Origin of the sequence: Streptomyces sp. NPDC091376 (assembly GCF_044757085.1) — a bacterium.
GTDB lineage: Bacteria > Actinomycetota > Actinomycetes > Streptomycetales > Streptomycetaceae > Streptomyces > Streptomyces pratisoli.
On sequence record NZ_JBIVUF010000029.1, the window covers coordinates 1 to 54,526 of the forward strand.

44 protein-coding genes and 1 riboswitch are annotated in these 54,526 nt (G+C 71.9%); of the genes, 30 read left to right on the plus strand and 14 right to left on the minus strand.

What is annotated here, in order from left to right; translation table 11 throughout:
* The 4 genes from ACIQMR_RS35535 to ACIQMR_RS35550 form a co-directional block, all read left to right on the plus strand.
* On the plus strand, window positions 1-514 hold a 514-nt coding region (locus ACIQMR_RS35535), incomplete at its 5' end, for a PsbP-related protein (RefSeq protein WP_401396510.1).
* Window positions 515-596: 82 nt separating this feature from the next.
* A complete protein-coding gene (locus ACIQMR_RS35540) occupies window positions 597-2,291 on the plus strand; it encodes a serine/threonine-protein kinase (protein WP_401396512.1) in 1,695 nt (564 codons plus the stop codon).
* 150 nt (window positions 2,292-2,441) lie between these two features.
* Window positions 2,442-4,070, plus strand: coding sequence for a succinic semialdehyde dehydrogenase (locus tag ACIQMR_RS35545; RefSeq protein WP_401396514.1), 1,629 nt, complete (start codon window positions 2,442-2,444; stop codon window positions 4,068-4,070).
* 50 nt (window positions 4,071-4,120) lie between these two features.
* Entirely contained in the window at window positions 4,121-5,917 is a 1,797-nt protein-coding gene (locus tag ACIQMR_RS35550) for a GMC oxidoreductase (RefSeq protein WP_401396517.1), read from the plus strand.
* Window positions 5,918-5,988: 71 nt separating this feature from the next.
* On the opposite strand, the gene ACIQMR_RS35555 is transcribed toward ACIQMR_RS35550, so the two are convergent.
* On the minus strand, window positions 5,989-7,062 hold the full coding sequence (locus ACIQMR_RS35555) for an LPXTG cell wall anchor domain-containing protein (protein ID WP_401396519.1): 1,074 nt from the start codon (window positions 7,060-7,062) through the stop codon (window positions 5,989-5,991).
* Window positions 7,063-7,741: 679 nt separating this feature from the next.
* A complete protein-coding gene (locus ACIQMR_RS35560) occupies window positions 7,742-8,032 on the minus strand; it encodes a chorismate mutase (RefSeq protein ID WP_401396522.1) in 291 nt (96 codons plus the stop codon).
* A 312-nt stretch (window positions 8,033-8,344) separates the two neighbouring features.
* Here ACIQMR_RS35560 and guaA point away from each other — a divergent pair, with 312 nt between their 5' ends.
* On the plus strand, window positions 8,345-9,949 hold the full coding sequence (gene guaA / locus ACIQMR_RS35565) for a glutamine-hydrolyzing GMP synthase (protein ID WP_401396525.1): 1,605 nt from the start codon (window positions 8,345-8,347) through the stop codon (window positions 9,947-9,949).
* A gap of 114 nt (window positions 9,950-10,063) precedes the next feature.
* Window positions 10,064-10,648 (plus strand): Uma2 family endonuclease, encoded by a 585-nt coding sequence (locus ACIQMR_RS35570; RefSeq protein ID WP_401396526.1) that lies wholly within the window; start codon window positions 10,064-10,066, stop codon window positions 10,646-10,648.
* 15 nt (window positions 10,649-10,663) lie between these two features.
* On the opposite strand, the gene ACIQMR_RS35575 is transcribed toward ACIQMR_RS35570, so the two are convergent.
* Entirely contained in the window at window positions 10,664-11,113 is a 450-nt protein-coding gene (locus ACIQMR_RS35575) for a cupin domain-containing protein (protein ID WP_401396528.1), read from the minus strand.
* Between the two features lie 107 nt (window positions 11,114-11,220).
* Here ACIQMR_RS35575 and ACIQMR_RS35580 point away from each other — a divergent pair, with 107 nt between their 5' ends.
* The 3 genes from ACIQMR_RS35580 (at window position 11,221) to ACIQMR_RS35590 (ending at window position 14,032) form a co-directional block, all read left to right on the plus strand.
* The gene (locus ACIQMR_RS35580) at window positions 11,221-12,036 is read left to right on the plus strand and encodes a class II aldolase/adducin family protein (protein WP_401396530.1); all 816 of its coding nucleotides are present in this window, start codon (window positions 11,221-11,223) and stop codon (window positions 12,034-12,036) included.
* A gap of 134 nt (window positions 12,037-12,170) precedes the next feature.
* Window positions 12,171-13,412, plus strand: a complete 1,242-nt coding sequence (locus ACIQMR_RS35585) for a hypothetical protein (protein ID WP_401396533.1) — start codon at window positions 12,171-12,173, stop codon at window positions 13,410-13,412.
* 101 nt (window positions 13,413-13,513) lie between these two features.
* Window positions 13,514-14,032, plus strand: coding sequence for a DoxX family membrane protein (locus tag ACIQMR_RS35590; RefSeq protein WP_401396536.1), 519 nt, complete (start codon window positions 13,514-13,516; stop codon window positions 14,030-14,032).
* A gap of 156 nt (window positions 14,033-14,188) precedes the next feature.
* Here ACIQMR_RS35590 and ACIQMR_RS35595 read toward each other — a convergent pair whose 3' ends face one another.
* Window positions 14,189-15,499 (minus strand): PspC domain-containing protein, encoded by a 1,311-nt coding sequence (locus ACIQMR_RS35595; protein WP_401396539.1) that lies wholly within the window; start codon window positions 15,497-15,499, stop codon window positions 14,189-14,191.
* 151 nt (window positions 15,500-15,650) lie between these two features.
* Here ACIQMR_RS35595 and ACIQMR_RS35600 point away from each other — a divergent pair, with 151 nt between their 5' ends.
* From ACIQMR_RS35600 to ACIQMR_RS35610, 3 genes are all read left to right on the plus strand, one after another.
* The gene (locus tag ACIQMR_RS35600; protein ID WP_401396541.1) at window positions 15,651-16,925 is read left to right on the plus strand and encodes a PspC domain-containing protein; all 1,275 of its coding nucleotides are present in this window, start codon (window positions 15,651-15,653) and stop codon (window positions 16,923-16,925) included.
* Window positions 16,922-17,620 carry a response regulator transcription factor gene (locus ACIQMR_RS35605; RefSeq protein WP_266381756.1) on the plus strand — a complete coding sequence of 233 codons (699 nt, stop codon included), beginning with the start codon at window positions 16,922-16,924 and terminating at the stop codon, window positions 17,618-17,620. Before ACIQMR_RS35600 ends, ACIQMR_RS35605 begins: the two co-directional genes overlap by 4 nt.
* A 92-nt stretch (window positions 17,621-17,712) precedes the next feature.
* Window positions 17,713-18,855 carry an alpha/beta hydrolase gene (locus ACIQMR_RS35610; protein ID WP_401396544.1) on the plus strand — a complete coding sequence of 381 codons (1,143 nt, stop codon included), beginning with the start codon at window positions 17,713-17,715 and terminating at the stop codon, window positions 18,853-18,855.
* A gap of 192 nt (window positions 18,856-19,047) precedes the next feature.
* On the opposite strand, the gene ACIQMR_RS35615 is transcribed toward ACIQMR_RS35610, so the two are convergent.
* Together ACIQMR_RS35615 and ACIQMR_RS35620 are read right to left on the minus strand one after the other, a co-directional pair.
* Entirely contained in the window at window positions 19,048-19,821 is a 774-nt protein-coding gene (locus ACIQMR_RS35615) for a GNAT family N-acetyltransferase (RefSeq protein ID WP_401396547.1), read from the minus strand.
* A gap of 12 nt (window positions 19,822-19,833) precedes the next feature.
* Window positions 19,834-20,895, minus strand: a complete 1,062-nt coding sequence (locus ACIQMR_RS35620) for an NlpC/P60 family protein (RefSeq protein WP_401396549.1) — start codon at window positions 20,893-20,895, stop codon at window positions 19,834-19,836.
* Between the two features lie 253 nt (window positions 20,896-21,148).
* Between ACIQMR_RS35620 and ACIQMR_RS35625 the strand changes: the two genes are divergently transcribed.
* Complete coding sequence (locus ACIQMR_RS35625; protein WP_266381761.1) at window positions 21,149-21,502, plus strand: hypothetical protein; 354 nt, start codon at window positions 21,149-21,151, stop codon at window positions 21,500-21,502.
* A gap of 165 nt (window positions 21,503-21,667) precedes the next feature.
* Here ACIQMR_RS35625 and ACIQMR_RS35630 read toward each other — a convergent pair whose 3' ends face one another.
* Window positions 21,668-22,834 carry an NlpC/P60 family protein gene (locus tag ACIQMR_RS35630; protein WP_401396552.1) on the minus strand — a complete coding sequence of 389 codons (1,167 nt, stop codon included), beginning with the start codon at window positions 22,832-22,834 and terminating at the stop codon, window positions 21,668-21,670.
* Window positions 22,833-23,001: riboswitch (cyclic di-AMP (ydaO/yuaA leader) on the minus strand. It overlaps the preceding gene by 2 nt.
* A 208-nt stretch (window positions 23,002-23,209) precedes the next feature.
* Here ACIQMR_RS35630 and pcrA point away from each other — a divergent pair.
* Window positions 23,210-25,657, plus strand: a complete 2,448-nt coding sequence (gene pcrA / locus ACIQMR_RS35635; RefSeq protein WP_401396555.1) for a DNA helicase PcrA — start codon at window positions 23,210-23,212, stop codon at window positions 25,655-25,657.
* A 154-nt stretch (window positions 25,658-25,811) separates the two neighbouring features.
* Here the strand turns inward: pcrA and ACIQMR_RS35640 are convergent, their stop codons facing one another.
* The gene (locus ACIQMR_RS35640) at window positions 25,812-27,383 is read right to left on the minus strand and encodes a M23 family metallopeptidase (RefSeq protein ID WP_401396558.1); all 1,572 of its coding nucleotides are present in this window, start codon (window positions 27,381-27,383) and stop codon (window positions 25,812-25,814) included.
* A 210-nt stretch (window positions 27,384-27,593) separates the two neighbouring features.
* On the minus strand, window positions 27,594-28,436 hold the full coding sequence (locus ACIQMR_RS35645) for an esterase/lipase family protein (protein WP_401396560.1): 843 nt from the start codon (window positions 28,434-28,436) through the stop codon (window positions 27,594-27,596).
* A 320-nt stretch (window positions 28,437-28,756) separates the two neighbouring features.
* Here ACIQMR_RS35645 and ACIQMR_RS35650 point away from each other — a divergent pair, with 320 nt between their 5' ends.
* Window positions 28,757-29,170 (plus strand): cobalamin B12-binding domain-containing protein, encoded by a 414-nt coding sequence (locus ACIQMR_RS35650; protein ID WP_266381773.1) that lies wholly within the window; start codon window positions 28,757-28,759, stop codon window positions 29,168-29,170.
* A 307-nt stretch (window positions 29,171-29,477) separates the two neighbouring features.
* Here the strand turns inward: ACIQMR_RS35650 and ACIQMR_RS35655 are convergent, their stop codons facing one another.
* Both ACIQMR_RS35655 and ACIQMR_RS35660 read right to left on the minus strand, forming a co-directional pair.
* The gene (locus tag ACIQMR_RS35655; protein ID WP_401396563.1) at window positions 29,478-31,100 is read right to left on the minus strand and encodes a DUF5691 domain-containing protein; all 1,623 of its coding nucleotides are present in this window, start codon (window positions 31,098-31,100) and stop codon (window positions 29,478-29,480) included.
* 19 nt (window positions 31,101-31,119) lie between these two features.
* Window positions 31,120-32,466 (minus strand): SWIM zinc finger family protein, encoded by a 1,347-nt coding sequence (locus tag ACIQMR_RS35660; RefSeq protein WP_401396565.1) that lies wholly within the window; start codon window positions 32,464-32,466, stop codon window positions 31,120-31,122.
* Between the two features lie 133 nt (window positions 32,467-32,599).
* On the opposite strand from ACIQMR_RS35660, the gene ACIQMR_RS35665 reads away from it, so the two are divergent.
* From ACIQMR_RS35665 to sucD, 8 genes are all read left to right on the plus strand, one after another.
* The gene (locus ACIQMR_RS35665) at window positions 32,600-33,022 is read left to right on the plus strand and encodes an MmpS family transport accessory protein (RefSeq protein ID WP_401396568.1); all 423 of its coding nucleotides are present in this window, start codon (window positions 32,600-32,602) and stop codon (window positions 33,020-33,022) included.
* Between the two features lie 110 nt (window positions 33,023-33,132).
* Window positions 33,133-34,245, plus strand: coding sequence for an AAA family ATPase (locus ACIQMR_RS35670; RefSeq protein ID WP_401396571.1), 1,113 nt, complete (start codon window positions 33,133-33,135; stop codon window positions 34,243-34,245).
* Window positions 34,242-36,572, plus strand: a complete 2,331-nt coding sequence (locus ACIQMR_RS35675; protein WP_401396574.1) for a DUF5682 family protein — start codon at window positions 34,242-34,244, stop codon at window positions 36,570-36,572. Before ACIQMR_RS35670 ends, ACIQMR_RS35675 begins: the two co-directional genes overlap by 4 nt.
* The gene (locus tag ACIQMR_RS35680) at window positions 36,569-37,774 is read left to right on the plus strand and encodes a VWA domain-containing protein (protein WP_401396576.1); all 1,206 of its coding nucleotides are present in this window, start codon (window positions 36,569-36,571) and stop codon (window positions 37,772-37,774) included. The genes ACIQMR_RS35675 and ACIQMR_RS35680 overlap by 4 nt, the downstream gene beginning before the upstream one ends.
* A 163-nt stretch (window positions 37,775-37,937) precedes the next feature.
* The gene (locus tag ACIQMR_RS35685; RefSeq protein ID WP_401396579.1) at window positions 37,938-38,807 is read left to right on the plus strand and encodes a hypothetical protein; all 870 of its coding nucleotides are present in this window, start codon (window positions 37,938-37,940) and stop codon (window positions 38,805-38,807) included.
* 88 nt (window positions 38,808-38,895) lie between these two features.
* A complete protein-coding gene (locus ACIQMR_RS35690; protein WP_401396582.1) occupies window positions 38,896-39,891 on the plus strand; it encodes a hypothetical protein in 996 nt (331 codons plus the stop codon).
* A 336-nt stretch (window positions 39,892-40,227) separates the two neighbouring features.
* Window positions 40,228-41,406, plus strand: coding sequence for an ADP-forming succinate--CoA ligase subunit beta (gene sucC, locus ACIQMR_RS35695; RefSeq protein ID WP_401396585.1), 1,179 nt, complete (start codon window positions 40,228-40,230; stop codon window positions 41,404-41,406).
* Window positions 41,407-41,422: 16 nt separating this feature from the next.
* On the plus strand, window positions 41,423-42,307 hold the full coding sequence (sucD, locus tag ACIQMR_RS35700) for a succinate--CoA ligase subunit alpha (protein ID WP_401396588.1): 885 nt from the start codon (window positions 41,423-41,425) through the stop codon (window positions 42,305-42,307).
* Window positions 42,308-42,385: 78 nt separating this feature from the next.
* On the opposite strand, the gene ACIQMR_RS35705 is transcribed toward sucD, so the two are convergent.
* Complete coding sequence (locus ACIQMR_RS35705; protein WP_401396591.1) at window positions 42,386-43,858, minus strand: helix-turn-helix domain-containing protein; 1,473 nt, start codon at window positions 43,856-43,858, stop codon at window positions 42,386-42,388.
* Window positions 43,859-43,975: 117 nt separating this feature from the next.
* On the opposite strand from ACIQMR_RS35705, the gene ACIQMR_RS35710 reads away from it, so the two are divergent.
* A complete protein-coding gene (locus ACIQMR_RS35710) occupies window positions 43,976-45,907 on the plus strand; it encodes a DUF6350 family protein (protein WP_401396593.1) in 1,932 nt (643 codons plus the stop codon).
* Window positions 45,908-45,925: 18 nt separating this feature from the next.
* Here the strand turns inward: ACIQMR_RS35710 and ACIQMR_RS35715 are convergent, their stop codons facing one another.
* The gene (locus tag ACIQMR_RS35715; protein ID WP_401396595.1) at window positions 45,926-46,795 is read right to left on the minus strand and encodes a hypothetical protein; all 870 of its coding nucleotides are present in this window, start codon (window positions 46,793-46,795) and stop codon (window positions 45,926-45,928) included.
* 225 nt (window positions 46,796-47,020) lie between these two features.
* Here ACIQMR_RS35715 and purN point away from each other — a divergent pair, with 225 nt between their 5' ends.
* Window positions 47,021-47,638: a phosphoribosylglycinamide formyltransferase gene (gene purN / locus ACIQMR_RS35720; RefSeq protein WP_401396598.1), complete on the plus strand. Its 618-nt coding sequence runs from the start codon at window positions 47,021-47,023 to the stop codon at window positions 47,636-47,638.
* Window positions 47,625-49,181, plus strand: a complete 1,557-nt coding sequence (gene purH, locus ACIQMR_RS35725; RefSeq protein WP_401396600.1) for a bifunctional phosphoribosylaminoimidazolecarboxamide formyltransferase/IMP cyclohydrolase — start codon at window positions 47,625-47,627, stop codon at window positions 49,179-49,181. The genes purN and purH overlap by 14 nt, the downstream gene beginning before the upstream one ends.
* A gap of 98 nt (window positions 49,182-49,279) precedes the next feature.
* On the opposite strand, the gene ACIQMR_RS35730 is transcribed toward purH, so the two are convergent.
* Window positions 49,280-49,864 carry a hypothetical protein gene (locus tag ACIQMR_RS35730; protein ID WP_401396603.1) on the minus strand — a complete coding sequence of 195 codons (585 nt, stop codon included), beginning with the start codon at window positions 49,862-49,864 and terminating at the stop codon, window positions 49,280-49,282.
* A gap of 261 nt (window positions 49,865-50,125) precedes the next feature.
* Between ACIQMR_RS35730 and ACIQMR_RS35735 the strand changes: the two genes are divergently transcribed.
* From ACIQMR_RS35735 to ACIQMR_RS35750, 4 genes are all read left to right on the plus strand, one after another.
* Window positions 50,126-50,983 (plus strand): bifunctional methylenetetrahydrofolate dehydrogenase/methenyltetrahydrofolate cyclohydrolase, encoded by an 858-nt coding sequence (locus tag ACIQMR_RS35735; protein ID WP_401396605.1) that lies wholly within the window; start codon window positions 50,126-50,128, stop codon window positions 50,981-50,983.
* 6 nt (window positions 50,984-50,989) lie between these two features.
* On the plus strand, window positions 50,990-51,613 hold the full coding sequence (locus tag ACIQMR_RS35740; protein ID WP_401396608.1) for a DUF3017 domain-containing protein: 624 nt from the start codon (window positions 50,990-50,992) through the stop codon (window positions 51,611-51,613).
* 438 nt (window positions 51,614-52,051) lie between these two features.
* Entirely contained in the window at window positions 52,052-53,155 is a 1,104-nt protein-coding gene (locus tag ACIQMR_RS35745; RefSeq protein ID WP_401396611.1) for a DUF2690 domain-containing protein, read from the plus strand.
* Window positions 53,156-53,407: 252 nt separating this feature from the next.
* Window positions 53,408-54,397 (plus strand): malate dehydrogenase, encoded by a 990-nt coding sequence (locus ACIQMR_RS35750; protein ID WP_266381827.1) that lies wholly within the window; start codon window positions 53,408-53,410, stop codon window positions 54,395-54,397.
* Window positions 54,398-54,526 lie beyond the last annotated feature (129 nt).

Genomic DNA, 54,526 nt, shown 5'->3' on the forward strand with positions numbered 1-54,526 from the left:
GGACCCCGGTTCGTCCACCGTGTCCGGCGCGTCGGGCGGCAAGACGACACCATCGGCCGAGGAGGACGGATGGGTGCGGGTCGACGACCCCGCCGACTTCAGCCTGCTCGTACCGGAGGGCTGGGAACGGCAGCTGGACGGCGACCAGATCGACTACACACCCGACAACGGACGCCATCTCATCCGGATCAGCATCGACGAGACGCCCGACTTCGAGAACCCGTTCATGCACATGCGCGACGTCGAGAAGACCGTCCGCACCCGGCTGCCCGAGTACCAGCGGGTGAGGCTCGACCAGAACACCTTCCGCGACCAGGAGAAGTCCGCGCTGTGGGAGTTCACCTGGACCGAGACCAAGAACAACGCGGGCGAGCGCCGGGCGATCGACCAGGTCTACTACGCGGACGACGGCACCGAGTACGCCCTCTACATGGCGAGCCCCGCGAAGGAGTGGACGACCACACGGAAGCAGTTCGACACGATGGTGCAGAGCTTCCAGCCTCGGAAGGGTTGACCAGCGGGGCGGCTCTGTCACGGCTCTGCATCGCTCAACTGCGCGAGTGGCGAGGGCAAAGGCGCTTCGCCAGGATGTGAGCATGACGAACGACGGGGGACGGGCGAACGAGCCCACCAGCTACGCACTCCGGCCGCCGCAGCAGGCATCGGAGCAGGAACCGCACCAGGCACCGGAGCAGGCGCCGGAGCGGATTCCGACGCAGGCGGCCGCTTCACCGGCAGCGTCGCCCACCGCGTCGCCCACCGCCGACCGGGACACGGGGCGGCTCATCGGCGGCCGCTACCGTCTCGTCTCCCGCCTCGGCCACGGCGGCATGGGCACGGTCTGGCGGGCCCGCGACGAGGTCGTGGACCGGGACGTGGCCGTCAAGGAGCCGCGCGTGCCGGATCATCTCGGCGCACGCGAACGCGAGAACGTCCATCTGCGCATGCAGCGCGAGGCGCGCGCCGCGGCCCGGATCGACCACCCTTCCGTCGTCACGATGCACGACGTCGTCATGGAGGACGGCAGGCCGTGGATCGTCATGGAGCTCGTGCGGGGCCAGTCGTTGGGCGACCGGCTGCAGGAGGGCACCCTCGACGTGCGCGAGGCGGCCAGGATCGGGCTCGCGGTGCTCGGCGCCCTGTCGGCGGCGCACGAGGCCGGCGTACTCCACCGTGATGTGAAGCCCGACAACGTCCTGTTGGGGCGAGGCGAGCGGGTCGTCCTCACCGACTTCGGCATTGCGCAGGTCGAGGGCGAGCAGGGCCTCACCGAGACCGGCGCGTTCGTCGGCTCGCCCGAGTACATCGCGCCCGAGCGGGTGCTCGGCCAGCGGCCGGGACCGGAGTCGGACCTGTGGTCGCTGGGCGTCGTGCTGTACGCGGCGGTCGAGGGCATGTCCCCGTACCGGCGCTCGCACACCCCCGCCACGCTCCAGGCCGTCCTCTCCGCGGAGCCGCAGGTGCCGGCGCGCGGTTCGGGCGCGTTCGGCACGCTGGTGATGCAGCTGCTGCGCAAGGATCCGGCGGCCCGGCCGGACGCCGCGGAGATCCGCGCGACGCTGCAGTCGGTGGCCCGGCCGCCGCAGCCGTCGCCCGAGGCGACCCGTCTGTACGGGGCGGGGGCGGGGGCCGGGAACGGGTCCGGGGGAGCCGTCCGGGGCGGCTCCCGCTGGGTGCCGCCGGTGCTGCACCGCAACCGTCCGGCACAGTTCGGGCTGCTCGGCGGGGTGCTCGCGGTCGCGGTCGCCGTCGCCGCGGTGGTCCTCGATCCGTTCGGCGGCGACGAACTGCCCGTCGGGTGGAAGGTCCGCCCGGAGAGCGAGATCCTCGCGGCGGACGTGGCCGTACCGGAGGAGTACGAACGGTCGGAGTTCGACGAGGGCTTCGCCGTCGACTACCGCGATCCGAGCGGTGTGTTCTCGATCTACCTGGAGCGTGTCGAGGCCGGCGGGGACGCGGACCCGGACGTCCTCGAACCCAAGAAGGAGGTGTGGGACGACTGGTACGAGAAGGGCGGCAAGGACCGTACGGAGATCAAGGACGCCGACGTCGGCACCAAGGACGTCCTGCACCAGGGCAAGAAGGCCTTCGAGACGACCGTCGACTTCACCCCGTACGGCAACAGCGACGAGGACCCCATCCGCTACCGCTGGCACGAGATGGTCGTGCCGGGCAAGGGCGAGGTGCACTGGCGGCTGAGGGTGCAGATGCCCGCGGAGGGTGCCGCACGGCAGGACGGTGAGGAGATCTTCGCGAACGTCGTGAAGCATCTCAAGATCCAGGATCTGTGATCCCGATCGGGGCCATGGAAACGGCCGACGACGCCACAAGCCCCTGATCAGGGGTTATCTGCCAGTGATCGCTGGCGCAATGTGTGGACCTCGCGAAAAGCTGTTACCGACGGGTACCCAAAGCCTTGATTGCGTCATACCCTCGCCCCCATGACGGACTCGCAGGCCCCCACCGCCCAGCACACCGACGCGCTCGGCACCAATCCCACCGCCGCCGCCCCCGCCGGCGCGCGCACCGCCGCCGACGTGGTCACGCCCGAGGTGGTCGCCCAGCTCACCCGAGGCGTCGTCGGTTCCGGCCGTACGGCCAACCACACCCCCTTCACCGGGGAGAAGCTGGCCGATCTGCCCGAGTCCACCCCCGAGGACGTCGCCGAGGCGTTCACCCGCGCCCGCGCCGCCCAGCCCGCCTGGGCCGCGACCTCCCCGCGTGCCCGCGCCGCCGTACTGCTGCGCTTCCACGACCTGGTCCTGGAGCGCCAGGCCGAGGTCCTCGACCTGATCCAGCTCGAGACCGGCAAGGCCCGCCTCCACGCCCACGAAGAGGTCCAGGCCGTCGCCGTCGCCGCCCGCCACTACGGCCGCAAGGCTCCTTCGTACCTGAAGCCGAAGCGGCACACCGGTGTCGTGCCCGTGCTCACCAAGACCACCGAGCTGCGCCAGCCGCGTGGCGTCGTCGGCCAGATCGCGCCCTGGAACTACCCGCTGGAGCTGTCGGTCGGCGACGCGCTGCCGGCGTTCGTCTCCGGGAACGCCGTCGTGATGAAGCCCGACACCGAGACCGCGCTCACCGCCCTGTGGGCCCGTGACCTCCTCATCGAGGCCGGGCTCCCGGCCGGTGTCTTCCAGGTCGTCATCGGTGACGGACCGGTCGTCGGCCCCGAGGTCGTCAAGCACGCCGACTACGTCTCCTTCACCGGCTCCACCCGCACGGGCCGCGAGGTCGCCCAGGGCGCCGCCGCCCGTCTCGTCGGCGTCTCCCTCGAACTCGGCGGCAAGAACGCCATGCTGGTGCTGCACGACGCCGACATCGACAAGGCCGCCGCCGGTGCCGTACGCGCCTGCTTCTCCTCGGCCGGCCAGCTCTGCATCTCCATCGAGCGCCTGTACGTGCACGAGTCCGTCGCCGACGCGTTCGTGGAGCGCTTCGCGGCCCGTACGAAGGCGATGCGCCTCGGCAACTCCCTCGCGTACGGCGCCGACATGGGCTCCCTCGTCGGCGAGCGCCAGCTGGAGACCGTGAAGCGGCACGTGGAGGAGGCCGTCGCCAAGGGCGCCACGCTCGTCACGGGCGGCGTCCACCGCACCGACATCGGCCCGCTCTTCTACGAACCCACCATCCTCGACGGCGTAGAGGCACCGATGGCCGTCTGCGCCGAGGAGACCTTCGGTCCCGTCGTCTCCGTCTACCGCTTCAAGGACGAGGACGACGTCATCGAGCAGGCCAACGGCACCCCGTACGGCCTGAACTCCAGCGTCTGGACCAAGGACGGCAGGCGCGGCCACGCCGTCGCCGCCCGACTGCGCACCGGCACCGTCAACATCAACGAGGGCTACGCGCCCGCGTACGGCAGTGTGCAGTCCCCGATGGGCGGAATGAAGGACTCCGGTCTCAGTCGGCGGCATGGCTCCGAAGGCATCCTCAAGTACACCGAGGCCCAGACCGTGGCCCAGCAGCGGCTGATCCCGCTCGCCCCGTCCTTCGGCATGGACGACGCGAAGTACGCGGCGTTCATGAGCACGTCCCTGAAGGTGATGAAGGCACTGCGCCTGCGCTGACCCCCGAACCCGCACCTACGCACGTCCGCACGTTCTCGACGAGGAGAGCCATGTCCGAGGTCCCCCCTGCCCAGAATCACGACTACGACTACGACGTCATCGTGGTCGGCTCCGGCTTCGGCGGCTCGGTCTCGGCGCTGCGCCTCACCGAGAAGGGCTACCGCGTCGGAGTCCTCGAGGCCGGCCGCCGCTTCACCCGCGAGACGCTCCCCAAGAACTCCTGGGACCTGCGCAACTACCTCTGGGCCCCGGCGCTCGGCCTCTTCGGCATCCAGCGCATCCATCTGCTCGGCAACGTGATGGTGCTGGCCGGAGCCGGGGTCGGCGGCGGCTCCCTCAACTACGCCAACACGCTGTACGTCCCCCCTGCCCCCTTCTTCAACGACCCGCAGTGGAAGGACATCACGGACTGGCAGGAGGAGCTGAAGCCGTACTACGACCAGGCCAAGCGCATGCTCGGGGTCCGGCTCAACCCGACGATGACCCCCTCGGACGTCCATCTGAAGGCCACCGCCCAGGCGATGGGCGTGGGGGACTCCTTCCACATGGCGCCGGTCGGAGTCTTCTTCGGCGACGGGGTCGACGCCGACGGCAAGGCGAAGGCCGAGCCCGGAGCGGAGATCCCCGACCCGTACTTCGGGGGCGCGGGCCCCTCCCGCCGCGCCTGCACCGAGTGCGGCGAGTGCATGACCGGCTGCCGGCACGGCGCGAAGAACACCCTGAACGAGAACTACCTCTACCTCGCCGAGAAGGCGGGAGCCGTCATCCACCCCATGACGTCGGTCTCCGCCGTCACCGAGGACTCCCGTGGCGGCTTCGCCGTCAAGACCCTCCCCAGCGACAACAAGCGCAAGGGCCAGGGCCGTACGTTCACGGCGCAGCGGGTCGTCATCGCCGCCGGTACGTACGGCACCCAGACCCTCCTCCACCGGATGAAGGACAGCGGGCTCCTGCCTCGCGTGTCCTCGCGGCTCGGGGAGCTGACCCGTACCAACTCCGAGGCTATCGTCGGCGCCCAGACGGACAACCGCAGGTACCGCAAGCGGCACGGCCAGGACCGGGTCGACTTCACGCGGGGCGTCGCGATCACGTCGTCGATCCACCCGGACGCCAGCACCCACATCGAGCCGGTGCGCTACGGCAAGGGCTCCAACGCCATGGGCGGTATGACCGTCCTCCAGGTCCCCTACAGCTCACGGCGCGTCCTGGCCTGGCTGGCCAACTGCTCCCGCCACCCCTGGCTCACGCTCCGCGCGCTGTCCAACCGCCGTTGGTCGGAGCGGACCATCATCGGCCTGGTCATGCAGTCCCTGGACAATTCGCTGACGACGTACCGCAAGCCGAAGGGCCTCGGCAAGGGTCTCCTCACCGCCCGCCAGGGCCACGGCGCCCCGAACCCGAACCAGATCCCCGAGGCCACATGGGCCGCGTCCCTCCTCGCGGAGGAGATCAACGGCTTCGCCGGCTCCAACATCGGTGAGCTGATGGGCACCCCGCTCACCGCCCACTTCCTGGGTGGCTGCCCCATCGGCGACTCGGCGGAGTCCGGCGTCATCGACCCGTACCACCGCCTCTACGGCCACCCCGGCATCTCGGTCGTCGACGGCGCGTCCGTCTCCGCGAACCTCGGTGTGAACCCGTCCCTCACGATCACGGCCCAGGCCGAACGCGCGATGTCCTTCTGGCCCAACAAGGGCGAGAACGACCCCCGTCCGCGACAGGACGCCGCGTACGAACGCCTCACCCCGGTCGCCCCGAAGTCCCCCACGGTCCCGGCGGACGCCTTCGGCGCGCTGAACCTGCCCTTCCTCGGCATGCCGGCGGTCCCGCCGAAGTCCTCCGCCTGACCGCCTCCGGACATGAGAGAGGCGCTGCACCCCCCTCCGAGTGCAGCGCCTCTCCTGCTTGTTGCGGCGTGTTACGCGATCGCGCCGCTCTTACGGCGCTTCATCGCGAAGACCACACCGGCACCGGCGACGACGGCGACACCGCCGGCGATGCCGATGGCCGGCAGCACCGAGGACGAACCGGTCTCGGCCAGGTTGCCCGTGACCTCGATCGGCTTGGCCTCGCCCTGCGGCTTGACGTCGTTCGACGGCTTCTCACCGGTCGGCTCGGAGTCCTCGACGTCACCGGCGTCGCTGCCGGCCTTGATCACCTGGAACGGGTAGACGTCGCCGTTCTCGAAGCACTTGAACGTCTCGTCCTCGGCGCCGTTGTCGTAACCACCGGCGGCGAGCGCCAGGCCGTCGCCCGCGGGGGCGGCCTTGTCGATCTTCACGCGGAGATCGATGTTGACCGTCTGGCCGGCGTCGAGCGCGAACTCACCGAAGAAGATGCCGTTGTTGACCCCGGAGCCGGCGAAGTCGTTGACCCACTTGCCCGACGGGTCCTTGTACTCGAAGTGCGCGTACTTCTCGATCAGCCTGTCGTCGAAGTCCTCGGGAGACTTGCCGTACGTGGCGACCGTGTAGACCTGCAGGCTCTCGATGTCGTTCTTGCCGGTGTTCTCCACGTCGAACGTGAAGTTCTTCCAGCCGCTGCCCGCGACGATCTTGTTCGGGAAGCCGCCGAGGGAGACCTGGATGTCGCCCTCTTCGCAGCTCGGGAACTCCTCGTCCTCGCCGTCTTCGGCGGGGTCCTCGTCCTCGCCCGGCTTGGTGCCCTCGTCGGGCTTGGTGCCCTCGCCCGGCTTGGTCTCCTCGTCCGGCTTGGTGTCCCCGGCCGGGGTCTCGCCCTCGGGCTTGGTCTCCTCCGCCGGGGTCTCGCCCTCGGGCTTGGTCTCCTCGGCCGGGGTCTCGTCCGCCGGCTTGGTGTCCTCGTCCGGCGTGGTGCCCTCGGCGGGCACGGTCCCCGGGTCACCCGTCGAACCGGAGGTCGTGCTGGTGGTGCCGCCGGTCGTCGCGAGTGCGACCGGCGCCGTCGCCAGGAAGGCGGCGGGGGCTATGACAGCGGTCGCGGCGGCGACGGCCATAGCGCGGCGAAGCTTCATGAAGACCTCAGTGAAGTCCGGCGTACCGCGTCATGCGGTACGGAGTCTGATGGCCCTCCCCGGCTGTGGGGTACGGGTGTGGCCGTTGTTCCGCATGCATGACCTGTGACCAGGGGGATTGGTTGCACGGGAACTCACACAGACTTTATGTGACCCCCGACACGTGGCCTCTGGCCTATGCCAGGCGAACGCGCCGCGCTCTTGTCCGGGCAACAGGAAGGGCCCCGCGGAACGTTTCCGCGGGGCCCTTGGCTGTCAGCACCGGCGTCAGGGCAGCGCCGGTGCCGAGGGCGGCGCCCGGGGGGGTGGGGCACCGCTGGTCATGTGTGTGGTGTGGACCAATGGCAGTGGTGATGCGTTTCTGCATCGTGCTGGACGGTCCCGGTGTGTGCAACCGTTTCGACCGGATGCGGTCGGTTCCGGGCGTCCCCGGAACCGACCGCCTTGGGGTGACCGGGCTGCTGTCCCCTGCCGACCGGTCACGCGCGCCGGGACGAGGTCCCACGACGTACCCGTTACCTGTGGTACGCCACACGCCCCGGCGGAGCCACGCGTGGTTCTTTCCTGCGGGGCCCGCCCCTGGCTGACACGGACATCGGTACCAACGAAGCGGTCCAGGAGCGGTCACGGGCCGTACGGGTGAGAGCGCGCCCGTACAGATGTCCGTATCGGTCGCGTCTCAGATACGGCCCCGGCACAGCTCCAGCATCGTCATCGCCAGCGCCGTACCCGGCCTGCCGAGCGCGTCCCGGTAGTGGCCGAGCACCTCCATCTCCCGCGACAGGTTCACCCGGCGGCCGCCCGACGTGATCCGGGCCTCCTGGATGACGGCCGAGACGGCCATGCGTTCCTGGATCAGACCGATGATGCGGTCGTCGAGGGCGTCGATCCGCTCACGGGCGCCGGAGATCAGGTCCGCGGCCTCGTCGGTACGGGCGCCGGTGTCGGTCGGGAGGGACATGGCGGTCATCAGGGGGCTCCTTGTGCACGAGGCCCCGGACCGACCAGCCCCGGAAAGCACAGAACGCCCCGGGCCTTGTCGGCCCGGGGCGCCTGGGAAGTCGCTTGTCAGTAGCTCAAGCAGCACGACCATGGCAGCCGGCGGGCCGGGTGCCATAGGTAAAGACGAAGGTCGGGTGCTTGCGCATGTGAGCCAGTATGGCCCCCCGGCCCCCGCCGGGGCCAACGCGGGTTCGGATGGTGAGACGAAAACCGGCCCCGCGGCGCCGGTAGAATCGACAAATAGAGCCCCTCCTCCCACCACCGCCGGAAGGCCGCCGTAGTGTCCTCAGCGTCCCCTGCTGCCGCGCCCGACATCGCCAACCCGGACGTCGTCCTCGTTGTCGACTTCGGTGCCCAGTACGCCCAGCTCATCGCCCGCCGCGTCCGTGAGGCCCGGGTCTACAGCGAGATCGTCCCGTCCACCATGCCGGTGGCGGAGATGCTGGCCAAGCAGCCGGCGGCGATCATCCTCTCCGGCGGCCCGTCGTCCGTGTACGAGGAGGGCGCCCCGAGTCTCGACCGGGCCATCTTCGAGGCCGGCGTCCCCGTCTTCGGCATGTGCTACGGCTTCCAGCTGATGGCGCGGACCCTCGGCGGCACCGTCGACAACTCCGGTGCCCGCGAGTACGGCCGTACGGACCTGCACGTCTCCAAGACCGGCTCCACCCTCTTCGAGGGCACCCCGGCCGAGCAGCCGGTGTGGATGTCTCACGGCGACGCCTGCTCCGCCGCGCCCGAGGGCTTCACCGTGACCGCGTCCACCGACGTCGTACCGGTCGCCGCCTTCGAGAACGACGAGAAGAAGCTCTACGGCGTCCAGCACCACCCCGAGGTGATGCACTCGACGTACGGCCAGCAGGTCCTGGAGCACTTCCTCTACCGGGGCGCCGGCATCGAGCCGACCTGGACGACCGGCAACGTCATCGAGGAGCAGGTCGCCGCGATCCGTGAGCAGGTCGGCGCCAAGCGCGCGATCTGCGGACTGTCCGGCGGTGTCGACTCGGCGGTCGCCGCGGCGCTCGTCCAGAAGGCCATCGGCTCCCAGCTGACCTGCGTGTACGTCGACCACGGTCTGATGCGCAAGGGCGAGACCGAGCAGGTCGAGAAGGACTTCGTCGCCGCGACCGGGGTCTCGCTGAAGGTCGTCGACGCGCAGGAGCGCTTCCTGAGCGCGCTCGCCGGCGTCTCCGACCCCGAGCAGAAGCGGAAGATCATCGGCCGGGAGTTCATCCGGGTCTTCGAGCAGGCCCAGGCCGAGATCGTCGCCGAGGCCGGCGCCCACGGCGACGAGCCGGTCCAGTTCCTGGTGCAGGGCACGCTCTACCCGGACGTGGTGGAGTCCGGCGGCGGCACCGGCACCGCGAACATCAAGTCGCACCACAACGTCGGCGGCCTCCCCGAGGACCTCGAGTTCGAGCTGATCGAGCCGCTGCGCAAGCTGTTCAAGGACGAGGTCCGGATGGTCGGCCAGGAGCTCGGCCTGCCCGAGGAGATCGTCCACCGCCAGCCGTTCCCGGGCCCCGGCCTCGGCATTCGCATCGTCGGCGAGGTCACCAGGGAGCGCCTGGACCTGCTGCGCGAGGCCGACGCCATCGCCCGCGAGGAGCTCACCGCGGCAGGTCTCGACCGTGAGATCTGGCAGTGCCCGGTGGTCCTGCTCGCCGATGTCCGCTCCGTGGGCGTCCAGGGCGACGGCCGCACCTACGGCCACCCGATCGTGCTCCGGCCCGTCTCGTCCGAGGACGCGATGACGGCGGACTGGACGCGCATGCCGTACGACGCGCTGTCGAAGATCTCGACCCGCATCACCAACGAGGTCGCGGACGTCAACCGCGTCGTCCTCGACGTGACGTCGAAGCCGCCGGGCACCATCGAGTGGGAGTGACCCCCGCTCCGTAGGTCAACGCCGACGCCGTCGCTCATACGTTTGGGTGGCGGCGTCGGCTTTCACGGTGGGCAGTGAGATCGTGCGCACCAGACTCATGTCCATGGAGCCCGCATGAGCGCGGAGATCTCGCACCGTTGGCCGATGCCGCCGCGAGAGGGCTACACCGTGGACGACCTGCTCACCCTGCCCGATCTCCCGCCGCACACCGAGCTGATCGACGGGAGCCTGGTCTTCGTGAGTCCCCAGTGCTGTTTCCACAGCATCGCGATCGACCTACTGGTGCAGGGGCTGCGCGGCACGGTGCCGCATGTGCTGAGGGTCATCCGGCAGATGACCGTGGTGATCGACAAGCGCAACGGCCCCGAGCCGGACGTCTCGGTCGTCCGATCCGCCGCCGTGCGAAGCCGGGAGCAGACCCACTTCCAGGTCCGGGACGTACTCCTCGCCATCGAGGTCGTCTCCCCGGATTCCGAGGCCCGCGACACCGACACCAAGCCGCACAAGTACGCGGGCGCCGGCATCCGCTACTTCTGGCGGGTCGAGATGGGCGGGACGGACGAACGCCCGGTCGTCCACGTCTTCGAACTCGACAAGGAGTCGCGCGTCTACGAGCCCAGCGGCATCTTCCGCGACCGGCTCAAGCTCGCCGTCCCCTTCGACATCGACATCGACCTCGCGGAGATCGACAACCTCTGAGTCGGGCCGGCCCGGTCAGGGCTGCTCCAGTGTGAAGTCGTCGAAGTGGAAGCCAGGAGCGACGACGCAGGTGACCAGGACCGGTTCGTCACCCGCGGGAGCCGCGGACTGCCAGGTGCCGGCGGGGACCAGGAGCTGGGGCCGTTCGCCGGATTCGACGGACGGGCCCAGCGTGCGGGCCGTGGCGGGTTCCGCCTCCTCCGCCTTCTCGCCGGTGCCGCCCAGAAGGAGCCGGAGCGGGCCGCCGCGGTGCCAGAGCCACAGTTCGTCGGAGCGGACGCGGTGCCAGCGTGAGGTCTCTCCGGGGTGGAGCAGGAAGTAGATCCCCGTGGCGTAGGCGCGCGCGCCGGGGTAACCGGGCGGGGTCGTGGAGCCCTCCGTCTGCCAGGTCTGGCGGTACCAGCCGCCTTCGACGTGCGGTTCCAGGCCGAGGAGCGCGACGAGCGGTGAAGTCGGTGCGGTCATGTGCCCATTGTGGCGACCGGCCGCACGGAACACCTGCCGGACATGTGCTTTCGCGGAGCCTGCGATCGCTCTGGCCTGTTGTGGTGACCGGAGGTACCTTCCGCCGCATGACCGAGACGACGCCGGCCGGAACGCCGCTCCCCGTCCCCGCGCCCATCCCCGTCGATCAGCTCCACTTCGCCATGCCGCCGGAGCACGAGACGCCGGCCGAGGAACGCGCGTACCGCAAGCAGCGGCTCGCCGGCGCGCTCCGGCTGTTCGCGCGGTTCGGGTACGAGGATGGCGTCGCCGGGCACATCAGCGTGCGGGACCCGGAGGTGCCGGACTGCTTCTGGGTCAATCCGTTCGGGGAGCCGTTCGCGACGATGACCGCGGGCAAGCTGATCCTCGTCAACGGTGACGGTCAGGTCGTACGCGGCACCCGGCACGTCAACCAGGCCGCGTTCACCGTGCACGCGGAGGTGCACCGGGCCCGTCCCGAGGCCGTCGCCGTCGCGCACACGCACTCCGTGCACGGCCGCGCGCTGGCCGCGCTGGGCGAACTGCTCGACCCCGTCACGCAGGAGGCCTGTGCCTTCTACGAGGACCACGCGCTGTACGACGCCTACACCGGAGTGGCCGTCGACGCCCAGGAGGGCCGGCGCATCGCCGCCGCGCTCGGCGCGTACAAGGCCGTCATCCTGCGCAACCACGGACTGCTCACCGTCGGAGCCTCGGTGGACGCGGCCGCCTGGTGGTTCATCTCGATGGAGCGCTGCGCCCAGGTGCAACTCACCGCCCGCGCCGCCGGGAAACCGCTCCTCATCGACCACCGTGACGCCCTCGCCACCCGGGAGCAGCTCGGCAGCGATCTTGTCGCATGGATCAACTATCAGCCCATGTGGCGGCAGATCGCCGCCGCCGAGCCCGAACTCATGTCGTAGTACGTCAATTTGATCGTGCGGAAATCACCCGTGCAGCGGCTCAGCGACGCGTGCGCGGCCCGCCTCGTGCGGCACAATTCCTTGCAAATACGGGGTAGTTGCCGAAGCTGCCTACCGGGGAAGGATGCGTCGCCGTGGCGGTGCAGGACGTGGGACAGAGCGTGCACGGCGGTGGCTGCACCTGCGGCGACTGTCCGCACGGCAGGCGCGAGGGCCATCGCAGAGCGGTCGCCTGGTTCCTCGCCCGGCGGGACGAACTCGCCGACGGGCAGGGACTGCCCGCTCAGGTCGCCTACTCCGCCGGCGGAACCCGCCAGTGGATCTCGGACGAGCTGACCGAGTCGGCCCAGGCCGTCGCCGAACGAAGCCGCTCCGCCGGGGAGGCCTGGCTCACCCGCGTCTGGCGGCGCACCCTGCTCGTGCTGTGGGGCTGGGTCACGCTGCTGCTCCTCGCCTTCGCGCTGACCGCGATCGGCTCCGGCTGGACCACCTCGCGCACCGCGGGCCTCGCCGCCGCGGCCTGCCTGGCCGCGCTGCTCACCGCCGCGGCCCGGCTGCACCGGGCGCACGGCGGCCTGCTCGCCCCGCTCGTCGGCGAGGACAACCGGCTGTCGACGTCGCGGGCCGTCGCCGCCGCGTGGGTGCTCTTCGCCGCGTACACCGTGCTCTTCCTCGCGTTCCGCCTCGCCGCGTCCGCCCCCGCGGGCCTCGGTTTCGCCCAGGGCGCCGCCCTGCTGACGATCGTCGCGGTCGTCTCCCTGATCGCCGTCGTCGTACGCCGGGTCGTCACCGTCCGCGTCATCACCCAGCGGCTGCAGAAGGTGCAGGCCGACCGGCCGCACCCCGCCGACCTGCTGTGCGACGACGCGGGCCGCGGCAGCTTCCCGGACGCGCAGTACGTCCTCGTCGGCGCCGTCGCGCTGACCTGCGCGACGGTGCTGCTCGCCCGCCGCCCCGACCAGCTGCCGGGGCTCCCGTGGGGCCTGACCGTGCTGGTCCTGGTCTCGGCGGGGGTCTATCTCGCCGGGAAGTACGCGGAGGGCGGCCGCCCGGTCGTCCTGTCCGTCGTCCGCGCCCGTGAACCCGGCGGCCTCGACGGCCCCATCCGCACCGGCGACGACATCGAGATCCGTGGCGCCGGTTTCGTACCGCCCGGCGCGGAAGGCCCCGACCGGCTGGCCCGGATGACGGTCCGTATCGGCGCGGTCCATGTGCATGTACCGCTGGTGCCCGTGCCCGGCGGATTCATCAACCCCAGTGATACAAGCATCACGGTCCCGGTCCCGGTCGAGGTCGCACCCGGCCGGGTGGACGTGCAGGTGGTGACGGCCTCGGGGGCCGAATCGAACCGGATGACGATCGACGTCGCCGACTGAGCGCACCGAAAGCGACTGAGCCGTACGGCCGTCCTCTCCGTATCCAAAAGTGCGGGGCGTGGGGACAATCGTCCCAGCCGGGTGAGACCGCGGAGGCGACGATGACGCATGTGTACCGGACGACGGCGACGTACGCGACCGACGAGGCGCGCAGTACCTGGAAGGAGCGCGCGGCGCGTCACTCGCTGCTGCCACTGCGGCTCTTCCTAGGCGTGACCTTCATCTACGCGGGGCTGGACAAGCTCACCGACAGCGCGTTCCTGTCGGCGAGCGGAGCCGGCTCCATCGGGGAACTGATGAACAACGTGCGGAACACCTCCGCCGTCCCCGCGCTCGTGGACATGGCCCTGAAGAACCCCGAGGGCTTCGGCTACGCGATGGCCCTCGGCGAACTCGCCGTCGGCATCGGCACCCTGCTCGGGCTGCTGGCGCGGCTCGCCGCGCTCGGCGGGGTACTGATCTCGCTGAGCCTGTGGCTGACCGTCAGCTGGCAGACCGAGCCGTACTACTACGGCAACGACCTGGCCTATCTGATGGCCTGGCTGCCGCTGGTGCTGGCCGGCGCCGCCACGTTCTCGCTCGACGCGGCACTGGCGGAGCGGCGCCGACGCGACCTGTAGTGCACGAAGGTCGCGAACGCGGCCGCCAGCAGTCCGCCGAAGACCACCGGCAGGGCCACGAACCACGCGGTCTCCCAGGCGCCCGCCGCGTCCCCCAGATACGCCGCGGCGGCAGCCAGGGCGGCCAGGCCCGCGATCAGCCGGCCCGGACGGAACTCATGAAGCAGCACGGGTGACCTCCACCTGTCCGAGCGCGACCCTCAGATCGAGGTCGAGCGTGCCCGCGGGTTTCCCACCGGCCGGCGGGGCGAGCGTATGCGTACGGTCCCTGTCCGGAGCGACGTCGACATCGCCCCGCGGGTCGTCGCCGGGCAGCCGGATGTCTCCGAGCCCCGCGCGTGCGGTGACGTGCACCGTCACGTCCTTCGGCACGACGACCTTCAGCCGCCCCGCCCCCACCTCGGCCTCGGTGCTCACCGTCGTCCTCGCCGGGACCGCCACCCGGCTCAGATCGAGCGTCGCGAGGCCCGAGCCCAGTTCGTAGCGCGGCTCGACGGCCGCCGCCGTCACCGGCTTCCACTCCGTGCGCATCCACTGCGTACTGATCTCCTTGGGGAGCACCGCGGCGCCCGCCAGCAGCATCGCCGTGACCACCGTCAGCAGGATCGTGCCCACACCGATCCGCCCGAGGAAGCTGCCGACCACGAGGCCGAGACCGAACACCGCCATCGCGCACGCGAACCCGATCTGCAGGCTCGTGCCCAGCGGCTGGGATTCCCAGGACAGCCCGCTGCCCAGCCCGCCCGCGACCAGGGCCAGCAGAAAGACGAGCCCACCGATCCCGCGCGGCCCGCGAGGGCGTGCCGCGGGGGCGGTGTCCCGCAGGTCGCGCGCGTGGCCACGGGCAGGCGGCCCCACCGTCGCCGCGTCGGCGGGGCCCCACAGATAGCCGGTGGCGACCGGTCCGGTGGTGCCGTCCTTGACGATCGGGTCGCGCCACCAGGAAGGGCTGTCCGGCGTCGGCGGCGCCTTGGTCTCCGGCGGGGCCTCGGCCACCGCGTGCGCCGTGGCCGCGTCGAGCGGGCCGCCGTCGGGAGCGACCCGGGTGCGGCGCTGGGACCACACGGCGGCGCCCGCGACCGCCAGCGACAGCAGCGCGGAGAAGGCGAGCGTCCCCCCGTTGCCGAGCATCGACAGGAACAGGCCGCAGCCGAGCAGCGCCACCAGCACGGCGACCAGGGCGGGCCCGTCGACCCGGCCGGACAGGGCGCGCCGTGCCTCGTTCTCCTCCTCGCCCTCCAGCGGGATCAGCAGCCAGGCGAAGCCGTAGAAGATCAGGCCGATTCCGCCGGTCACCGACAGCACCCCGATGGCGATGCGGAAGATCACCGGATCTATGTCGCAGTACCGGCCGAGGCCGCCGCACACACCGCCCACGACCTTGTGCCGCGGGGACCGGCGCAGCAGCACCGGCGCGGGCTGCTGCTCCGGTGGCGGCTGGGGCGGCGGAGCGGTCGGCTGAGTCATGACTCCATGGTGACGGGCCGTCTCCGCGTGCGGCAGCCGCCCCGACCCTGGCCCTTCCCTGATATTGCACCCCGGTTGCCCCTGACGTTCAGGGTCGGTCTCAGGGACGGCCCTGATGTCCGGGCCCGTACGCCCGTGTGACCATCGGGGCATGCCAGTCGCCGCCGCACGTCCGACCGAGACCGAGGAGCCCGCCGTCCGCAGGCTGTACCGCAGCGCGGACGGACGGTGGCTGGGCGGTGTCGCGCGAGGGCTCGCCGGGCATCTCGGACTGCCGGTGATCTGGGTCCGGCTGGTGTTCCTCGCGCTGTTCATGGCCGACGGTCTCGGCGCGCTGCTGTACGCGGTCTTCTGGATCGTCGTACCGCTCGGTGTAGGGGGCAGGACCGCCGAGCCGAAGCCGGTCTTCGAGACGGCCCCGGACGGCAGACGGCGACTGCGCAAGCCCGACAAGGGGCAGCTGTTCGCGCTGATCGCGCTGCTGATCGGTGCGGTCGTCTTCGGCGCCAACGTCGAACTGGGCGGCCCCGTCAACCGCTATCTCTGGCCGGTCCTGCTGACCGGCGCCGGTCTCGTCCTGGTGTGGCGGCAGGCGGACAACGCCCGCCGCGCCCAGTGGGCCGGGGACGGCCGGCGCCGCAGACTGCTGCAGCTCGCGCGCGGACTCGCCGGTGTCGCCCTGGTCGGCATGGGCCTGACCGTCTTCGTGGTCGTCCGCGGCTCGGCCGCCCAGCTCGGCAACGTACTGACGGCCGCACTCGCCGTGCTCGTCGGCATCGGCCTCCTCGCCGGGCCCTGGCTGGTGCGGATGACCCAGGACCTCTCGGAGGAGCGCCTGATGCGCATCCGCGCCCAGGAGCGCGCCGAGGTCGCCGCCCACGTCCACGACTCGGTGCTGCACACCCTCACCCTGATCCAGCGGAACGCGGACGACGCGGGCGAGGTGCGCAGGCTCGCCCGCGCCCAGGAGCGCGAGCTGCGCAACTGGCTGTACCGGCCGGAGGGCACCGGCAAGGATGAGGACGAGGAGCCGTCCATGCTCGCCGACGCGGTCAAGAAGGCCGCGGCGGAGGTCGAGGACAAGCACGGTGTCCCGCTGGAGGTCGTGGTCGTCGGCGACTGCCCGCTCGACGAGCGGCTGACCGCGCAGCTCCAGGCCGCGCGCGAAGCGATGGTCAACGCCGCGAAGTACGGTGGCGAGGGTGGACCCGTTCAGGTGTACGCGGAGGTCGAGGGCCGCACGGTGTTCGTCTCCGTACGGGACCGGGGGCCCGGTTTCGACCTGGACGCCGTTCCGGAGGACCGGATGGGCGTACGAGAATCGATCATCGGCCGTATGCAGCGCAACGGTGGCACGGCGCGCCTGCGGTCGGTGCCCGGAGGGGGCACCGAAGTGGAGCTCGAGATGGAGAGGGCGGACGGATGACCGAGCAGACCGACGGAACGCCAGGGGCGTCGGAGCGTCGCGTACGGGTCGTGCTCGTCGACGACCACCGGATGTTCCGGGCCGGAGTGCAGGCCGAGATCGGCAGGACCGAGGAGACGGGTGTCGAGGTTGTAGGCGAGGCCGCCGACGTGGACCAGGCGGTCACCGTGATCACGGCGACGCGGCCCGAGGTGGTGCTCCTCGACGTGCATCTGCCGGGCGGCGGCGGGGTCGAGGTGCTGCGCCGCTGCGCGGGCCTGGTGGGCGCGGCCGAGCGCCCGGTCCGCTTCCTGGCGCTGTCCGTCTCGGACGCGGCGGAGGACGTCATCGGGGTGATCCGCGGCGGCGCCCGCGGCTACGTCACGAAGACCATCACCGGCACCGACCTGGTCGACTCGATCTTCCGGGTCCAGGACGGCGACGCGGTGTTCTCACCCCGGCTGGCCGGCTTCGTCCTCGACGCCTTCGCGTCGACGGACGCCCCGCCGGTGGACGAGGACCTGGACCGGCTCACCCAGCGCGAGCGGGAGGTGCTGCGGCTGATCGCGCGCGGGTACGCGTACAAGGAGATCGCGAAGCAGCTCTTCATCTCAGTGAAGACGGTGGAGTCGCATGTGTCGGCGGTGCTGCGGAAGCTGCAGCTGTCGAACCGGCACGAGCTGACGCGATGGGCGACGGCGCGCCGACTGGTGTGAGCCCCGGGTACGCGTATGTACGCGCATGTGTGAGGAAACCGGCACAGGGCCGTGGCAACCGGTACGGGTCCCGTTCCCTCTGACTGTCCGTGATGAGCCTGACCGGAACTCCCTTCTTCGTGACCGCGATCGTGCTGGCCGTGATCGCGGTGCTGCTGCCGCTCGCCCTGTGGAGCAGGGTGCGCGGCCCCGCCGTGGCGCGGGGTGTCGCGCGGCTGCTGATGGTCGGCTTCGCGCAGGTGACCGCGCTCGTCGTGGTCTTCGTCGCCGTGAACAACAGCAACGGTCTGTACGACAGCTGGGACGACCTGCTCGGCACGGGTGACCATGTCACGGCCGCGACGGACCTCGGCAAGGACGGCACGGGCGGCGTGCGCCTCGCCGATCTGCCCAGGTCCAGGTCGGTCTTCAAGCCCGCGACTGACCCGGTACTCGGCGAGGGCGTGCGGGTCACGAACCTCTCCGGGCAGGTGTCGGGGGTCCAGGGCGAGGTGTACGTGTGGCTGCCTCCGCAGTACGACGAGCCGGCGTACCGGAACACCAAGTTCCCCGTCGTCGAGCTGCTGCCCGGGTACCCGGGCTCCGCCAAGGCATGGTTCGGCACCCTCAAGGTGCACGAGCAGCTGCGGCCGATGATGGAGAGCGGCGAGGTCGCGCCGTTCATCCTGGTCGCCCCGCGCACGACGCTGCTGGGGCGCGTCGACACGGGCTGCGCCAACATCCCGGGCCGCGTCAACGCGGACAGCTGGCTCAGCGTCGACGTCCGCAAGATGGTGACGGACACCTTCCGCGCCACCCAGCGTCCCGAGGGCTGGGCCGTCGCCGGCTACTCGGCGGGCGGCCACTGCGCGGCGAAGCTCGCCGTCGCCCACCCCGACCGCTACCGCGCAGGGGTGAGCATGTCCGGCTACAACGACCCGGCCGCGGAGAAGGCCTCCCTCGCCGCCCTGGACGAGGAACTCCGGCGCGCCAACGACCCGCTCCACCTCCTGCGGTCCGCCCCGACCCCTCCGCGCACGTCCCTGCTCGTCTCCGGCGCCCGCGGCGACGGGTTCGAGTCCGGCCTCGCCCTGCGTGCCGCCGCCCAGCCCCCGACACTCGTCGACGTCGTCGAGATCGGTGGCGCCCACGACACCGGCGAGTGGAAGCGCCAGGTCCCCGACATCTTCTTCTGGCTGACCCGCCAGCTCGCCTACGAGCGCGGTACGACCCCGTCGGCATCGGCGGGGCACTGACGCGGGCGGCTGCGGAGACGGGGGCTGCGGAGGAGGCGGGTGAGGCAATGAGCAGGCGAGCCAAGGAGCAGGCGGGCGCATGAGCGGGCGGGCGCATGAGTGGGTGAGTCAAGGAGCGGGTGGGGCTGCGGCGCCTGGGCGGACCGGTCCCGGGCCGGATCGGGGCCGGTCGGGGCCGGTCGGTCGCAGTCGTCAGTTCAGGGTGAAGTCCGCCTTCTCCGCGACCCGGTGGTAGCCGATGCCCGCGTAGATGCGCTCGACGGCGGCGTCACCCGGCTCCAGCCAGACCGTGCCGATGCCGCGGCCGAACGCCGTGGCGGTGAGGAAGGCGGAGACCGCGGCGCCGATGCCGCGGCGACGGAAGGCGGCTGCCACGCCCAGACCGGCGAGCTCGCTGAGACCATCGGTCGGGACGGAGCAGCCGCCCGCGCCGACGGGGGTGCGGTCGTCCGCCGTGGCGAGGGCAGTGACACCGCCGCCCCCGGACGCCTCCTTCAGCCAGCGGACCGAGCCCGCAGGGGGTTCGCCCGTCCCGCCGTACGCGAGGTGCTGGACCCCGGCCGCGGCCGCGTACTCGTCATCCGTGGACGGTTCGGTGACGGTGATACCGGCGGCCGGCTCCGGCGCCCGGAGGCCGTCGGGCGTACAGGCCAGCAGCGGGGCGCGGTTGCTGACCGTGAACCCGGCCGCCAGCAGCGCCTCTTCGGCCCCCGGCGCGGTGGACGGCAGGAACTCCAGCCGCGGCAGCCTGCCGAGCTCCCGGAACAGCGCCACGAGCGCCTTGATGTCCGCCGCCGACGGAGCCGCGTCCGGGTCGGGAATGGCGTAATTGGCGGGCGGGATGTCCCAGTCCGGGTTGTACCGCACCGTGAACGGGCCGATCCGCCGGTGGTGCGGCGAGCTCCGTGCCCGTGTGCGCGTGGAGTTCTGGATGGCCCGGTCCATGTGCTGATCGGTCGTGTCCATGGGGCCGGGATGCTACGCGACCCGGGTCGCCCCCGCATACGGCATCTGGTCGATCGGCGCGATGCGCACCGGTGCACCCGCCCGCGGGGCGTGGATCATCCGGCCGCCGCCGATGTAGAGGCCCACATGGGAGACGCCGGAGTAGAAGAAGACCAGGTCCCCGGGGGCGAGTTGGGACCGGGGCACCCTTCGGCCCGCGTTGATCTGGGTGTACGTGGTGCGGGGGAGGGAGACGCCCGCGGAGCGCCACGCGGCCTGCGTCAGACCCGAGCAGTCGAACGCGGACGGCCCGGTCGCGCCCCATACGTACGGCTTCCCCAGCGCCCCGTACGCGTAGGCGACGGCCTGTGCGGCCCGGGCGTTGGGGGCGGCGGCCGGGGCCGGCGTACCGGGGGCGGTGCGGGCGGTGTCGCGGTCCGCGCGGCCCGGCGGCGTACCGTCCTGGGCCGTGTACGCGGCGCGCTGATCGGCGGTGAGCCGTGCCAGCAGCGCCTCGGCCGCGGCGAGCTTCTTCCGTATCGTCGAACGGTGGCGGGCCAGTTCGGCCCGCCGCTCCTCCAGTTCGGCCAGCCGCTGGCCCGCCTCCCTGCGCACCTGGGAGATCTCCCGCATCTGCCGTTGTACGCCGGCGATCGCCGCGGCCTGCCGTTCCCCGACGCGCTCGGTCAGCTCAGCGCCCGCCAGATACCGCACGGGGTCGGAGGCGAGCGCGAGCTGCACGGCAGGATCGAGGCCGCGCGACCGGTACTGCGCGGTGGCGAAGGAACCGAGGGCGTTGCGCGAGGCGTTGAGGCGCTGGGTGCGCCGCGCCGCCTCGTCGCGGAGCGCGTTGGCCGCCGTCCGCGCCGCGTCGGCCTTCTCCTTGGCCCCGTTGTACTTCTCGGTCGCGGCCTCCGCCTCCTCGTAGAGCCGGTCCGCCTTGGCCTTCACCTCGTCCGGGGTGAGCAGGGGCTCGGCGTGCCCGGAGCCCTCGAAGGCGGTGGCGGCCGTCGCGCCGGCGAGCGCGAGGGTGGCGGAGAAGCGGGCGGCTGAGCCGGGAAGCGTGCGCTGCCTCGGTTTGCGGTGCGCTGCCACGAGGGCCAGTCCTTCCGTCGGAGTCCGCCGGTGCGGGTACCGGCGGCGGACCGCACAGGGGGAGCGGTCCACCGCCGGGTCTTTCGGCGGGGGCGACCGACTGCCGCCCGGGTACGGGACGGTGGATGGGAGCCGGTCACCTGGTGGAGGACGCTAGACCGCCGGGTTACGGCGAAGTGGCGCCATGACCGTTATTGGCGCCAGAAGGACCGCCGGGGTTCGCTTTGGGACCGTACGGCTAGGCTCCGGTGCCATGGACGTACTCATCAATGTCTTCGTCGCCCTGCACATCATCGGTATCGCGTCGCTGCTCGGCGGCTTTCTGACCCAGATGAAGGCCATGGGCGAGGGGACGGCGCGCTTCACTCCCGCGATGCTGCACGGCGCGCTGACCATGCTGGTGACGGGCGTGGCGCTGGTGGGACTCAACCAGGCGGACGACCAGCCGGTGAACAACCTCAAGATCGGTATCAAGCTGGCCGTGCTCGTCGTCATCCTCGCGCTCGTCTACGTGAAGCGGGACGAGGAGAAGGTGGACAAGGGCATGTTCGCGGCAGTGGGCGGTCTGACACTGGCGAACATCTTCATCGCGACGCTGTGGACGTGAGCGCGAGGCCGTGAACATGAGGCCGTGAACATGAGGCCGAGGTCGTGGACATGAGCCTGTGACATGAGGCCGAGTACGTGAGGCTGAGTACGTGAGGTTGCGGCCGTGATGCGGCGAGGGGTCCGGGGACTGCCCCGGACCCCTCGCCGCGTCTGTGTCTCCCGGCTACGCGGGGCGGACGCTCCCGTAGATCGGCATGTAGTAGATCGACTCCTCGCGGACGTTCGCTCCCGGCTTCGGGGCGTGGATCATCTTGCCGTCGCCGATGTAGATGCCGACGTGGCTGATGTCGTCGTAGAAGAAGACCAGGTCCCCGGGGAGCAGGTCCGCCGTCGCCACGCTCTGTCCGGCCTTCACCTGGTCCCAGGTGGTGCGGGGCAGGTCGACGCCCGCGGCCTTCCAGGCGGCCTGGGTGAGCCCGGAGCAGTCGAAGGAGCTCGGGCCGGTCGCGCCCCAGACGTACGGCTTGCCGATCTGGGCGCGGGCGAAGGACAGGACCTTCTCGGCCTTGGCGGCGTACGTGCCGCCGGCGGTGCCGGTGCCGGACCCCGTGTCCGTACCCGTACCCGTACCCGTGCCGGAGCCCGCCTGCTCCTGCTGTTCGCGCTCCTGGCGCTGCCGCTCGGCCTCGGCCTCCGCTTCCGCCTTGGCCCTCGCCTCGGCCTTGCGGCGGGCCTCCTCCTCGCGCTTGCGCTCCAGCTCCGCGAGCCGCGCCTTCTCCTCGGCGGTCAGCTGCGACAGCAGTTCACGCGCCTCGGCGAGCTTCGTCTGGACGGTCTGCTTGCTGGTGCGCAGCGACTGCTGCGAGGCCGTCAGCGACTCCAGGCTCTTGGTGGCCTGCGCCCGTTGCTTCGCCGCCGCGGCCTGTTCGGCCTCGAACTCGGTGATGGTGCTGCGCTGCTGCTCGGTCAGCCGGTCCATGAGCTGTGACTGCTCGAAGTAGGCCTGCGGGCTGTCGGCGAAGAGCAGCGCGGCGGTCGGGGTGACCGCGCCGGTGCGGTACTGCGCGGCCGCGTAGCTGCCGAGGGCGCGGCGGGACTCGTTGAGGGAGTCCGTGCGCTTGGCGACGTCGTCGAGGACACGGTCCACCGTGCGGCGCTGCTTCTCAGTGGCTTCCTTGGCCCTGTTGTACTCCTGGGTCGCGGAACCCGCCTGCCGGTAGAGGTCGTCGACCTTCTTCTGGACCTCGTCGATGCTGGGCCGCGGGTCGGCTGTCGCGCTCTGTGCCGAGAGGAGCGAGACGCTCGCTATGGCGGCCGTCGTCAACCCGACGGCGGGGGAGTTGGTGCGGGTACGGCTGCGCGGCTTGCGGTGCGACGCCAAGGCCGGCATCTCCTTCCGTGGACCGCCTACCGGGTTAGCTGTCGGGTTCGGACGGAACGGAAGGCTGTCCTACGGGCCGTGGGAAACGCGGCCCGATTCACCCCAGTTGTGCACAAATGGTGGGTCCCCGGTTCCGAACTCCCGCGAGGGAATGACGGATTCGGCGTGGCGACCCGGTTGGCGTGGTTCGCCGATGGGGGTACGGGCTGCCTGGGCGAGCACGCTAGCCAAAGTGTGGTGCTGCTGTGAAGGCGGATGTTCGATATGCCCGATACATTTTCGTGACCTTAGCGCTGTGTGCTCCGATGTGACCGTGTGTGTTCGTGGCGAGTGTGGTGAAGGCGGCGGCGGGCTGTCAGTGGAGCGGCCTAGACTCGTAAAGCGATGAGCAGCCTCTTTGACGACAGCTTCCTGGCGGACCTCCAGCGCACCTCGGCCTCGGAGGGCCCCCCGCCCCCCGAGCACGACGAGCACGCGCCCCACGAGGAGGTCCCGCACGACCTCTTCGAGGGCACGTTCGACGTGCCTCCGTCCGGGGGCGCGTACTACAGAGACGGCGCCCCGCGCCCCGTCGTGGACCCGGCCGCGCTGCTCGAAGGGCTGAACGAGCAGCAGCGCGCCGCCGTCGTGCACACGGGCTCGCCGCTGCTCATCGTGGCCGGCGCGGGCTCCGGCAAGACCCGAGTGCTGACCCACCGGATCGCCCATCTGCTGGCGACCCGCAATGTCCACCCCGGCCAGATCCTGGCGATCACGTTCACGAACAAGGCCGCGGGCGAGATGAAGGAGCGCGTCGAGCATCTCGTCGGCCCGCGCGCCAACGCCATGTGGGTCTCCACCTTCCACAGCGCTTGCGTGCGCATCCTGCGCCGCGAGAGCAAGAAGCTCGGCTTCACCTCGTCGTTCTCGATCTACGACGCCGCCGACTCCAAGCGGCTCATGGCCCTGGTCTGCCGTGATCTCGACCTGGACCCGAAGAAGTTTCCGCCGAAGTCCTTCAACGCCAAGGTCTCGAACCTGAAGAACGAGCTGATCGACGAGGAGACCTTCGCCGACCAGGCAGCCGACGGGTTTGAGAAGTCGCTCGCGGAGGCCTACCGGATGTACCAGTCGCGGCTGCGCGAGGCCAACGCGCTGGACTTCGACGACATCATCATGACCACGGTCCATCTGCTCCAGGCGTTCCCGGACGTCGCCGAGCACTACCGGCGTCGCTTCCGCCACGTCCTGGTCGACGAGTACCAGGACACCAACCACGCCCAGTACACGCTGGTGCGCGAGCTGGTGGGGGAGGGGTATGAGGACCTGGCCCCGGCCGAGCTGTGCGTCGTCGGCGACGCCGACCAGTCGATCTACGCATTCCGTGGTGCCACGATCCGCAACATCCTCCAGTTCGAGGAGGACTACCCGGACGCGACCACGATCCTGCTCGAGCAGAACTACCGCTCGACCCAGACCATCCTCTCCGCCGCCAACGCCGTCATCGAGCGCAACGAGAGCCGTCGCCCCAAGAACCTGTGGACGAATGCCGGTGCCGGAGCGCAGATCGCCGGCTATGTCGCGGACACCGAGCACGACGAGGCGCAGTTCGTCGCCGACGAGATCGACCGGCTGACGGACGCGGGCGAGGCCAAGGCAGGCGATGTCGCCGTCTTCTACCGGACGAACGCCCAGTCCCGTGTCTTCGAAGAGATCTTCATCCGCGTCGGCCTGCCCTACAAGGTCGTCGGCGGTGTGCGCTTCTACGAGCGCAAGGAGGTCCGGGACGTCCTGGCGTATCTGCGGGTCCTCGCCAACCCCGAGGACAACGTCCCGCTGCGCCGCATCCTCAACGTCCCGAAGCGCGGCATCGGCGATCGCGCGGAGGCGATGATCGACGCGCTGGCGCTGAGGGAGAAGATCACGTTCCCGCAGGCGCTGCGCCGCGTGGACGAGGCGTACGGCATGGCGGCCCGTTCGGCCAACGCCGTGAAGCGCTTCAACACGCTGATGGAGGAGCTGCGCACGATCGTCGAATCGGGTGCGGGCCCCGCCGTCGTGCTGGAAGCCGTGCTGGAGCGGACCGGTTATCTGGCCGAGCTGCAGGCGTCGACCGACCCGCAGGACGAGACGCGCATCGAGAACCTGCAGGAGCTCGCGGCGGTGGCCCTCGAGTTCGAGCAGGAGCGCGGGACGGAGGAAGGCACGGGCACGCTCGCCGAGTTCCTGGAGCAGGTCGCCCTCGTCGCCGACTCCGACCAGATCCCCGACGAGGACGAGGAGGGGACGGGCGTCATCACGCTGATGACGCTGCACACGGCCAAGGGCCTGGAGTTCCCCGTGGTGTTCCTCACCGGCATGGAGGACGGCGTCTTCCCGCACATGCGGGCGCTCGGTCAGACCAAGGAGCTGGAGGAGGAGCGTCGGCTGGCGTATGTGGGAATCACCCGCGCCCGCGAGCGGCTCTATCTGACACGGTCCTCGATGCGGAGCGCCTGGGGCCAGCCGGCGTACAACCCGCCGTCGCGGTTCCTGGAGGAGATCCCGGACGCGCACATGCAGTGGAAGCGGACGGGCCCGATGGCTGCGCCCGCAGGACCGACGTCCGGCATCACTTCCTCGCTGTCGTCGTCCCGCGCACGCTCCGGGCCCTCGGGCTTCGCGACGCGGCGCGCGACGGACAAGCCGGTGATCGCGCTGGCGGTCGGCGACCGGGTCACGCACGACCAGTTCGGGCTGGGGACCGTCATGGCGGTGACGGGCACGGGCGGGGACGCCCAGGCGACGATCGACTTCGGGGACGAGAAGCCGAAGCGGCTGCTGCTGCGGTACGCGCCGGTGGAGAAGCTCTGAGACCGTGAAGCCCCGAAGTCCTCAGGGTGAGGCGCTCGGCCGTCCTGGGCCGGGCGCCGGATGACGGGCGCCGGACGACGGCAGGTGAGCGGACGGCAGGCGAGCGGACGGCAGACAAGGTCCTGCCCGGGCGGCTGATCCGTGTGCCGCAGGACTACGCGGGGTTGAGCCCGTGGCTGCGCAGCCACGACAGCGGGTCGATCGCCGACCCGCCACCCGGCCGGACCTCGAAGTGCAGGTGCGGACCGGTGGAGTTGCCCGAGTTGCCCGAGTACGCGATGGTCTCGCCGGCCTTGACCGTACCCGAACGGATCTTGGTGCTGCTCAGGTGGCAGTACCAGGTCTCCGTCCCGTCCGCGGCGGTGACGATGGCCATGTTGCCGTACGCGCTGTTCCACTGGGTGCGTACGGTGCCGTCGGTCGCGGCCAGCACCGGCGTTCCGTAGGAGACCGGGAAGTCGATGCCGGTGTGCATGGACATCCAGTTGACGCCGGCCTGGCCGTAGTACGCGCTGAGCCCGTGCTGGGCCACCGGCAGGGCGAACTTGGGGCGCAACGCCTCGCGGCGTGCGGCCTCTTCCTCGCGCTTCTTGCGCTCGGCCGCCTGGCGCGCCTTGAGGTCGATGCGTTCCTGGGTGCGGCTGGCGCGGTCGCCGAAGTCGCGGGCGTCGGCGCTGAGCGCGGCGAGCTGGGTGTCGAGCTTGCTGTTCGCGGCGACGGGCTTCACGGACGCCGGATCGGCGGCGGTGACCGCGGTGTTGTCGTCCTTCGTGTCCTCGCTGCCGGTCAGTCCGCTGACCGAGGCCGCCGCCACACCGGCAACGCCCATCACACAGACGGAAGGCACCGCGACGGTCAGGAGTGCGGAACGCTTGGCGGGAGTGCGACGGCGGCCGCCGCGGCCGCCGGACCGGCGCACGGGGCGGGCGGAGGCGGCGGAGCGGGTGACGACGGGCGTGACGTCCGTGTCGGTGTCCGTGTCGGCCGCCGGCTCGTCGTCGTACGCGGACTCCGCCGTTCCTGGCTCGGACCCGGGGTCGGCTTCCTGCTCGTACTCGTACTCGTACTCCACCGCATGTTCAGGCTCGGTGTCGGTGTCGAGAGGTGCGTCGAGGGGCACTTCGAGCGGGGCGTCGTACTCGGCCGTGGGCGAGAACTGCTCCGGGACGAAGGCCTCGCCGAGATCCTGATGCTCTTCATACGCCGGATACGCGGTGTGTTCGGAGTGCACCGCGTGCTCGGTGTACTGCGGATAGGCGGTGGCCGTCGTGTCCGCGCCCGTGTTCCAGGCGGTGGCGTCGTAGGCGCCCGTCTCGTACGAAGTGGCCGCGCCGTAGCCCGGCGCCGTCCACTGTCCGGTCGTGTCGTAGGCGAAGGTCGCCGCGGCGGTCTCGAACTGCTCCGTGGCGAACTGCCCCGACTGGTTCCAGGCGTTGGCGTCCCACTGGCCGGTGGTGTCGTACTGAGTCGCGTCGTACTGCGCCGCGTCGAGCGGTGTCGCGTCGTACTGCTGCGGGTACGCCTGCTGGTGTGTCTGCGCGCCGTAGGCGTCGTAACCGGCCGCGGCACCCGTGCCCCACTGCGTGGCGTCGTACTGCCCGCTGTGTCCGTCGTGTCCGACATGTCCCGTCTCGTAACTGCCCGGCATGGCGCCGAAGAGCGGGTCGGTGTCGAAGCTGCCGGTGGCGTACGCGTCATACCCGGCGTGGGGGTGCTGGTCGTTCACCAACTTCTCTCTCGCCTCGGCAGCAGGACCAGGGTCTGGGGTCACCCCGCGGCGGGGGGCCCAGAGGCAACGCAGTGGCGCGACTGTACCCGGCGGTATGCGACGCCGACAATCTTCGGCAGGTTTTGGGGCAGCGGGAAACGGGCATTCGGCCGTGTTTCGGCGAACTGCGGGCAGAGCTTTGGCTTTACGTTCGACTGTTGTTCGACCTCAGGCCACCGAGGCGGCGCCGGAGGACTCGGCTTCCGCACCCGTCGACTCGAGCTCCTCGCGGATGCTCGTGGCGACGGTGGGGTGGACCGGGAGCGCGAGATGGCCGATGCCGCTCACGCGAACGTTCCGCACGATCAGGTCGGGGTGCTCCAGGCGGGCCGTCTCGAGCGGAACCATCAACTGGTCGAGGTCGCTCCAGAAGCTGACGAACCTGGTCCGGCAGCCCGGCGCGGGCTGCCGCAACTCCTCGATCACGGCGGAACCCGGACGCATCTGGCGCACGATGGGGTGAGCGCTCGCGAGCGGGGCGACGCCGGTGCCCGAATGGGGCGTGCCGAGGGTGACGAGCGTGCGGACGCGGCGGTCACCGCCGAGGCGCTGGACGTAGTACCTCGCGATGAGGCCGCCGAGACTGTGCCCGACGATGTCGACCCGCTGGTGGCCGGTCCGGACGCAGATCTCCTCGACATGGCGGCCCAGCAGCTCGGCGGCCGCCCGGATGTCGCAGGTCAGCGGTGAGTAGTTGAGCGACTCCACATGGCGCCCGCCGGGTCGGGTGAGGCTACGGCGCAGCAGGACGAAGACGGAGCGGTTGTCGACGAAGCCGTGGAGGAGAACGGCGGGCGGGCACGGCGGTCCCTGGGCCGGCAGTACGGAGGCGCCGTCCTCCGACGCCGCTACGGGCGCCGGCTCGGGCGCGCGGCGCCCCGGGACGTGGCGCTCAGGTGCGATGCCCGATGGGTAGAGGAGCAGATGCCCGGCGAGAATGGCCAGCTCCAGGGCCGTGGCCCGCAGCAAGGCGATCGACATTCGTATCCGCAAGAGCGGCAGGAACCCCATGGCCGACCTCCCGAACGGCGCACGGGTGGGCGGCTCCGTCCCCCGTATGCCCTCATGGGGCTGCCGACGGGTCGTGCCCTCGTACCGTCGCGCCGCGCGGCTGGCGGCACGGTGGTACGACGACCGAATGGCGGCTCCCCTGGCGATCGTCCCGGCTGCGGGTGTGCGGCTCCGAATGCGGGTACGACGCGTAGCGAACATGTCCCACGTGTGATTTCCCCCTCGCTGTCCACCGCGAAACGGCCGGTTGCGGGATGCTGTAGATAACGTTCGTTCACCTCAGGTGCCAATGGCGGCACAGGCGGTATGTGGAGGCAGTGATGGGTGTGACCGGTCCGATCCGCGTGGTGGTGGCCAAGCCGGGTCTCGACGGCCACGATCGCGGCGCGAAGGTGATCGCACGGGCTCTGCGGGACGCCGGTATGGAGGTCATCTACACCGGGCTCCACCAGACCCCCGAGCAGATCGTGGACACCGCGATCCAGGAGGACGCCGACGCGATCGGCCTCTCCATCCTGTCGGGCGCGCACAACACGCTCTTCGTGAAGGTGATCGAGCTGTTGAAGGAGCGCGACGCGGAGGACATCAAGGTCTTCGGCGGCGGCATCATTCCGGAGGCGGACATCCCGCCGCTGAAGGAGAAGGGCGTCGCGGAGATCTTCACCCCGGGCGCGACGACGACATCGATCGTCGACTGGGTCAACGCGAACGTGCGGCAAGCGGCCGACGCGTAGCGCCTGCGGCGGACGGCGGTACGGGTGGCGGTACGCCGCGGTCCGGTACCGCCCGCAGCTGTCGCCGGGACTGGGACCGGTCCGTCCCGCCTTGCGCTCGATGCTCGGCACATCACGCCTCCCCGTGGCCTGCGGTGCCCGCCTCCGCGGGCCCTCGGACACGGGAGGTGCCACCTCACGCCACGCACACCCCACGCCACGGCGTGCCGTGCCGTCGAAGTCGTCCACGCCGTCCAGGACGAGGACGACACCCCCTCGCGAGGACACGTACACGCCGGGCAAAGCATCCGCCCCGCAGGCGGACGCGCTATCCGCCGGAAGCGCCCTGGGGCGTGAGTTCCGTGTGCATCGTGGCGCGGAAGCGCAGCGTGGAGACGAGGCGCTGGAAGGCCTCCGACCAGTAGCCGCCCGCTCCCGGTGACGCGCCCTCCGGTTCGTCGGGCGTGGCCGTGAGGAGGTCGAGGCGGCCGGCCTCGGCCGGATCGAGGCAGCGCTCCGCGAGGCCCATGACACCGCTGAAACTCCACGGGTAGCTCCCCGCGTCCCGCGCGATGTCGAGCGCGTCGACGACCGCGCGGCCGAGCGGCTCCGCCCAGGGCACCGCGCAGACACCGAGCAGCTGGAACGCCTCCGACAGCCCGTGCGCCGATATGAACGCCGCCACCCACGCCGCCCGCTCCTCCGCGGGCAGCGTCGCCAGGAGCTTCGCCCGCTCGGCGAGCGAGGACGTGCCGGGGCCGGTCGCCGGTGGCTCGGACGGGGCGCCCAGGAGGGCGCGGGCCCACTCCGGGTCGCGCTGACGCACCGCCGCCCGGCACCACGCCGCGTGCAGCTCACCGCCCCAGTCGTCGGCGACGGGCAGGGCGACGATCTCCTCGGGCGTCCGGCCGCCGAGCCGCTCCGTCCAGGCCGTGAGCGGCGCGGCCTCGACCAACTGGCCCAGCCACCAGGAGCGTTCGCCCCGGCCGGAAGGCGCCGTCGGAACGACACCGTCCCGCTGCATCTCCGCATCGCATTCATGCGGAGCCTCGACCGCGATCCCCGGCGCGCCCTTCGTGCGGTCCAGGCCGACACAGCCGGCGGCCCGGGCCGCCATCCGCCCGGCGAGCGCGGAGTGCGGCAGCGCGGACAGCAGCTCGGCCGCGGTCGCCCGGACATTGCGGCTGCGGTCGGCCAACGCCTGCTCCAGGAAGGGCTCGTCCGCGTCGGACAGCCCGGTGCGCAGAGAATCCAGGAACATCAGCCGGTCCTCCGCGCGCTCGGTCGCCCATGTCCGTGCCAGCAAGGCCGATGCCGCCGCCGGATCGTGGGCGCGCAGGGAGCCGAGAAGCGCGACCCGCTCGGCGAACAGGCCCTCCTCCCACAGCCGCCGGACGGCCTCCGTGTCGGCGGGGCCCGGGAGCGTGGTGCCGGCCGACGTCCCGCGCAGGGCGAACTTCCAGTCCGCGTTGAGCCGGGCGAGCCAGATGCCGCGCGGTCCGGCGAAGCGCAGCGCCAGGGGCCGCAGATCGGTGCGCGCGCGGGCTGCGTCGAGCAGGGCCGGCAGCGTGGACGACGGGGCCCGGTAGCCCTGCTCGTTGGCGGCGGTGAGCCACTGCGGCAGCAGCTCCGTCAGGTCCGGTGCGGTGCCGCGGCGGCCACCGGAGCTGGGCGCGGCCCGGTCGGCCAGCAGCAGCGCCAGCCGCCGCCTGGCCGCCTCGGGCAGGGCCCGGCGGTTGTCGGGCGGCGCCGGCTCGGGCCTCGGCCGGGCTATGGCGGGCCGCAGCCCGGCCCGTCGCCGCACCGTGTGCAGCGCGGCCGCGTCCAGCAGCGCGACGGGTGCCTCCCGGTCCGGGGCCAGGACGTCGGCCGGTGGTGTGCGCCGGTCGGTGCCGAGAAGAGCGGAGGTGACGAGCTCTTCCCAGACGGTGGTGCCGGTGGTGCTGGACATCGCGTCCTCCGTGGTGCGTTCAGGTGAGGGTGACCGTCTCGGCGCTGTCGTCGGCCCAGGCCGCCAACGGGACGAAGCCGCGGTGACCGCACTCGCCGAAGACGGTGACCGGACTGCCGCCGGACAGCGCGGCGAGCTTCCACAGCCCCGGCCGGGAGAGCGCGGCGGGAGCGACGGGAAGCGCGGACCGACCGTCCGCGTCGGCCAGCTGCCAGCCGTCGTCCCCCGGCACCGGTATGGAGTCCGTCAGCGTGACCGGCCACGAGTCCAGCCACGGGTCGTCGCGCAGCGCGGCACCATAGGCGGCGAGCGCGTCCTGCGCGGTGCCGCCCGGGGGTGGTGCCTTGATGGGGACCGGGGCGCCGAACTGCTCACCCAGATCCGCCCGGAGCTGCCCCGCGCCCCCGTAGGGAACGACCTCGGCGTCGATCATCAGCCCTGCCGGCAGGGCCAGTTGCGGCGCGCGGCCGGCCACGCCGAAGGAGAGCAGCAGGGCCGTGCGGTGCGTCTCCCGCCCGTACAGCCAGACGCGCCGGCTCGTGATCCTGCCGTCCGTCGAGTCGTACTGCGCGAGCACCAGCCAGTCGTCGCGCACAGCGGGGCCCTCGGCGGGAGCGGTCAGCCCCACTCTGGTGCGCACGGTCGCGGCGAGCGGCTCGGGCAGCCGGTCGATGCCGAGCCAGGCCCGGTCGAGGAGGTGCACCAGCGCGGACTCCTCCAGCAGCCGGACCGGCCAGCCGGGGCCGGAGCCGGGGACGGCGCCCAACTCGCGCACCCGTCCGGCCAGTCCGGGGGCCTGGGCGTCGACCATGCGCGCGGCCGTCTCCTCCCACAGCCCGTACCCGGACCGCTCCGCCGCGGCCAGGCCGCCCCGCAGCAGATCCGCCAGCCGCTGCTCCAACTCCTGGGCACCCGCGGTGATCCGGCCCGCCCTGCGCTCCGCCCTGCGCCGGGCCGCCTCCGGATCGGCGGACTTCGCGGACCGCCCCTCGGCCGCGCCCCCCTCCTCCTGGTCGGCGGCGCGCTTGCGGCGTCCCGCCAGCCACGCGTCGGCCCAGTCCGGCACCTCGCCGTCCCTGACGCTCTCCTCGTCCCCCGCCCAGAGCAGCAACAGTCCCAGCGCGTGCTTGCACGGGAACTTCCGGCTCGGGCAACTGCACTTGTACGCCGGGCCCGTCGTGTCCACGATCGTCTGATACGGCTTGCTGCCGCTGCCCTTGCACAGGCCCCAGACCGCACCGCCGCCGCTTCCCGCCCCGGACCACGGGCCTGCCGTGCCCAGCTTGCTTCCCGCCTTGCGTGACGCGGCGTCAGGAGCCAGAGCCAGCACCTGTTCCGCCGTCCAGCGCACCCCCTGCTGATTCATGTCGACGACGCTACGGGCCACCACTGACAATCGGCCCTGACCTGCGGTTCCGTCTCCTCCGTAACGGTTTGACCTTACCTTCCCTTTGCGATTCGCTGCCGGGGACAACCCGACGATCCTTGGGGGGATCCACATGCGCCGGTCCATCCGTACCGCCGTCCGCACGCTCGCTGCCGCGGGCCTCGCCTTCGGCCTGACCGCCTGTTCCGAGGCCGCGGACAAGGCGGTCGACCAGGTCGACAATGCCGTGACCGACACGTACGAGGTGACCTACGAGGTCACCGGCAAGAACGTCGACTCGATCGAGTACCACGCAGGTGGCGGCACGGCCATGGAGCCGAAGATCGAGACGGTGCAGAAGCCCACGCTGCCGTGGAAGAAGACCGTGACGCTGAAGGGCATCATGCCGCCCGCCGTCATGCCCGTCGCGGTGGACGCGGCCGGCGCCGAGGTCACCTGCCGGATCACGTACCAGGGCAAGGCGATCAAGGAGGCGAAGGGCGAGGGCATCGCGACCACCGGCGGCTGCATCGCGGTCTCGCCGCTCGCGGGATAACTCCTCGACCGAGCCGCCGACTTCGGCCCTGACCTGCGGGAACGGGCCGTTGTCAGTGGCGTGGTGCACGGTGGGATCCACACCCGGTCGAACGATCTGGAGGGGGATCCATGACCGTGCCCGAAACCACGGCGGACACCGGCGCCGAGGCCCTGCGGCCGCATGCGGAGGACGCCTTCGCGGACGAGTTCAAGGCCCTGGCCGCGGCGGACGACCGCCCGCGTCCGGCCCGCTGGCGGCTGTCGCCGTGGGCCGTGGCCACGTATCTGCTCGGCGGCACGCTGCCCGACGGGACGGTGATCACACCCAAGTACGTGGGCCCGCGCCGGATCGTCGAGGTCGCCGTCACGACGCTCGCGACCGACCGCGCGCTGCTCCTTCTCGGCGTGCCCGGCACCGCCAAGACCTGGGTCTCCGAGCATCTGGCCGCGGCGGTCAGCGGAGACTCCACCCTGCTCGTGCAGGGCACCGCCGGCACGCCAGAGGAGGCGATCCGGTACGGCTGGAACTACGCGCGGCTGCTCGCCCACGGCCCCAGCCGTGACGCCCTCGTGCCCAGCCCGGTCATGCGCGCGATGGCGGACGGCATGACCGCGCGCGTCGAGGAGCTGACCCGCATTCCGGCGGACGTGCAGGACACGCTCATCACCATCCTGTCGGAGAAGACGCTGCCGATCCCTGAGCTGGGCCAGGAGGTCCAGGCGGTCCGCGGGTTCAACCTCATCGCCACGGCCAACGACCGGGACCGCGGGGTCAACGATCTGTCGAGCGCGCTCCGGCGCCGGTTCAACACCGTGGTCCTGCCGCTGCCCGCGACCCCGGACGCCGAGGTCGACATCGTGTCCCGGCGGGTCGACCAGATAGGGCGCTCGCTCGACCTGCCCGCCGCGCCCCGGGGCGCCGACGAGATCCGCCGCGTCGTCACGGTCTTCCGTGAGCTGCGCGACGGCGTCACCGCGGACGGGCGCACCAAGCTCAAGTCCCCCTCGGGGACGCTCTCCACGGCCGAGGTGATCTCCGTCGTCACCAACGGGCTGGCGCTCGCTGCGCACTTCGGGGACGGAGTGCTGCGGCCGGGCGACGTGGCGGCCGGGATCCTCGGGGCGGTCGTCCGGGACCCGGCGGCCGACCGCGTCATCTGGCAGGAGTATCTGGAGACGGTCGTGCGTGAGCGGGACGGCTGGAAGGACTTCTACCGCGCCTGCCGCGAGGTGAGCGTATGACGTCACGCACGGCGCCCGCGCCGACGGCATGGCCCGCCGAGGGCCCGCTGTTGCTCGGGGTGCGGCATCACGGGCCGGGGTCCGCCCGGGCGGTGCGGGCCGCGCTCGACGCCGCGGAGCCGAAGGCGCTGCTGATCGAGGGGCCGCCCGAGGGTGACGCGTTGCTGCCGCTCGCCGCCGACGAGGGCATGGTCCCGCCCGTCGCGCTCCTCGCGCATGCGGTGGACGATCCTGGCCGGGCCGCGTTCTGGCCGCTGGCCGAGTTCTCCCCAGAATGGGTCGCGATCCGCTGGGCCCTGGCGCACGACGTCCCCGTACGGTTCATCGACCTCCCCGCCGCCCACTCCCTGGCGGCCGCGACCGACCCCGGCTGGGGCGAAGGGGAGGACGAGGCGGACGGTGGGGAGGGCGCGCTGCGGATCGATCCCATCGCCGTGCTCGCCGACACCGCCGGATACGACGATCCGGAGCGCTGGTGGGAGGACGTGATCGAGCACCGCGGCACCACGGCCCCGCAGGACGGGCCGGACCCGGACGGCCCGTTCGCGCCGTTCGCCGTGCTCGCCGAGGCCATGACCGCTCTCCGGGAGACCTACGGCCACGGCGGGCACGCGCGTGACCTGGTCCGCGAGGCCCATATGCGGATCCAGCTGCGCGCAGCCCGCAAGGAGTTCGGGGACGAGGTGGCCGTCGTCTGCGGAGCCTGGCACGTGCCGGCGCTGGCCGTCAGGTCGACGGCCACCGCGGACCGCGCCCTGCTGAAGGGGCTGCCGAAGGTCAGGACGGAGATGACCTGGGTGCCCTGGACCCACCGCAGGCTCGCCCGGCACAGCGGGTACGGCGCGGGGATCGACTCCCCGGGCTGGTACGCGCACCTGTTCAGCGCCCCGGACCGCCCCGTCGAGCGTTGGATGACGAAGGTCGCCGGGCTGCTCAGGGACGAGGACCGGATGGTGTCCTCGGCCCATGTCATCGAGGCGGTCCGGCTCGCCGCGACGCTCGCCGCCATGCGGGCCCGTCCGCTCGCCGGGCTGAGCGAGACGACGGACGCGATCCGGGCCGTGATGTGCGACGGCTCCGACGTTCCGCTCGGGCTCGTCCACGACAAGCTGATCACCGGCGATGTGCTCGGCGAGGTCCCGGACACGGCCCCGGCCGTCCCGCTGCAGCGCGATCTGACCCGCCTCCAGCGCAGCCTGCGGCTCAAACCGGAGCTGCTGGAGCGCGAGCTGGAGCTCGACCTGCGCAAGGACACCGACGCCGCGCGCAGCCGGCTGCTGCACCGGCTCCGGCTCCTCGGCGTCGGCTGGGGCGCGCCGGAAGCGGGGCGCGGCTCGACCGGCACCTTCCGGGAGACCTGGCGGCTGCGCTGGGAGCCCGAGCTGTACGTCAAGGTCGCCGAGGCGGGCGTCTGGGGCACCACGGTGCTCTCCGCCGCGACGGCCAGGGCGGAGGCGCAGGCCGTATCGGCGACGGCGCTCGCCGATGTCACCTCCCTCGCCGAGCGCTGCCTGCTCGCCGAACTGCCCGAAGCCCTCCCGGTGGTGATGAAGGCCCTCGCCGACCGGGCCGCGCTGGACGCGGACGTCGGCCATCTCGCCCAGGCCCTGCCGGCGCTCGCACGCTCCCTGCGGTACGGAGACGTGCGCGCCACGGACACCGCCGCCCTCGGTGAGGTGGCGGCCGGGCTCGCCGAGCGGATCTGCGTCGGGCTGCCGCCCGCCTGCACCGGCCTCGACGCGGACGGCGCGGCCGAGATGCGGGGGCATCTCGACGGCGTCCACACGGCGATCGGACTGCTGCCTCGGGCGGAGGAGTTGAGCGGGCGCTGGGCGGACGTGCTGCGCAAGCTCGCGCTGCGCGACACCGTGCCCGGGGTGATACGAGGACGTGCGGTCCGGCTGCTGCTGGACGACGGCCGTCTCGCCGAGGACGAGGCCGCACGGCTGATGGGGCTTGCGCTCTCGCCCGGCACCCCGCCCGCCGACGCCGCGGCCTGGATCGAGGGCTTCGTGGGCGGCGCGTCGGGAGGCGGCATGCTCCTGGTGCACGACGAGCGCCTCCTCGGGCTGGTCGACGCCTGGCTGACATCCGTTCCGGCGAGCGCGTTCACGGATGTGCTGCCGCTGCTGAGGCGCACGTTCTCGGCATACGAGCCGGGCGTGCGCCGCACCCTCGGGGAACTGGTGCGGCGCGGCCCCGCGGCCGGGGGGCGGCCGACGCGGGGAGAGGCAGGCGTGCCCGGATTCGGAGCCGGGCTCGACGAGGAGCGGGCGGACGGGGTGCTGCCCGTACTGCGGCTGATTCTGGAGGGGGAGCACGTATGACAGCGCCGGGAGCACACGGGGCAACGCCGGACGCGGTGGCGGACACGGCACCCGACGAGCGGCTGCGGCGCTGGCGGCTCGTCCTGGGAGGTGACGCGGCCGACGGCACCGGCTGCGCACTGTCCGGGACGGACACCGCGATGGACGGGGCACTGGCCGCGCTCTACGGCTCGGGCAGCGGCCAGGACAGGCGGGGCGGCAGGCGTTCGGCGGGGCTGGAGGGCTCCGCGCCGAGTGTCGCGCGCTGGCTCGGAGACATCCGCACCTACTTCCCGAGCTCCGTCGTCCAGGTCATGCAGCGCGACGCGATCGACCGGCTCGGCCTGTCCACACTGCTGCTGGAGCCGGAGATGCTGGAGGCCGTCGAGGCGGACGTCCACCTCGTCGGGACCCTGCTCTCCCTCAACAAGGCGATGCCCGAGACGACCAAGGAGACCGCCCGCACGGTCGTCCGCAAGGTCGTCGAGGACCTGGAGAAGCGCCTGGCCAGTCGCACCCGTTCGACGCTCACCGGCGCGCTCGACCGCAGTGCGCGCATCAGCCGCCCTCGGCACCGGGACATCGACTGGGACCGCACGATCCGGGCGAATCTGAAGAACTACCTGCCCGAGTACCACACGGTGGTGCCCGAGCGGCTCATCGGCTACGGACGCGCCTCGCAGTCCGTGAAGAAGGACGTCGTCCTGTGCATCGACCAGTCCGGGTCGATGGCGGCATCCGTCGTCTACGCCTCGGTGTTCGGCGCGGTGCTCGCCTCGATGCGCTCGATCGCGACGCGGCTCGTCGTCTTCGACACCGCGGTCGTCGATCTGACGGACCAGCTGGACGATCCGGTGGACGTGCTGTTCGGCACCCAACTCGGCGGCGGCACGGACATCAACCGGGCCCTCGCGTACTGCATGTCGCAGATCACCAGGCCCGCCGACACCGTCGTCGTGCTGATCAGCGATCTGTACGAAGGCGGCATCCGGGACGAGATGCTGAAGCGGGTCGCGGCGATGAAGGCGTCGGGCGTGCAGTTCGTCACCCTCCTCGCGCTCTCCGACGAGGGAGCCCCCGCCTACGACCGCGAGCACGCGGCGGCCCTCGCGGCGCTGGGTGCCCCGGCGTTCGCGTGCACGCCCGACCTCTTCCCCGAGGTGATGGCCGCCGCGATCGAGAAGCGGCCACTGCCCATACCGGACAAGGCGACTCATCAGTAACAAGGGACTTGCGTAAACCCAGGAGGCTCGTGCGAGCATCGTCCCTGTTGCCCGTGGAGGGTCATGTTCCGCGACTGGGAGGGCTCGTCCCATTTCGACTGTCACCGCTGCTCAGCCTGTTGCCGCCGGGCGCTTCGTGCGCCGTGCGGCCGGCCGGCATGCGGTGCGTGCGGCAGCGGTGTCGCTGTTCCTCGGCGGTCTGGCGGTGCTGGGATTCTTCCTCGGCGGCCAGGCGCACGCGGCGGAACGGCCCGGCGTGGCAACGGCGTCGGCCGCCGCGGCCGACCGCGTCGCTCCCGTTCGCAGTGGTCCCGTCCGGCAACTCCGTGACAGCGCAGAGCCGGTCAAGAGCGTGGCACGGCACGCGGTGCGGCCGGCCGCCGAGCGGGCCGTGCGCGACGTCGTGCGGCCCGTCGCCGAGCCGGTGGTGGAGCGGGCGGTCCGTCCGGTCGTCCGGCCCGTCGCCGGCGCCGTCGAGAAGGCGGTCACCGATGTGACGGAGCCCGTCGCTGACGTGGTCGACCCGGTCGTCCAGGGCCTGCACGCACGGCCGTTGCCCGTACCCGCCCCGATGTGGCCGGGCGACGGGGCGGCCGTTCCCGCCCTGGATCCGTCCCTGGGCACCGCTCCGGCGGCCGGCAGGCTCGACGTGCCACGGCCCGTCGCACCGGCGGGCCCCGCTCCCGTCGCCGTCGTGGCCGGCAAGGTCTCGGCCACCGACCGGCAGTACCGCTACGGGTACGCCGCGGACGCGCCCGGGCCGGCCCGCGCCGACGCGTCCGTCCGTACACCGGTGGTCGGTGGCGGCCCGGGCGGCGGCCCGTACCCGTACCCCGGCCACGCTCCGGCCGGTCCGCACGGTGGCGCCGTGCTCCAGACCGCCTCCGACAACCACACACCACGACCCGGCGACCAGCACGCCGCGTGGTTCCCGCACGCCATGGCCTTCGGGCTCGTGCCCGGCTCCCGGCAGCGGGTGACCGGCGCCGACGTGCGCGACCGGCATCGCGACATCCTCGAATTTCCCGGATAGGGCAGGCCGTTCCCCCGCCTCATGACCTGCCGCGCGGGGGCGGAGCAGGTCTGCCCGAACCGTCGGAAACCGAAGGAATCTCCCGATCATGAACAAGAACATCCGCCGTTCCATAGCCGTCGCGGCCGGGGCCGCCGGCATGTGGGCCATCGGCACCGCCGCCGCCAGCGCGGACGAGCTGCCCTCGCTCTCCCTCTCGACCGCCGACCAGGCGGTGGACTCCGTCGACGACACCGTCACCGGTGTCGGCGAGGCCCCGGCCGTCGGTGCCGTGACCGGCAAGGCGCAGGCCACGGTGCAGGCCACCGCGGGTGCCGCGAGCGCCACCGCCGCCACCGCGACGGGCACCGTCACCGCGGCGGCCGAGCAGGCCAAGGGCGCCGCCCACGACGCCACCCGGGCCCCGGTCGCCGCCACCGCGGACCAGACCCGCCACTACGTCGAGAGCGAGCTGCCCGACACCGGCGCCGAGATCGACTACCTCTTTGGTCCGCTCTCCGCCTTCGCTCCCGAGCTGGTGGAGCAGACCCCGGCCGCGGCCCAGGGCTACGTCCAGGGCGCGGTCACCGCCGCCGGCCCGATCGTCGACGAGACGGCGCAGGACGTCCTGCCGCCCGTCGCCGACCGCGCGGTCGACGGTGTGCTCCCGGTCGCCGGCCAGGCGGTCGGTGACGTCGGTGGCCTGGCCACGGGTGTCGTCGGCGACGTGACGCCGTTCGCGGGCGGTGTCGTGGGCGAGGTCCAGCCGTTCGCGTACGGCGTGGTCGGCGAGGTCCAGCCCTTCGCGGGCGGCGTCGTCGGCTCGGTCCAGCCGGTCGTCGAGACCGTCGTCGACCACGTTCGCCCGGTCGTGCACGGCGTCGGCGGCAGCGCCGGGAACCTCGCCCACGGCGTCGTGGGCGACGTGACCCCGTTCGCGGGCGGCGTCGTCTCCGAGGTACAGCCGTTCACGCAGGACCTGACCGGCACGGTCGCCGCGACGCCGGTCGCGGGCAACGCCGTCTCGGGCGTGCAGGGCGTGGCCACCGCGGTCACCCCGAGTTACGTCGACACCCTGGGCGGGCAGCTGACCCAGGGCGTCTGACGGCGCCACGCAGCAGGTGACCGGCGGGTCACGGACATCGACGGGCGGTTCCCATTGGGGTGGGGACCGCCCGTCCCCGTACCCCGGCACGTGCCCGGTACGGCGCCGTCCCGTCACCGCAGAGTTCCGCCGCGCGCGCGATCTGTGACCGGTATCACCGCTCCGGTGTGATCTGCGATTTAGGCCCCCACGGCCCACGGGGATAACCTGCGAGACGGACATGCCGCGTGCCCGGACACCGTGTACGCCTCCCTAGTGACAGCGCAGTCACGTTGCCCTTCGCGGCACGCCCACGCAGACAACGAACCGCGAATCACGGAAAAGGGACGGACGCGCGTGGACCTGTTCGAGTACCAGGCGAGGGACCTCTTCGCCAAGCACGGTGTACCGGTGCTGGCCGGTGAAGTCATCGACACGCCTGAGGCGGCGCGCGAGGCGACCGAGCGACTGGGCGGCCGTTCGGTCGTCAAGGCGCAGGTGAAGGTCGGCGGCCGCGGCAAGGCCGGTGGCGTGAAGCTCGCCGCCACGCCGGACGAGGCAGTCGCCCGCGCGACGGACATCCTCGGCATGGACATCAAGGGCCACACGGTCCACAAGGTGATGATCGCCGAGACGGCTCCGGAGATCGCAGACGAGTACTACGTCTCCTACCTCCTCGACCGCACGAACCGCACCTTCCTGGCCATGGCCTCGGTGCAGGGCGGCGTGGAGATCGAGGTCGTCGCGGAGGAGAACCCCGAAGCCCTCGCGAAGATCCCGGTCAACGCCAACGAGGGCGTCGACCTGGCGAAGGCCCGCGAGATCGTCGCGGCCGCGAAGTTCCCGGCCGAGGTCGCCGACCAGGTGGCCGACATCCTGGTCACCCTGTGGAAGACCTTCATCGAAGAGGACGCGCTCCTCGTCGAGGTCAACCCGCTGGCCAAGGTCGCCGACGGCCGTGTCATCGCCCTCGACGGCAAGGTCTCGCTCGACGAGAACGCCGACTTCCGCCAGGCGGACCACGCGGTGCTCGAGGACAAGGACGCAGCCAACCCGCTCGAGGCTGCCGCCAAGGCCAAGAACCTCAACTACGTCAAGCTCGACGGCGAGGTCGGCATCATCGGCAACGGCGCGGGTCTGGTCATGTCGACCCTCGACGTCGTCGCGTACGCCGGTGAGAACCACGGTGGCGTGAAGCCCGCCAACTTCCTCGACATCGGTGGTGGCGCCTCGGCCGAGGTCATGGCGAACGGTCTCGAGATCATCCTCGGCGACCCGGACGTCAAGTCCGTCTTCGTCAACGTCTTCGGTGGCATCACCGCTTGTGACGAGGTCGCCAAGGGCATCGTCCAGGCCCTGGAGCTGCTCAAGGCCAAGGGCGAGGACGTCTCCAAGCCGCTGGTCGTGCGCCTCGACGGCAACAACGCGGAGCTGGGTCGTCAGATCCTGTCCGACGCCAACCACCCGCTCGTGCAGCGCGTGGACACCATGGACGGCGCGGCCGACAAGGCCGCCGAGCTCGCGGCCGCGAAGTAAGGGAAATCAGACCACCATGGCTATCTTCCTCACCAAGGACAGCAAGGTCATCGTCCAGGGGATGACCGGCTCCACCGGCATGAAGCACACCAAGCTCATGCTGGCCGACGGCACCAACATCGTCGGTGGCGTGAACCCCCGTAAGGCGGGCACCACCGTCGACTTCGACGGCACCGAGGTGCCGGTCTTCGGCACGGTCGCCGAGGCGATGGAGAAGACCGGGGCCGACGTCTCCGTTCTCTTCGTTCCGCCGGCCTTCGCCAAGGCCGCCGTCGTCGAGGCGATCGACGCCGAGATCCCGCTGGCCGTCGTCATCACCGAGGGCATCGCGGTGCACGACTCCGCCGCCTTCTGGGCGTACGCGGTCAGCAAGGGCAACAAGACCCGGATCATCGGCCCGAACTGCCCGGGTCTGATCACCCCCGGCCAGTCCAACGCCGGCATCATCCCGGGCGACATCACCAAGCCCGGTCGCATCGGTCTCGTGTCCAAGTCCGGCACGCTGACCTACCAGATGATGTACGAGCTCCGTGACATCGGCTTCTCCTCGGCCGTCGGCATCGGTGGCGACCCGGTCATCGGTACGACGCACATCGACGCCCTCGCGGCGTTCGAGGCGGACCCCGAGACCGAGCTGATCGTGATGATCGGCGAGATCGGCGGCGACGCCGAGGAGCGTGCGGCCGACTTCATCAAGGCCAACGTCACCAAGCCGGTCGTCGGTTACGTCGCGGGCTTCACCGCGCCCGAGGGCAAGACCATGGGCCACGCCGGCGCCATCGTCTCCGGCTCCTCCGGCACCGCGCAGGCGAAGAAGGAGGCCCTGGAGGCCGCGGGCGTCAAGGTCGGCAAGACGCCGACCGAGACGGCCAAGCTGGCGCGCGAGATCCTCGTCGGCTGACCTTCACAGGCACACAGCGGATGGGCCCGCACCCCGGTTTCCGGGGTGCGGGCCCATCCGCGTTCCGCCGCCCGGCCGTCACCGGGCGAGCGGCAGGAGACGCTCCGGGCCGGTGTCGAGATGGGAGCGGAGCTGCCCGCGGAGCCGGTAGTCCGCCTTCGTGTAGGGCTCGGGGCCGCCTCGGGGCGGTACGCCGCCGACCGTCTCGCCCGGCGACTGCGGCGGCTCGTAGTGGTCCTCGGTGACGGCCATGGTGATCGCCGCGGCCCCGAGGATCAGCGCGGTCAGTCCGATCGCGGCGCGGGTCCACAGTTCGGCACGGTGCTCGCTGCCCGCGCGCACGCTGCGGGCCGACGCGATCTTCGGCGCCGCGACATGGGCGACCAGATCGCCCAGCTCGGCCTGCAGAGCCTGCGGTTCGGCCAGCTCCGGCAGCCGCTCGGCGACGGCGGCGCGGGCGTTCAGCAGCCGGTTCGCCGCGGCCGGCGTGCTGGCCTCGGTCTCGGCGGCCGTCTCGGGCAGGTCGATGCCGAGTCCGTCGTACAGCAGCAGCGTGCGGCGGTACGAGGGCGGCAGTCCGAGCAGCGCCTCGCGGAGCGTGGTCCGGCGGGGAGCGGCGGGAGCGGCGGGAGCGGCAGGCCCGGGTGAGCGGGTGGCCGGGGCGGCCGGATCGTCGGGGTCGGGGCGGCGGTGGACGCGGCGCAGCCGGTGCCAGGGCGACATGGCGTGCTCGTACGCCACCATGCGCACCCAGCTCGCGGGGTCCCGGTCCACGGCGACCTCGGGCCAGCGCTGCCAGGCGAGGTGGAAGGCGCGCTCGACGGCCTCCTGGGAGAGCAGGCGACGACCGGTGAGCAGATAGGTCTGGCGTACGAGACCGGGTGCGGTACGGGCGTAGAGGTCGTCGAAGGCCTGCTCGGCCGTGAGGAAGGCGGGGGTGGCCTGAGCCTCGTCGGGCGAATCGGACGTTGAGGGGGCTTTCGCCGGAGGCGGGGCCGAGGGCGGCGGCGTGACGGGGGGTGGCGGCGGGGGCGCCACGGGTGGCCTGTGGACGGGCGGCGTTCGCGGTGGCTCCGGCGCTTCCCGGGCTTCCGGGGTCGCCCCGGCTTCCCGTGCCGGCCGAGCGGCCGGCGACGTTCGCCGGGATTCCGGCGCTTCAGGCGCAGGCGTCACCGGGGGCGCGTCGGGGGCCGCGGCCTTCTCCGCCTTGCCGGCCCTGTCCGCCTCCCGGGCCTGCACGGCGTCCTCGGCCTGCACGGTGTCCTCGGCCTGCACGGCGTCCACGGCGTCCTCGGCCCGCACGGCGTCCTTCGCCTCTTCGCCGTCCGGGGGCGCACCCGGGGCGAGGAGCTTCACGTACGCCTCGCGCTTGCGGCCGCGCGGGGTGGTACGTCCGGTCTCCCAGGACCTGATCGTCGCCTTGGTGACGCCCAGGGCCTTCGCGAACCGTTCCTCGCTCAGTCCCCTGGCCTCGCGCAGCCTGCGCCGTTCCTTGGGGGAGGGCAACGGGGACGCGGCCGCTTCGGTGCTGTCCGCGGTGCGCTTCGTCATGAAGGCCTCCCGGGGGAGCCGTACTGGGCCGAAAAGTACATAAGCGTATTTTTAGCGACACAGCGAGCAATCTCCTGTTACGCGGATAAAGCGCGTGTCGTTGGGAGCATGGCCCGCGTGACGCAGACGACCGATCACAGCCCGCCCTTCGCGGCCGTGCGGGGCGGCCGGTCCGCGGCCGCGCTGGTGACCTCACTCGTGCGGGGGGCGATCGCGGCGGGGCTCGGGCTCGGCGCGATCGCCGCGCTGGTCATGGTGATGTGGATCAGCTCGCCGTATCCGGACAGCGGACCGGGCGGCGCGCTCCATGTGGCGACCGGGCTGTGGCTGCTCGCGCACGGTACGGAACTGGTCAGGGCAGACACGCTCACGGGTGTGCCCGCGCCCCTGGGGCTGGTGCCGATGCTGCTGGCGGCGGCGCCTCTGGTGCTGACGCACCGGGCGGCCCGGGACTCCATCGAGGCGGTGGAGGGCTGGCGGCAACCGTCCGCGGCCGCGGCGGTGTGCGGGGTGACCTGCGGATATCTGCTGGTCGGAGCCGCGGCGGCGCTCTACTCGCTGGGCGGTGCGCTCGCTGCGAAGCCGCTCAGCGCGGCGCTGCATCTGCCCGTGGTGGCGACATTGTCGGCGGCGGCGGGAGTGTGGACGGCGCACGGCCGGCCGCTCGGGCCGCTGCCGGCCTGGCTCCCCGAGGGCATGCGGGTCGCCCTCTTCCGCACCCGGGTGCTGGTCGCGCTCCGGTCCGCGGGGGCGGCGGTCGCGGTGCTGCTCGGGGGCGGCGCGCTGCTCGTCGGGGCGTCGCTGGTGTGGCACGCGGGGGCCGCACAGGAGTCGTTCCTGCTGCTCGCGAACGACTGGCAGGGGCGCTTCTCGCTGCTGCTGCTCGTGCTGGCGCTGATGCCGAACGCGGCGGTGTGGGCGGCGGCGTACGGGCTCGGTCCCGGTTTCGCGCTCGGTACGGGCGCAACGGCAACGCCGCTGGGGCTCGCGGGTGACCCGGCGCTGCCCGCCTTCCCGCTGCTCGCCGCGGTACCGGCGAACGGGGCCGGGACACCGCTGAGCTGGGCGACGGTGGTGATGCCGCTCGCGGCGGGGGCGGCGGTGGCGTGGTGCACGGTGCCGGGAACGGAGGTGGCGCGGACGGCGGGGCCGGGAAGTCGCCGGGAGACCGCGCTCACCGCGCTGCTGGCAGCCGCAGTGTGCGGCACCCTCATGGCCCTCCTGGCGTCTGCGGCCGGCGGCGCGCTCGGTACGGGGACCCTGGCCGCCTTCGGCCCTTCCTGGTGGCTCACGGGCCCGGCGGCTTTCCTCTGGACCGCCGCGGTCGGTGTTCCCGTCGCCCTCGCCCTTCACGTCTGGCGCTTCCGCGACACCGACCGCCATCTCCGGGTGCCACGCTGGTCGGCCATCAAGCAGGCGTCGGGCGGCCTGATGGCGGCGTTCCCCTTCCCTTTCCCCTCGCCCTCGGCTCCTGCCGTTCCGGTGCCGGAGGTGCCCCCTCGGCCGACCGAACCACCGGTTGCCGGGACCGGGTCCGAGTCCGAGTCCGGGTCCGGGTCCGGGTCCGGGTCCGAGTCCGGGTCCAAGCCCGGGACCGGGTCCGAATCCGGGTCTGGGCCCGCGCCGGAGTCGCGTCCGGCCGTCCCCGAGCCCTCGTCCGCGCCGAGTGCCGGGCCGCCCAAGGAGGCCGCACCGGATCCGGACGGGTCGGACGGCCGCGCCGACGGGTCTGCGACGCCTGTACCGCCTGTCCCGGCCGACCCGCTCGCCTCACCCGCCGGTCCGGTGGGCCTGCTCGGTCTGGGCGCCTGGTCGGGCCTCTCTGGGCTCCGCCCCCAGGAGCCGACAGTCGCGCCGCCGCCCGAGGCCCCGGTCCCGGTCGGCCGGGGCGGGAAGGACCGGGTGTACGCAGCCGACCAGGGCGGGACGGACCGGGCGGACGCGGCCGGCCAGGGCGGGCCCGCCGACGCGGTCGGAACGGACCCGGCGGTGACGGGCCCGGGCGACCCGGTCGAGAAGGAGGAGCACACGGAGCCGCACGACGCGTAGCCCGTGAGCGGGCCCGCGCTACTCCTTGACGCCGATGACCCCGCGCAGCGGTTCCGGCAGGAGCTCGTTGCAGGAGAGCTGGCCCGTCTTCGTCAGGGAGTCGGACACACAGGTGTAGAAGTCCTTGTACACCAGCTGCATCGTGAAGGTCATCGCCACGATGGTGAGGGCGATTCCGGCCATGACCAGGCCGCTCACCGCGGCCGTCACCTGGGGTCTGCCCGTCGGCCGTTCGGACGCCGAGGCGGGTGCGGGGGCGGGTGCCGGGGATGCGGCAGACATGACGGGCGTCGCGGACGTCGCGTCGCCGGTGGACGCCGCGGTGCGGCGGGACTTGGAGCGCAGCGAGCTCGCGCCCCAGTAGATCGCGAGGGCGCCGAGGAGCAGCGCGATCTCGGGGAAGTCGAAGAGGGCGAAGAAGAACGCCCACATGCCCGAGAGCAGCGCATAGCGGGCGCGGCGCTGGACCGGGTCCGTCGGGTCCCAGCGAAGGCCGGTGCCCTGGCTGCCGCCGCCTTCCGGGCCGCTGCCCTGGCCGCCTCCACCGCCACCGGTGCCGCTGTTCTGGCCGCCCGTGCGGCCGCCGAAGCCGCCCGAGGAGCGCCCCGGCTGGCGGCTGCTCCACTGGCTGCCCCAGGACGAGCGCCCGCCCTCACGTCCGCCTTCGCGGTCGCTGTCGTCGCCCGAGCCCTGCCCCGGATCGTTGTCGCCCGAGCCCCGCCGGGGCTGCCACGGCCGGTCCTGCGAGCCCTCCGGCGGAGGAGCGAACGGATTGCTCTCGTTGCTCTCGTCCTTGGGCTCCGTGGACTGGCGTTCCCGCAGCAGCAGGGAGCCCCGCTCGACGGAGAGCGGGAGGCGGAGTGCCGTGCGGCGGCGTCGGTCCGGCATGTGGTGAACGTCTTCCCCTCTTGTACGTCTGTACGCGGGTACTCCGTCTGGAACGGGCCCTGCCCCCAGACGCTACCTCCCGGCCTCGCCCCCGTCCCGTGGGGGCCGCTCGGTGTGCCGGTATCGTTGCTGACGGTCGACGGCTTCGTAGAGTTCCCCTATCGCCGGGCTCTTTTCATTCGTACGACCATACAAATACGTACCGCAACGCGAAATGAGTGCCCCGTGGCTGCCGCCCGACTCGTCGTCCTGGTCTCCGGATCCGGCACCAATCTCCAGGCGCTGCTCGACGCCATCAGCGACGATCCGCAGGGCTTCGGCGCCGACATCGTCGCCGTGGGCGCGGACCGCGACGGCATCATCGGCCTCGACCGGGCCCGGCTGGCCGGGATCCCCACCTTCGTCCGCAAGGTGAAGGACTACGCGACCCGCGAGGAGTGGGACCGCGCGCTGACCGAGGCCACCGCCGGGTACGAGCCCGATCTCGTCGTCTCGGCCGGCTTCATGAAGATCGTCGGCAAGGACTTCCTCGCCCGGTTCGGCGGCCGGATCGTGAACACGCACCCCGCGCTGCTGCCCAGCTTTCCCGGTGCCCACGGAGTGCGTGACGCGCTCGCCTACGGGGTGAAGGTCACCGGATGCACCGTCCACTTCGTCGACGACGGTGTCGACACCGGCCCGATCATCGCCCAGGGCGTGGTCGAGGTCCGGGACGAGGACGACGAAGCCGCTCTGCACGAGCGCATCAAGGAAGTCGAGCGCCAGCTGCTCGTCGAGGTCGTGGGGCGTCTGGCCCGTAACGGCTACCGCATTGAGGGACGAAAGGTTCATGTCGGTGAATAAGCCCATCCGTCGCGCGTTGGTGAGTGTCTACGACAAGACGGGGCTGGAGGAGCTCGCCCGCGGGCTCCACGAGGCCGGCGTCGAGCTCGTGTCCACCGGCTCCACCGCCGCGAAGATCGCCGCGGCCGGTGTCCCGGTCACCAAGGTCGAGGAGCTCACCGGCTTCCCCGAGTGCCTGGACGGCCGGGTCAAGACCCTGCACCCGCGCGTGCACGCCGGAATCCTCGCCGACCTGCGCCTGGAGACGCACCGCGAGCAGCTCGCGGAGCTGGGCGTGGAGCCGTTCGACCTCGTGGTCGTGAACCTGTACCCGTTCCGGGAGACCGTCGCCTCCGGCGCGAGCCCCGACGAATGCGTCGAGCAGATCGACATCGGCGGCCCCTCGATGGTCCGCGCCGCCGCCAAGAACCACCCCTCGGTCGCCGTCGTCACCAGCCCCGCGCGGTACGGCGACGTCCTGACCGCGGTCGCCTCCGGCGGCTTCGACCTCGCCGCCCGCAAGCGCCTCGCCGCCGAGGCGTTCCAGCACACCGCCTCCTACGACGTCGCCGTCGCCTCCTGGTTCGCCTCCTCGTACGCCCCGGCGGACGAGTCGGCCTTCCCCGACTTCACCGGTGCCACGTACGCCCGCTCCAACGTCCTGCGCTACGGCGAGAACCCGCACCAGGGCGCGGCGCTGTACGTCACCGAGGCGGGCGGCGGGCTCGCCCAGGCGGAGCAGTTGCACGGCAAGGAGATGTCGTACAACAACTACACGGACACGGACGCCGCACGCCGTGCCGCCTACGACCACACCGAGCCGTGCGTGGCCATCATCAAGCACGCCAACCCGTGCGGCATCGCGATCGGCGACGACGTCGCCGAGGCGCACCGCAAGGCCCACGCCTGCGACCCGCTGTCGGCCTTCGGCGGTGTGATCGCCGTCAACCGCCCGGTGTCGGTGGCGATGGCCGAGCAGGTCGCCGAGATCTTCACCGAGGTCATCGTCGCCCCGGACTACGAGGACGGCGCGGTCGAGGTCCTGGCCCGCAAGAAGAACATCCGCGTGCTGCGTTGCCCCGACGCCCCGTCAGCACCCGTCGAGCTCAAGCCGATCGACGGCGGCGCGCTGCTCCAGGTCACCGACCGCCTCCAGGCCGACGGGGACGACCCGGCCAACTGGACCCTCGCCACCGGTGAGGCGCTGTCCGACGCCGAGCTGGCCGAGCTGGCCTTCGCCTGGAGGGCGTGCCGGGCGGTCAAGTCCAACGCGATCCTGCTCGCCAAGGACGGCGCGAGCGTCGGCGTGGGCATGGGCCAGGTCAACCGGGTCGACTCCGCGAAGCTCGCCGTGGAGCGCGCGGGCGAGGAGCGCGCGGCGGGCGCGTACGCCGCCTCTGACGCGTTCTTCCCGTTCCCCGACGGCCTGGAGATCCTGACCGCGGTCGGCGTCAAGGCCGTGGTCCAGCCCGGTGGTTCGGTCCGTGACGAGCAGGTCGTCGAGGCCGCGCGGAAGGCGGGCGTGACGATGTACTTCACGGGTACGCGGCACTTTTTCCACTGACCGGCCCGCACTCGACAGGCCGAAGGCCGTAACACCCGCTCAGGGGCGGGGGTTACGGCCTTCGTGCGTACGCCGGGATCTACGGCCGGCGGACCGGCTCAGTAGCGCGGGCGGTTGAACCACGCGGAGGCGCTGCTGTTGACCATCGAGGCGAGGATGATGCCGCCGATGGCGAGACCGATGACACCGCCGACCGCGGAGCTCGCCTGGCCGCCCGCGAAGTTGGCGAGGCTGAGCAGGATGTACAGCGACGCGTAGACGATCGTCGTCACGCGAACGCCGTTGCCGCCCTTGGAGAACTTGACGCCGAGGACGATGGCCCAGGCCGCGAAGCCGAGCAGGATCACGACCAGGAAGAAGCCGAGGCCGGCGAGTACACCGGTCTCCTCGCCGGAGCCCACCGAGTCCGACACGTCCTGAGCGGCGGCGATGGCGATCGCGGCGATGAGGCCGACGATGATCTGCAGGCCGGCGACGATGAAGAGCAGGACGCGAGCGGTCTGCATGAGGCCGGGCATGGTCATCTGAGCACCGGGGTAGCCGCCGTAGGGCTGCTGCACGGGCGGCGCCTGCGGGTAGCCGTAGCCGGGCTGCGGCGGCTGCTGCGGCTGGCCCTGCGGGTAGCCGTAGCCCGGCTGGCCCTGCTGCTGGCCGTAGGGGTTGTTCGGGTCGCCGAAGCTCATGGCGGGATTCCTCCGTCGGGATTTGCGGGGACGACGCGGTCCTTACCGGAGGAACGTCACAAAGAAATCAAGCGGTCTGCCCCCCGACACTGCCCGCGGCACTGCGCGGCTCATCGTCGTCTCAACGTCTACTTTTTGTCCAGCCGATTACCCAATGTGTTGTGCAAGTGCAACCTCGTGCACCGCTGAGCGAACTCTCCGGTGCGGGCCCGGAGAGGCCCGGATTGGAACCGGGAAGGGGTCATCCGCGAGGATGGGGGTATGACCGCCCAGATTCTCGATGGCAAGGCCACCGCAGCCGCGATCAAGTCCGATCTGACCGCCCGCGTGGCGGCGCTCAAGGCCAGGGGTGTGACGCCCGGCCTCGGGACCCTCCTGGTCGGTGACGACGTCGGCAGCCAGAAGTACGTCGCCGGCAAGCACCGCGACTGCGCGGAGGTGGGCATCGCCTCCATCCAGCGCGAACTGCCCGCAACCGCCACGCAGGAGGACATCGAGGCGGTCGTCCGCGAGCTGAACGCGAACCCCGACTGCACGGGATACATCGTGCAGTTGCCCCTGCCGAAGGGCATCGACGAGAACCGGGTGCTGGAGCTGATCGACCCGGCGAAGGACGCGGACGGGCTCCACCCGATGAACCTCGGGCGCCTCGTGCTGAACGAGCCGGCCCCGCTGCCGTGCACCCCGGCCGGTGTGATCCGGCTGCTGCGCCAGTACGGCGTCGAACTGAACGGCGCGCACGTCGTCGTCGTGGGACGGGGCACCACCATCGGCCGCTCGCTGCCGCTGATGCTCACCCGCCGCTCCGAGAACTCCACGGTCACCCAGTGCCACACCGGCACCCGCGACCTTTCCTCGCACCTGCGCCAGGCCGACATCATCGTCGCCGCCGCGGGCTCGGCCCATCTGGTCCGCCCGGAGGACGTGAAGCCGGGCGCCGCCGTCCTCGACGTCGGCGTCAGCCGCGACGGCAACGGGAAGATCGTCGGCGATGTCCACCCGGACGTCGCGGAGGTCGCCGGCTGGGTCTCCCCGAACCCGGGCGGCGTCGGCCCGATGACCCGGGCGCTGCTCCTGGTCAACGTCGTCGAGGCGGCCGAACTGGCAGCCACGGACTGAGCCATCATGAACACCTCGGACAACGACACCCCTCTCGACGGCCCCCGCCCGGCACAGCGACCGGACGCCGCCGCTCCGTCCGCGGGCGGCGCGGGCCGGACGACCCCGCCCGCCCGCGCGAGGGCGAACGGCAGCGCGGGGCACTCCGAGGGCGACGACCCGGCCCGGGTGAACGGGCATGCAGGGGACGCGGCCGACGACGCACCCGCCGCGGTGGGGCCCGGCGCCGCGGGCAGGTCGCGCAGGCCGCCCACGGTCACCCGGGACACCGCGAGGCCCGAGGGCGGCGGCCGTGCCGCACCCGGTGACGCGTCCGCGCCCGCCCGGCAGTGGCCGTTGCTCACGGTGCTCGGGCTCACGGGGCTCGGACTGCTGATCGTCGCCGCGGATCCGTTCGACCAGGCCTTCCGGATCGGCACGATCCTGGTCGGCGTCGCTCTGCTCACGGGCGCGGTGCTGCGCCGGGTGCTGCCCTCCGTGGGCATGCTGGCGGTGCGCTCACGCTTCACCGACATGGTCACGTACGGCCTGTTCGGCACCGTGATCGTGCTGCTCGCCCTGATGGTGCAGCCGCGGCCGTGGCTGGAGATCCCGTTCCTGGAGGACGCGGTCCGCTTCACCGTGCGCTAGGCCGTGTCCGACGAATCCCGCCTGAATCCCGCCCTGACGAATCCCGTCTGGCGCGCGACGCCCGGCACGGGGCACCGCCGCGGATGAGCGACGGCGCCCGTCCCCTCCCCCGAGGAGGACGGACGCCGTTGTGTGCACCAGCGTCATGCACGCGCCAAAGAGGGACAAGAACCGGCCGGTGCCTGTGGCACGGAAGTGACCGTTCCGCCATGGTGTGATCGCCGGGCAACGAATGCGAGACTGGGGCGGGCTTCAGGCAGGGGCGCACACGGGGGTGCGCCAAGGTCCCGAATGCTCCCGTGCGCCCCGGCGCCAGGAACTGCCATCCTGGCTCCGCGCATCCCTCTGGGTAGTCCACACGACGCGTGCCCGGAGGCATGGCGGGGGGTACGACCGCGCGGGGCACATCAGGCACGTTCGGGGGACAAGGGGGAAGCAATGCCTCGTTGGAAGGCGCTACCGGAAGAACTCGATCCGCAGGTGAGGGAGTTCGCGAGCCAGCTGCGCCGGCTCGTCGACCGCAGCGGGCTCAGCATCGCCGCGGTCTCGGACCGCACCGGCTACAGCAAGACGTCGTGGGAACGCTATCTGAACGGACGGCTGCTCGCGCCCAAGGGCGCGATCGTCGCGCTCGCCGAGGTGACGGGCACCAACCCGATCCATCTCACGACCATGTGGGAGCTCGCGGAGCGCGCCTGGAGCCGCGCCGAGATGCGCCACGACATGACCATGGAGCAGATCCGGATCTCCCAGGCGCGGGCCGCGCTGGGCGAGTTCGGTCCGACCGCGCCCGCGCAGCCCGGCCCCGGCGGCACCCGTGGCACGCGCTCCGGCGGACCGGCGACCGCCCAGCAGGGCGCCGGGGACGCATACGGACGGCAGCCGTTCGTACCCGAGCAGCGCGGCGCCCGCTCCGGCCACCCGGCCGGTCATCCGTCGGCCGGCCACCCGTCCGCCGGTCATCAGTCCGGCCACCCGTCCGGTCCGCCGCCCTACACAGGCACACCGGCGTCGCCCGCCGCCCCCGACCAGGGGCGTGGGCGACGCAGGACGGCGATGTTCCTCGCGGGCGTCGTCGGCGCGCTGCTGGTGATAGCCGCGGCCGTCCTGCTGACCGACCTCGGCGGTGGCGGCGATGACAAGCCCGGGGGGAACGTGGCGAAGACGCCGTCCGCCGCCCCGACGACCAGCGGCCCGCAGCTGCCCGCCGGAGTGGAGTGCTTCGGGACGGACTGCACCGGCAAGGACCCCGAGAACATGGGGTGCGGCGGGCAGTTCGCGGCGACCACCTCCCGGACGAAGGTCGGCACGGCCGTCGTCGAGGTGCGCTACAGCAAGACGTGCGGGGCCGCCTGGGCGAGGATCACCCAGGCCACACCGGGCGACAAGGTGCAGATCAGCGCGGATGGCGCGGACCAGAGCGGACTCGTCAACGCCGACAAGGACGCGTACACACCGATGGTCGCCGTGGCCGCCGAGTCCGAGGCCAAGGCGTGCGCGACGCTGACGACGGGCACGAAGGGCTGCACGACGGAGCAGTGAGCCGCGTCCGTGAGCCGCGCCACAAGGGGGCGGCGGTTGGTGGGGCCTTGGGTCGGATAGCCTGACCGCTGGATATCTCTTCACGTCGAGAGATCGATCACCCGTCGATCACCCGTCGATCACTTGTCGATCCGCATCGATCACGCCGAAGTGCGCCGATCGCGTCGATCGGGCCGGTGCCGATCACTACGGTGGAGCTATCCAGCACCAGGGGCAGGGACCCCCACCGCCAGCTGTCTTACGGAGATCGCCATGACCCGCACTCCCGTGAATGTCACCGTCACCGGCGCGGCCGGCCAGATCGGCTACGCGCTGCTCTTCCGCATCGCCTCCGGCCACCTGCTCGGCTCGGACGTGCCGGTCAAGCTCCGCCTCCTGGAGATCCCGCAGGGCCTGAAGGCCGCCGAGGGCACCGCCATGGAGCTCGACGACTGCGCCTTCCCGCTCCTCCAGGGCATCGACATCACCGACGACCCGAACGTCGCCTTCGACGGTGCCAACGTCGCGCTGCTCGTCGGCGCCCGTCCCCGTACCAAGGGCATGGAGCGCGGTGACCTGCTGGAGGCCAACGGTGGCATCTTCAAGCCGCAGGGCAAGGCCATCAACGACCACGCCGCGGACGACATCAAGGTCCTCGTCGTCGGCAACCCGGCCAACACCAACGCGCTCATCGCGCAGGCCGCGGCCCCGGACGTACCGGCCGAGCGCTTCACCGCGATGACCCGCCTCGACCACAACCGCGCGCTGTCGCAGCTGGCCGCCAAGACCGGCGCCGCCGTCTCCGAGATCAAGCGCCTCACCATCTGGGGCAACCACTCCGCGACCCAGTACCCGGACATCTTCCACGCGGAGATCGCCGGCAAGAACGCCGCGGAGGTCGTCAACGACCAGGCGTGGCTGGCCGACACCTTCATCCCGACCGTCGCCAAGCGCGGTGCGGCCATCATCGAGGCCCGTGGCGCCTCCTCGGCCGCCTCCGCCGCGAACGCCGCGATCGACCACGTCCACACCTGGGTCAACGGCACCGCCGAGGGCGACTGGACCTCCATGGGTATCCCGTCGGACGGCTCCTACGGCGTCCCGCAGGGTCTGATCTCCTCCTTCCCGGTCACCTGCAAGGACGGCAAGTACGAGATCGTCCAGGGCCTGGACGTCAACGAGTTCTCCCGCACCCGCATCGACGCGTCGGTGAAGGAGCTGGAGGAGGAGCGCGAGGCGGTTCGCGGCCTCGGCCTCATCTGACACCCGGTACACGAGTGGGGGGGGGGGGGGGGGCCGCGCCCCCCCCCCCCCCCCGCCGCCCCCCCCCCCCCCCCACACCAAACCCCCCCCCCCCCCCCCCCCCCCCCCCCCCCCCCCCCCCGCCACCCC

Coding starts and splice junctions, on each gene's coding strand:
- ACIQMR_RS35540 (WP_401396512.1), top strand. CDS start 597: ATGACGAACGACGGGGGACGGGCGAACGAGCCCACCAGCTACGCACTC.
- ACIQMR_RS35545 (WP_401396514.1), top strand. CDS start 2,442: ATGACGGACTCGCAGGCCCCCACCGCCCAGCACACCGACGCGCTCGGC.
- ACIQMR_RS35550 (WP_401396517.1), top strand. CDS start 4,121: ATGTCCGAGGTCCCCCCTGCCCAGAATCACGACTACGACTACGACGTC.
- ACIQMR_RS35555 (WP_401396519.1), bottom strand. CDS start 7,062: ATGAAGCTTCGCCGCGCTATGGCCGTCGCCGCCGCGACCGCTGTCATA.
- ACIQMR_RS35560 (WP_401396522.1), bottom strand. CDS start 8,032: ATGACCGCCATGTCCCTCCCGACCGACACCGGCGCCCGTACCGACGAG.
- ACIQMR_RS35570 (WP_401396526.1), top strand. CDS start 10,064: ATGAGCGCGGAGATCTCGCACCGTTGGCCGATGCCGCCGCGAGAGGGC.
- ACIQMR_RS35575 (WP_401396528.1), bottom strand. CDS start 11,113: ATGACCGCACCGACTTCACCGCTCGTCGCGCTCCTCGGCCTGGAACCG.
- ACIQMR_RS35580 (WP_401396530.1), top strand. CDS start 11,221: ATGACCGAGACGACGCCGGCCGGAACGCCGCTCCCCGTCCCCGCGCCC.
- ACIQMR_RS35590 (WP_401396536.1), top strand. CDS start 13,514: ATGACGCATGTGTACCGGACGACGGCGACGTACGCGACCGACGAGGCG.
- ACIQMR_RS35595 (WP_401396539.1), bottom strand. CDS start 15,499: ATGACTCAGCCGACCGCTCCGCCGCCCCAGCCGCCACCGGAGCAGCAG.
- ACIQMR_RS35600 (WP_401396541.1), top strand. CDS start 15,651: ATGCCAGTCGCCGCCGCACGTCCGACCGAGACCGAGGAGCCCGCCGTC.
- ACIQMR_RS35605 (WP_266381756.1), top strand. CDS start 16,922: ATGACCGAGCAGACCGACGGAACGCCAGGGGCGTCGGAGCGTCGCGTA.
- ACIQMR_RS35610 (WP_401396544.1), top strand. CDS start 17,713: ATGAGCCTGACCGGAACTCCCTTCTTCGTGACCGCGATCGTGCTGGCC.
- ACIQMR_RS35615 (WP_401396547.1), bottom strand. CDS start 19,821: ATGGACACGACCGATCAGCACATGGACCGGGCCATCCAGAACTCCACG.
- ACIQMR_RS35625 (WP_266381761.1), top strand. CDS start 21,149: ATGGACGTACTCATCAATGTCTTCGTCGCCCTGCACATCATCGGTATC.
- ACIQMR_RS35630 (WP_401396552.1), bottom strand. CDS start 22,834: ATGCCGGCCTTGGCGTCGCACCGCAAGCCGCGCAGCCGTACCCGCACC.
- pcrA (WP_401396555.1), top strand. CDS start 23,210: ATGAGCAGCCTCTTTGACGACAGCTTCCTGGCGGACCTCCAGCGCACC.
- ACIQMR_RS35645 (WP_401396560.1), bottom strand. CDS start 28,436: ATGGGGTTCCTGCCGCTCTTGCGGATACGAATGTCGATCGCCTTGCTG.
- ACIQMR_RS35650 (WP_266381773.1), top strand. CDS start 28,757: ATGGGTGTGACCGGTCCGATCCGCGTGGTGGTGGCCAAGCCGGGTCTC.
- ACIQMR_RS35655 (WP_401396563.1), bottom strand. CDS start 31,100: ATGTCCAGCACCACCGGCACCACCGTCTGGGAAGAGCTCGTCACCTCC.
- ACIQMR_RS35660 (WP_401396565.1), bottom strand. CDS start 32,466: ATGAATCAGCAGGGGGTGCGCTGGACGGCGGAACAGGTGCTGGCTCTG.
- ACIQMR_RS35665 (WP_401396568.1), top strand. CDS start 32,600: ATGCGCCGGTCCATCCGTACCGCCGTCCGCACGCTCGCTGCCGCGGGC.
- ACIQMR_RS35670 (WP_401396571.1), top strand. CDS start 33,133: ATGACCGTGCCCGAAACCACGGCGGACACCGGCGCCGAGGCCCTGCGG.
- ACIQMR_RS35675 (WP_401396574.1), top strand. CDS start 34,242: ATGACGTCACGCACGGCGCCCGCGCCGACGGCATGGCCCGCCGAGGGC.
- ACIQMR_RS35680 (WP_401396576.1), top strand. CDS start 36,569: ATGACAGCGCCGGGAGCACACGGGGCAACGCCGGACGCGGTGGCGGAC.
- ACIQMR_RS35690 (WP_401396582.1), top strand. CDS start 38,896: ATGAACAAGAACATCCGCCGTTCCATAGCCGTCGCGGCCGGGGCCGCC.
- sucD (WP_401396588.1), top strand. CDS start 41,423: ATGGCTATCTTCCTCACCAAGGACAGCAAGGTCATCGTCCAGGGGATG.
- ACIQMR_RS35705 (WP_401396591.1), bottom strand. CDS start 43,858: ATGACGAAGCGCACCGCGGACAGCACCGAAGCGGCCGCGTCCCCGTTG.
- ACIQMR_RS35715 (WP_401396595.1), bottom strand. CDS start 46,795: ATGCCGGACCGACGCCGCCGCACGGCACTCCGCCTCCCGCTCTCCGTC.
- purH (WP_401396600.1), top strand. CDS start 47,625: ATGTCGGTGAATAAGCCCATCCGTCGCGCGTTGGTGAGTGTCTACGAC.
- ACIQMR_RS35730 (WP_401396603.1), bottom strand. CDS start 49,864: ATGAGCTTCGGCGACCCGAACAACCCCTACGGCCAGCAGCAGGGCCAG.
- ACIQMR_RS35735 (WP_401396605.1), top strand. CDS start 50,126: ATGACCGCCCAGATTCTCGATGGCAAGGCCACCGCAGCCGCGATCAAG.
- ACIQMR_RS35740 (WP_401396608.1), top strand. CDS start 50,990: ATGAACACCTCGGACAACGACACCCCTCTCGACGGCCCCCGCCCGGCA.
- ACIQMR_RS35745 (WP_401396611.1), top strand. CDS start 52,052: ATGCCTCGTTGGAAGGCGCTACCGGAAGAACTCGATCCGCAGGTGAGG.
- ACIQMR_RS35750 (WP_266381827.1), top strand. CDS start 53,408: ATGACCCGCACTCCCGTGAATGTCACCGTCACCGGCGCGGCCGGCCAG.